The sequence below is a fragment of the Citrobacter sp. Cy070 genome (assembly GCF_030332245.1).
GTDB lineage: Bacteria > Pseudomonadota > Gammaproteobacteria > Enterobacterales > Enterobacteriaceae > Citrobacter > Citrobacter youngae.
On the sequence record NZ_JAOWIG010000075.1, the window covers coordinates 57,672 to 114,666 of the forward strand.

The window sequence follows — 56,995 nt, forward strand, 5'->3', positions numbered from 1 at the left end:
GGCGCGCTGGAAGCTGCTGTTGGGCTACCCATGGATACAGCAACCAGTCATGTGATGCTCTGTGGTAACCCGCAAATGGTACGCGACACGCAGCAACTGCTGAAAGAAACCCGGCAGATGACCAAACACCTGCGTCGTCGACCGGGCCATATGACCGCTGAGCATTACTGGTGAGGGCTTGCCGGATGGCGCTCACGCTTATCCGGCCTACGAGTCAGCTCTGTATTTTACGTCCTGCGTGTCCTTACCGTATTTATTTGCGTCCTGGGTGCCAACGAACGCGCCCAGATCGATAAGCATACCCACCAGAATCAGCGTCGGTACAAAGCGGCCTACCGCCCATTGCCAGACACCGGGCAATACTGCCCAGTTTCCGGCCAGCAGCATCCATGCAAGAATCATCAGGAACGCCCACGCGCCGGAGCGACCCCGATCATGCAGACGTTTTACTGTGACTGCAGCCGTCGGCCACAGCAGACAAACCAGACAAAATGCCGCCGTCTGGATATCGAGCAATTGTTTACTCGCCAGCGAGAACAGAACCAGCATCCCGACTATCCACAGGCCTATCCAAATCCAGAAATCACGGCGTCCAAGACGCCCTTTAAATGAGAATAACCACTGCTGTATGGTCATGTAAGTTCCTTTATTATTACCTTCCAGAACAGTTTACCCTTTTGACAAGCCCGACGGTTACCGTTTTAATCGTGAGCAGTGAGAATGAAAGGTACGATTGATGAAGCAAGGATTTACACTGTTTTTATTATTGTTTTCAGCCATGTCCGTGAATACAGCGGCGCTGGCGGAAGAGCCATCGACGGCAACCACGGCCCCCTATTTACTGGCGGGTGCGCCGACCTTTGACCTGTCGATTAGCCAGTTTCGCGAAAACTTTAATACGCAGAATCCGAAGCTTATTCTGAATGAGTTCCGTGCCATCGACAGCAGCCGCGATCGGGCAAATCTCACCCGCGCGGCCAGTAAAATTAATGAAAACCTGTATGCGTCCTCCGCCCTTGAGCGCGGCACCTTAAAAATCAAAAGTATGCAGATAACCTGGCTGCCGATTCAGGGGCCAGAACAAAAGGCGGCCAAAGCGAAAGCGCTGGAATACATGACCGCCGTCATTCGCACCGTCGCGCCGCTGTTGACGAAAGAACAGAGTCAGAAAAAGCTGCAAAAACTGCTCGCTGCCGGCAAAGGTAAGCACTATTACGCCGAAACGGAAGGCGCAATCCGCTATGTTGTTGCAGATAACGGCGAAAAGGGGCTGACCTTCGCTGTTGAACCGATTAAGCTGGCACTATCAGAAAGTCTTGAGAAGGCGAATTGATGACAAAAAGCAAAGCCTTTCCGCAGATGAATCTCTATACTGTTTCACAGACCATGCTGCCCTGACGGGCGGCCATCTTCCTTAATTCGCTGACAAGCGTGGAGAAATGAAATGCGACATCCTTTAGTGATGGGTAACTGGAAACTGAACGGCAGCCGCCACATGGTAAACGAACTGGTTGCTAACCTGCGTAAAGAACTGGCTGGCGTTGCTGGCTGTGCAGTAGCAATCGCTCCGCCGGAAATGTATATCGACCTGGCGAAACACGCCGCTGCCGGTAGCCACATCATTCTGGGCGCGCAGAACGTTGACCTGAACCTGTCTGGCGCATTCACCGGTGAAACTTCTGCTGAAATGCTGAAAGATATCGGCGCGCAGTACATCATTATCGGTCACTCTGAGCGTCGTACTTACCACAAAGAATCTGACGAGCTGATCGCGAAGAAATTCGCCGTGCTGAAAGAGCAGGGTCTGACTCCAGTTCTGTGCATCGGTGAAACCGAAGCAGAAAACGAAGCGGGCAAAACTGAAGAAGTTTGTGCACGTCAGATCGACGCAGTGCTGAAAACTCAGGGCGCAGCAGCATTCGAAGGCGTGGTTATCGCTTACGAACCTGTATGGGCTATCGGTACCGGTAAATCTGCAACGCCTGCTCAGGCTCAGGCAGTCCACAAATTCATCCGTGACCACATTGCTAAAGCTGATGCGAAAATCGCTGAGCAAGTTATCATCCAGTACGGCGGTTCTGTAAACGCAGCAAACGCCGCAGAACTGTTCGCTCAGCCGGACATCGACGGTGCGCTGGTTGGCGGTGCTTCTCTGAAAGCAGACGCCTTCGCAGTCATCGTTAAAGCAGCAGAAGCCGCTAAACAGGCCTAAGTTGTTAAAAGGGGAGCATCGCTCCCCTTCTTATACCCGCTTTACCAGTATCCCAGCCAGTGCCACCAGAAGGCCCCCGTGACACCCCAGATGGTCAGGTTGACCACACTCATCACCAGCCCCGTTTTCCACCACTCCGCCAGCGTGACATAGCCCGAACCAAAGATAATAGGCGCAGTACCCGTGCCATAGTGCGTGAGTGACATCATCAAGGAGGAGGAGAAGCCCAGCATCAGACCGAGCAGCGCCGGTGGAGCACCGAGGCCTAATCCGGCAGCAAAGAAAGCCGCGAACATGGCCGTGATATGTGCAGTGGTACTGGCGAAAAAGTAGTGTGAATAGACATAAAGCAGGATCAGCAGCAGCGTGGCGATACTCCAGTGCACGCCGAGATGGTCAATTGCGCTACCAACACTCGTCGCCAGCCACCCCACCAGACCCAGTTTGCTCAGGAAATCCGCCATCATAACCAGTGCGGCAAACCAGACTATCGTATCCCATGCACCGCGGCATTTAAGGATATCGTCCCAACTCAATACCCCTGTCACTAACAGAACAGACAAGCCAATGAGCGCCGCGCTGGTGGGGTTAACGGCCCAGGTACTGCCCATCAGCATGGCAGGAACACCTGCCCACAGGCAGAGCAGCAAAGCGAAAACCGCGAGGGTGATTTTTTCAGCCAGCGACAACGGACCGAGTGCCCCCAGCTTTTCCCGGGCAAACTCTGGCGCATTCGGCGTGCGTGTAATAGCGGGCGGATAGAGCCACCAGATGACAATAGGCATCACGACCAGTGAGACAACGGCAGGAAGAAGCGCCGCAATCGCCCACATTCCCCAAGTCATATTCAGCACCCCATCCGTCCCTTTGGTCAAGAAACTCACAATAAGCGGGTTTGGCGCGGTAGCGGTAATAAACATTGCCGAACTGATCGGGTTAATGTTGTAGTTCACCAGAGCCAGATAACGACCTGTAGCACCGTTCTCTTTGTCACCGGGTTGAGAACCCAGACTTTCCGCAATCGCCCGCATCACTGGGTGAATAATACCGCCGCCGCGTGCGGTATTGCTTGGCGTAACGGGTGCGATCAGCGTTTCTGCCAGCGTTAGCGCCCACGCGATACCCAACGTTCTTTTGCCAAACAAAGCAATAAACCCATAGCCGATACGCGCGCCCAGCCCCGTTTTCAACAGGCTTTGCGACAACATAATCGAGATGCCGATCAGCCAGATAAGCTGGTTGGAGAAACCACTTAACGCATCGCTCAGCGCCGCGGTGGGTTTACCGGGATGCGTCACGCCGGTCATGGCTACCAGCATAATTGCCACAATCGCAATCGCGCCGATAGGCATCGCTTTACCAATAATTGCCGCGATAGTACCGATAAATAACGCCAGCAGATGCCACGCCTCGGGGGTGACATCTGCTGGACATGGGATAACAAACCAGATGGTCAGCGTAATAACAATCGAGATGATGGCAGGCCAACAGCGGATGGGGGTCAATCTGTCCATGAATCAATCCTTGAGTTTCCAACACGCAATTATGCGCTCAGGTATTAACCAATATCGGTGCGCATAATACAATTCACCCACTCACAAAACAAAAAATTAACATTCTGATGCAACTATAATTTCCCCAACACGCTAAACCACAGATAATCCAGCGGCAGCAGTATCAGATACGTTGCCGCCGCCAGCGCGATACACAGCAGCATCCCCGCCCTTGCAGGTACTTTCCCGAGCGCCATCGCCACCACGATCGGTGAAGCCTGATACGGCAACAGTGGTGTGGAATAACCCAGCACCTGGATCATAATCACCGACAGCAGCGGGAATCCCGTCGCATCGGCAAAGCTTTGCGCCAACGTGGTATACAGCGCCGGAACACCGTTCGCCGTCATGATGAAATTGAGCGCGGTGGTAATGCCGGTCAATGCAAGGAAGCTGGTAAACGGTTTGTCCGCATCCAGCGGCATCACCTGTAACAGCGCCTCGCCTACCGCGCTACCGATACCGGTCTGTGTCACGGTGATGGCCAGCCCCAGAATACCCGCCACGTAAATGCAGGTACGGATATTCACCCCACTGGAAAATTCTTCGCCATTAATAAATCCTACGCGCGGCAACAGCGTAATCACCGCCGCCACCAGCCCGGTCCATGCCGGCCCCACACCATGCCAGCTTTCGCTGACCCACAGAAACAGCACCACCGCTAACATCCAGGCCAGACGTTTTTCATCACGACTCATTGGCTCAGGTGGCGTCAGATCGCGCGGAGCATGAGGTTGGCCGGGAAACAGCCAGCAGATAAGACCAATAAGTACCGCGCCTTTTAGCCAACCCAACACGGGCGTATGCAGCAGCAAATAGGGAAGATAATTGAGGTGGATGCCGTAAGAGCCTTCCGCAGCGCCGCTCATCACCAGATTCGGTACGTTAGCGGGTAAAATCGTCGCAGAAAGCTGGAACGTCCCAAACCCAACGGCCAGCGCCAGACCATACCAGGCGCGCGTGCCGTCGTTAATTCCGGCCCGTTTCGCCATCGCCGCGACAATCGGCATCAGCAGCGCAATACGTCCCATGTTGGACGGCATGACGAACGCCAGCGCGTAACTCAATAGCACTACGCTTGCGACCATTAATGGCCAGGAGTCTGTCAGCCTTGACGACAATGCCCTCGCCGCCCGGTCCGCCAGCCCCGTTTTACGAATTGCGATACCCAGCACAAAACCACTGAAAACCAGCCAGAACGCCGATGAGGCAAAGCCACCAAAGATGACATCCGGTGGCGCGATTTTGGCCACCATCGCCACGGAAAAGAAAAGCAGCGCCGTGATAAATTCCGGCAACAGCGACGTTGCCCAAAGCAAAATGGTGACGCCGACCACCAGAGAGGGGATAAACAGAGGGTGTGTAAGCCAGAGCGACATGCCTGTCTCCTGTTGTTTTTTTCAACAAGAATACGGGGACAGGCATGCGGAGTAAACGCCAGATTAGGTGGGGTTAACGCAGAATATCACATTGATGATCCTGAATTTCCTCAGCGGAGGCGAGATTGAGCGCCAGCAGATTGCGCTGGGTCGCCAGCAGAACAAAGGATTCGTCGCTTTGACGCACCATTGCCAGGGCGTAGCGGCCCATATGCTCGCGCGCATCCGGCACCTCCTCTGCCAGCATCATAAACGGGCTGCGTTGCGCCAGTTCATTTTCCGTGACGCGGCGCGCCAGATATTCATGCCCGCGCAATCCGCCGGGCAATGGCAACCAGCGAGTGCTGATTTCCGCTATATTATCATCCAGCTGCGTTCTGACGTCGGTTCGCAGACAGGAGATATGAATATGCAAATGATTTTGCGTACGTCCGCTACGCGAGTTAATGGTCAGCGAGACCGCTTTGTCAGGGATTTCGTGCCCGTATTTTTGGCTCATAAAGCTGCGCGCCTGCCAGGCCAACCAGAAAAAGTTCGGCGTGCCTGATTTCAACAGCAGTGGGCTTTCCGTACCATTGATACGGTAAGTGGGCATCAACAGATATTGCAGCGGACCGTTTCGGTCTTTGAATACCACATATCCGGCATCGGGTTTAACTTCAGTACACGGCGCGGGATCGTGCTGCTGCAATTGATGTGGCAGGCATTGTTCAAGGACTATCTGGCGTAACGCGTCCGGGTTACCGCTAAATTTCCAGTACCCAACGCCCGCAGCGGCGGCAACCACAATCACCACCAGTAAAAGATAACCTGCTTTTTTCATTACGCGTTCCCTGTATCCCATTGAGACGCAAGAGTAACGCAAAACGATGACAAATAAAAAACCCGGTCGCGTTAAGCCACCGGGTCGGTAAATCACAGACTTATTTAGCGTTTGCTGATCTGGTCGAACGTACCGCCGTTAGAAAAGTGCTCTTTCTGCGCTTTCGTCCAGCCGCCAAACTCTTCGTCGATGGTGAACAACTTCAGCTTCGGAAATGCATTTTCGTATTTCTTCGCGACGTCTGCATCACGTGGACGATAGTAGTTTTTCGCTGCAATTTCCTGACCTTCCGGAGAGTAGAGATACTTCAGATAAGCCTCTGCCACCGCTTTGGTGTCTTTCTTTTCCACCACTTTATCGACGACGGAAACGGTCGGCTCCGCGAGAATAGATTCACTCGGCGTCACTATCTCGAATTTATCTTTACCCAGTTCGTTCGTTGCCAGCAGCGCTTCGTTTTCCCAGGCGATCAGCACATCACCGATACCGCGTTCTACGAAGGTATTGGTTGAACCACGCGCACCGGAATCCAGCACTTCAACGTTTTTAAACAGTGCTTTGACGAAGTCCTGCGCTTTGGCCTGATCGTTGTTGTTGTGGTGCAGGGCATAGCCCCATGCCGCCAGATAGTTCCAGCGTGCGCCGCCTGAGCTTTTCGGGTTTGGTGTAATCACTGACACGCCCGGTTTGATCAAATCGTTCCAGTCATGAATTTGTTTAGGGTTGCCTTTGCGGACCAGGAACACGATGGTGGAGGTGTAAGGCGCGGAGTTGTCCGGCAGGCGCGTAATCCAGTTTTTATCAATTCGACCACGTTCAGCAATGGCATCCACGTCGTATGCCAGTGCCAGCGTCACGACATCGGCTTCAATACCGTTGATGACGGAAGTCGCCTGTTTACCCGAACCACCATGCGACTGGCGGATCACGACGTTGTCGCCCGTTTCCTGCTTCCAGTGCGCGCTGAAGGCTTTATTGTACTGCTCGTACAGTTCACGCGTTGGATCATACGATACGTTAAGTAACTGAATATCCTTTGCCAGTACGCTGGTCGATGCCAGCAATAATGTTAACCCTACGCCCCATTTGTTCATCGCCCAGCTCTCTTATGTGATGTTGTGATGAGCAAAGCGTGCCAGAAAGGCATCCAAACATTAAAGAATAAAAAAAGATTTGCTATAACTCTGGGGAATAAATGAGGAAGGTTGTACCGGATGACGGCTTACGCCTTATCCGGCCTACAAGAGTACACGCTGTAGGCCCGGTAAGCGAAGCGCCACCGGGCAACCAAAAACAATCAGTACAGTTTTTTCGCGCAGTCCAGCCAGTCACCTTTGAACGGACGCTTCATGTTTTCGATAGCGTCGATGATGTCGTGGTGAACCAGCTGCTCGTTCTGAATACCGACACAGCGACCGCCATGACCTGCCAGCAGCAGTTCAATAGCATATGCGCCCATACGGGACGCCAGAATACGATCGTAAGGAACCGGAGAACCACCACGCTGGATATGACCCAGTACGGTAGAACGCGTTTCACGGCCCGTTTCTTTCTCAATGTAATGTGCCAGTTCATCAACATCACACATGTGCTCAGTGATCGCTACGATGGCGTGTTTTTTACCTTTTGCGATACCGGCTTTGATTTCAGCAACCAGATCATCACGGCTAAATTCAACTTCCGGAACCACCACGAACTCACAACCACCGGCAATTGCTGCAGCCAGGGTCAGGTCGCCGCAGTAACGCCCCATCACTTCAACGATGGAGATACGCTGGTGAGAAGAAGAAGTATCACGCAGACGGTCAATCGCTTCGACGACGGTACCCAATGCGGTGAAGTAACCGATGGTGTAATCAGTACCTTTAATATCGTTGTCGATAGTGCCCGGCAAGCCGATGCACGGGAAGCCCATTTCAGTCAGGCGTTTTGCACCCATGTAAGAACCGTCACCACCAATAACAACTAATGCATCGATGCCACGTTTCTTCAGATTTTCGATAGCCACTGCACGCACATTTTCGTCGCGGAATTCCGGGAAGCGAGCAGAACCGAGGAAAGTACCACCACGATTGATCATGTCGGACACGCTGTAGCGGTCAAGCTGGACCATACGGTCTTCATACAAACCCAGGTAGCCATCATGGATCCCCATGACTTCCAGTCCTTCCGTTAACGCTGCACGTACAACACCACGGATTGCTGCGTTCATGCCCGGCGCATCACCGCCGCTTGTCAACACACCGATTTTCTTAATCATGACTACCTCTGAACTTTGGAATGCAAAATGAAATCTGCTGCCGGAAGTCGATTCCGCATATCGAAACGATCCAACGAATATGCAGATAGTATAACAATCACTTCCTGCTGAATTGATTCAGGTCAGGCCAAATGGTGGTAATTTATACACAAAATGCTGGCCCGGCTCACTTTTTTACAACGAATTATGAAAGCTCAAACATCTTGCCTTCCTTGGGTACGACTGAACAGGGATCCTGGTGAATAATCACATCCGATCCCGGGAAACGCCGTAAAATTGCCTGCTCCACCTGCTCAGCCACTAAATGCGCCTGAACGAGCGGCAGATTATCTTCCATTTCCAAATGAATCTGAATAAAGCGGGTCGGCCCTGACTGCCGCGTGCGAAGATCGTGAGCGCCGCTGACACCGGGCCATGACGTCACTATATCAATAATTTCCTGACGTTCCTCATCGGGTAAGGCGCGATCCAACAAGGATTGCACTGCCTCATACCCCATGCGTAATGCACTATATAAAATATAGATGCCAATCCCGAGCGCAAACAAGGCATCCGCACGATGCCAACCGTACCAGGCCAGTCCAAGCGCCACGAGAATCGCACCGTTCATCATAACATCAGACTGATAATGAAGCATATCTGCCCGTACAGCCTGACTTTGCGTACGTTTCACCACCCAGCGCTGAAACGTGACCAGAATGATTGTACACACTAACGCAATGATGGTGACCACCACCCCAACGCCAGGATCTTTCATCGGCGTCGGTTGGATGAGATGCTGAATCCCGGTCAGGAATAAAAACAGCGCCGAACCGGAAATAAACATGCTTTGCGCCAGCGCCGCCAGCGATTCCGCTTTTCCGTGTCCGAACGTATGTTCATCATCGGCCGGTTGCAGCGAATAGCGCACCACCAACAGGTTGGTTAACGACGCCGCGATGTCCACCAGAGAATCCACCAGTGCAGCCAGAATACTGACCGATCCGGTGTACCACCACGCAAAAATTTTGATCAAAAGTAACAGCGATGCCATCACGGTAGCCGCGATTGCCGCCCGGCTAACCAGCCGCCCATAAGTTTGATTCATAAACACTCCTGCTAGGATATGCCGCTAGTATAACGGATGAAGTAAAACAGTCAGGCAATTACCGAGTGACAAATTTGGGGCCCCCACACATCATGTGAAGGAAGACAGGGATGGAATGTTGTAGCAATACATAACACACTTAAATTAAAAATTTATTCTAATAAAAAATCTACATTACGGCCTATCTTACAGCCGGATCAGCATGACCCATACGTCACCTGAATACGTTTTATTCTGAATTTTTAAGACCTCTCTATAACTCTTCCAATGCTGATTTACTTTAGGTGTACGATAAACACTCAATCAACATATCTTGAGGGATTAAGATGGCGTATTACCCTAATTCTATTGACTGGAAACCGATCCAGGAAGGAGGTCTGCGTAGGCTAAGGCTTGGCGAGATAAATCTTGCAAACTCGCTCTTTGGCTTCAGCGTTCTTTACCATCAAGTTTGGGTTCATCTGGAAAGTTATCTTCCTTTTGATAGTCAAAACCCCGGCCAGGCGATGACGCCTAACGGCGAAATGTGGTTTAGAAAAATAAAATATGAAGATGATTTCTCAATGCCAACAAAACAGCCAACTCCAAATGCCCAGCATCTTTTTTTACATGAAATGATGCATGTTTGGCAGCACCAATATGGAATGTGGGTGCGAACACGCGGAGCGTTCTCATGGGCAGCTGATTATACATACAGCCTAAATGAGAAAAACTTACTTGATTACGGACTGGAGCAGCAAGCATCCTTAGTCAGCGATTACTGGTTGTTAAAGCATTATGGGTTTGATGGGCATAGCGATCTGTATGTTTACCGTGATTATGACCCAGAGGAACCGGTGCTGGAGTTAATTCAGAAATATGAAAAGGTACTAGGGGACTTTCCGATATGAAGAAATCGATCATTTTTCTCCCTTTGCTTTTATTTCTTGCCGGGTGCCCTGGGAAAGATAGAGAGGGTGCAGAGTCCGGCGAAAGACGGGCGATCTACGTAGACGGGAATCGTGTTTGCTTTACCACTGATAAAAACGATGTGTTAAACCGCTATATTCTGTCAACTAATGGTAGAGAAAATAAAAAATTATTAGTCGGCGATTTTAAGCATCTCACCTACCCAAGAACCTGCTTTACGGTAAATTTAGAAAAAGGGTTAGTGTATGGTGCAAGCTACACCTTAAATGGAAAAAATCACTACTACACCTTTATCATTACCAATGATGGTACTGTGTTGGATTTAGGAAAAAGCTGAGCATTATTATCAGATTACACGGCTCTACATAAATGCAGTCAGTCACACATAACAAAAACGTTTATAAGCTCCAAATATCTTCTGTAAGTGGCTGCTTATCTTTGGTAATTCGCTGTAATTTTGGGCAAAAAAAAACCCCACATCATGTGGGGGAAGACAGGGATGGTGTCTATGGCAAGGAAAACAGGGTTACTACTGGGAACGTGAGTTGCTACTACTCAATAAATTTAACGATGAGCTTTGTTTCCAGTGCGCTACGTCGCGCAGTTGCTCCATTCGTTGTTCATGTTTCTCATTTAAAACCGCTTGCTGCTCGGGCGTTAACAGGCGATACATCTGGTTGCGGACCCTGGCTATTTCAACCTGGCGGGCAACCTGTTCTTGTGCCATTTTTTCTGCCTGAGCGCGCACAGCGCTTTCATCAAATTTCTCTGCGGTGACAAGACGATGCATTGTCTCCATTTCGCTAACATTAACAGGAGGCTGTTCGTGTCTTGCCTGCTGCATTAAATCTCGCATCTGTTGACGTTGATGTTCGGTTAAACTGATACCGTCAAACATGTGGCTCTGTACGCTGCGCTGCGAGGAGCCTTCACCCAGGTGCCAGTGATCGCCTGTGACGACTTCAGCTGCATGGCTCAAAGTACTGAGTGCCAGCGTTGAGGCCATGACGGCAGCGGTAACTTTGCCCATCACTTGCTCCCAAAATCTTTTCTGTCGCGATTCAACGAGAGACAGTTTACGATTCGGGCTGCAAACATGCGTCAGGGGGTGTAAAACAACGTAAAGTCATAGATTAGCGACGCCTGATGACGTAATTTCTGCCTCGGAGGTACGTAAACAATGAATAAAATCCTGTTAGTTGATGATGACCGAGAGCTGACTTCCCTGTTAAAGGAGTTGCTCGAAATGGAAGGTTTCGATGTGCTGGTTGCCCATGATGGGGAGCAGGCACTTGAGCTTCTGGATGACAGCATCGATTTACTTTTGCTCGACGTCATGATGCCGAAGAAAAACGGCATCGATACACTGAAAGCGCTTCGCCAGACACACCAGACGCCCGTAATCATGCTGACCGCTCGCGGCAGCGAATTGGATCGCGTACTCGGCCTTGAGCTGGGCGCGGACGACTATTTACCCAAACCGTTTAATGACCGCGAACTGGTCGCGCGTATCCGCGCTATTCTGCGCCGCTCTCACTGGAGCGAACAACAGCAGACCAGCGATAATGGCTCGCCGACGCTGGAAGTGGATGCGTTAAGTCTGAATCCGGGTCGCCAGGAAGCCAGTTTTGATGGGCAAACCCTGGAGTTAACCGGCACCGAATTCACCCTGCTTTATTTACTGGCACAGCATCTCGGCCAGGTAGTTTCTCGTGAACACCTGAGTCAGGAAGTGCTGGGCAAACGCCTGACGCCGTTTGACCGCGCGATCGACATGCACATCTCGAACCTGCGCCGTAAGCTGCCAGAGCGGAAAGACGGGCACCCCTGGTTTAAAACCCTGCGTGGTCGCGGCTACCTGATGGTCTCCGCTTCATGATAGGAAGCTTAACCGCACGCATCTTTGCCATCTTCTGGTTAACGCTGGCGCTGGTGTTGATGTTGGTACTGATGCTGCCCAAGCTCGACTCACGCCAGATGACCGAGCTACTGGACAGCGAGCAGCGCCAGGGGTTGATGATCGAGCAACACGTTGAAGCTGAGCTGGCGAACGACCCACCCAACGATCTGATGTGGTGGCGTCGCCTGTTCCGTGCTATCGACAAGTGGGCGCCGCCAGGACAGCGGTTATTGCTTGTCACTACAGAAGGACGTGTGATCGGCGCAGAACGCAACGAAATGCAGATCATTCGTAACTTTATTGGTCAGGCTGATAACGCTGACCATCCGCAGAAGAAAAAATACGGTCGCGTTGAGATGGTCGGGCCTTTCTCCGTCAGAGACGGGGAAGATAACTACCAGCTGTATCTCATTCGACCAGCCAGCAGTTCACAGTCTGATTTCATCAACCTGTTGTTTGACCGGCCACTGTTGCTGCTGATCGTCACCATGCTCGTCAGCTCACCGCTGCTGCTTTGGCTGGCATGGAGCCTGGCGAAACCGGCGCGTAAGCTGAAAAATGCTGCGGATGAGGTGGCACAGGGTAACCTGCGTCAGCATCCGGAACTGGAAGCCGGCCCGCAGGAATTTCTGGCGGCAGGTGCCAGTTTTAACCAGATGGTGACCGCGCTGGAACGCATGATGACCACGCAGCAACGCCTGCTGTCGGACATCTCTCACGAGTTGAGAACGCCACTAACACGTTTGCAATTGGGGACTGCGCTGCTGCGCCGTCGTAGCGGTGAGAGCAAAGAGCTGGAGCGCATTGAAACAGAAGCGCACCGGCTGGACAGCATGATCAACGACCTGCTGGTGATGTCACGTAATCAGCAGAAAAACGCGCTGGTCAGTGAAACCGTGAAGGCTAATCAGCTATGGGGCGAAGTACTGGATAACGCCGCCTTTGAAGCGGAGCAGATGGGTAAATCGCTGACAGTGAATTTCCCGCCGGGACCATGGCCGCTGTATGGCAACCCGAACGCACTGGAAAGTGCGCTGGAAAACATTGTGCGCAATGCCCTACGCTATTCACATACGAAGATCGAAGTGGGCTTTGCGGTGGATATCGACGGGATTACCATCACCGTGGACGACGATGGCCCAGGCGTAAGCCCTGAAGACAGAGAACAGATTTTCCGTCCGTTCTATCGTACCGATGAGGCGCGCGATCGCGAGTCTGGCGGAACAGGTCTGGGTCTGGCGATTGTTGAAACCGCAATCCAGCAGCATCGTGGCTGGGTGAAGGCCGAAGACAGCCCGCTGGGTGGTTTACGGCTGGTAATTTGGTTACCGTTGTATAAGCGTTCCTGAGTCTCTCTGTGTTGCCGGATGGCGGCGTAATGCCTCATCCGGCCTCCACGGACAGGGGGAATTATTTCCCCCACAAACGGCGGGAATTGTCCTCGATCTTGCCGCTTAAACGGCGTTTTTGCATCGTTCTGGTCCAGCTTTTCGATAGCCCTGCAGCCGACAGTAAACGGTGATATTGCGAATCATCAAACGGCATATGCCAGGCAATAGCAATCGCCTCCCGCAGACTGACATCGCTCACGCGCGATGCCAGTACCAGCGGCGCATCCGCCGACACCATGCCCGGCGCGATAACACTGTACAGCCAGCCTATCTTCCCCGAGGCCTGCATCTGACTTGCCATATCGCTAATGCCAAAATGGAAATTCAGCTTAAAACACGGTGAACGTGGCTGCGTGACCTGAATCAACGCCTCGCCCCACTGGAAAATATCGCCGATATAGACATTCTCTTCTGTCAGCCCAAGCGTTGAGAGGTTCTCCCCAAAGGCGGGGGCGACAAATAACTCCGCCTGTTCAGGGAATTCTTGTATCCAGTGCTGATAGTGTTCACGCGGATAGTGGCACAACGCGCGATCCGGCCCGCCGTGAATTTTAGTCTCCGCCTGTTCATCGCCCGTGAGCCCCAGATCGGTCAGCATCAACTCGCCATCAACCTGAACTTTAGCAATCGCGCTGGGACGGCTTCCCGTGTAGTCCCGAATCTTGCCTGTAAAAACATCGACCGGATATCGCATCTGTTCCCTCTCCCGATAAATTTCTCCCATTACACCACATTTATTTTACCCCAGTCGCTCAAAATGAGAGCACGGTTCACATGAAAGTTAGGGACACATGCTATCAATGTAAGCTGGTTTTGAAACATCATTTCAAATAAGGAGTCGACAACGTGACTGGTCAATCGCAATTTGCTGGCGTCTGGTGTCCTTCCATTACGCCAATGGACAATGACGGCAAGATCGATCTTAACGGTCTGAGCCAGCATCTTAAACGCCTTACCGAGGCCAACATCGACGTGATTTTGTTGATGGGCAGCATCGGGGAATTTGCCTCCTTTACGCTCGAGGAAAGGCTGTTGCTGATCCGTGAAGCCCGTGCCATGAGCTCGCTGAAGATGGTCGCCAACGTCTCATCCACTTGCCAGAACGATGTGCTGTTGATGGCACAGGAAGCGTATCGCGCCGGTTACGATGCCGTGATGATCCTACCACCTTACTATTACGGGCAAACGGCGAAACAGCTCCTGAGCTACTTCCGTCAATTGGGGCAGAAACTCAGCGGCAAATGGTTTGCCTATAACTTCCCGGCGCGAACCGGTTGCGACTTAACGCCTGAACTGGTTGCCACCCTTGCCTCTGAGTTCCCCAACTTCGCAGGCATCAAAGATACCGTCGACTGCCAGTCCCACACCCGCAGCATGATCCAGACCACCCGCGCCGTACGCGAAGATTTTGCCGTGCTATCCGGCTATGACGAATACTATATTCCTAACCTGCTGGCAGGCGGCGCAGGGATTATTTCAGGATTAAACAACGTCATGCCGGAGCTGTTTGTCAGCGCACGAGAAGCCTTCAAGCAGGGGGATCTGGCTGCACTTCGCGATATTCAGGACCAGATTGGCACCTACATGTCCATCTACGCCATCGGTGAGGATTTCGTCACCACCATCAAAACCGTGGTATCGCGTAAGTTTGGCTATTGCACCGGGGTTTCACGTAATGCAGGCGGGGAGCTGAATGAAAGTGAGTGTCGAACAATTGATGAGGTGTTTGTAATCAAGGGTTAAAACGGTTAAGCCGGATGGTGCAAACCATCCGGCTTAATCACGTTACTTCACCGCGTTGCGTATATCGATTGCCGCCGCTCTGGCTTTGGCCCTTTTCGACCAGATGGAGGTGATAATCGGCACGAGGATGGAGGTTACAATCACTGACGTCGCCACCAGAGAGGTTGCCGCCGGCGCCATGGGTTTGAACGCCGGAACCATTTCCGCAATCAGCACCGGCGTGGCAACGGCCGCGCCAGCAGAACTGGACGCCGCAATTCCCGCCGTACCATCGCCGCCGCCAATCAGTTTATCGGCAATAATCAGCGGGATACCGGTGATTATAATCACCGCCACGCCCAGCAGAATACCCAGTACGCCGGTCTGTGCAATCACGCTCAAATCAATGGTGTTACCTAATGCGAAGGCGAAGAAAGGGATCAGCGTCTGCACGGCCTTACTGAAGAATTCCCGCAGCTCAGGATCCAGATTACCCAGCGCAAAACCAATCAGGAACGGCAATACCGCCCCTACAAATACATGCGGTTCAAACGAAGCAATCCCGGCGGTTCCCAGAATCACCATGGTCATCAACGGGCCAGACTCCAGCGACATCAGGACAAACGCCCCAGCCTCTTCTTTGGTGCCGTACTGCTGCATAATCGAGGCATACAGCCCGCCGTTAGTCATATCCATTGCGGCCACCAGCGCCAGCGTGGACAACCCGGCAAAGAACCCCACTTCCACGCCATGTTCAGGAAGAATGCGCGATGCAATCGCCGCTACCACCCATGCGACCAGGATCTTGGTTATCACTAACGTGCCGGATTTACGCAGTACGGTTCCGGTTGCGCTCAGCTTAATCGATGCCCCCATGCAAAAGAACCAGACTGCCAGAATCGGCACCGTACCGGTGATCATACCGTTGGTAAATGAGCCGAAGTATTTCCCGGCGCCGGGGGAAAAGGTATGACACAACGCGCCCAGAAACAGCGGCACCAACATCATACCGCCTGGGATTTTCTCTATCGTACGTTTGATCTGCATTTCCATCACCTGTAGACATAAAAATGGGGCAATTTTTATGGGCGACTGCATCTTACTTTTGAGATGCGCCCGTCTTGATGAAAAGAAGATAGACATTCGCAGAAACTATAAAAGTGATCCCACTCGCATAATAAAACCTTGTTTCAATTTAAATGGATCATTGTTTTTATATTGATTTTGATCACAAAAAAGCCCCCGCAGGCATCGCTTGCAGGGGCTTAGTTAACGCGTCGAACTTATTTTTTCGCGGCGAAACGTGCAGCAGCTTCGTCCCAGTTCACCACGTCCCAGAACGCTTTGATGTAGTCCGGGCGACGGTTCTGGAATTTCAGGTAGTAAGCGTGTTCCCAAACGTCCAGGCCCACGATCGGGAAGCCGGAAGCGCCAGAGATAGCTTCACCCATCAGCGGGGAATCCTGGTTAGCGGTGGAAACAACAGCCAGTTTGTCACCTTTCAGAACCAGCCACGCCCAGCCGGAACCGAAACGAGTGGCTGCTGCTTTTTCAAATTCAGCTTTGAAGTTGTCAACGGAACCGAAGTCACGTTCGATAGCCGCTTTCAGGTCGCCCTGCAGCGTGGTACCGGTTTTCAGGCCTTTCCAGAACAGGCTGTGGTTAGCGTGACCGCCAGCGTTGTTACGCAGAACGGTTTTCTTATCCGCAGGCAGCTGATCCAGTTTGGTGATCAACTCTTCAGCAGACAGGCTCGCGAATTCAGGCAGGCTTTCCAGCGCAGCATTAGCGTTGTTTACGTAAGCCTGGTGGTGTTTGGTATGGTGGATTTCCATCGTCTGCTTATCGAAGTGCGGTTCAAGGGCATCATAAGCGTACGGCAGGGATGGCAGTGTATAACTCATAATCATCTCCAGTATTGTCGGGCGGCCAGTGTTAACGCCGCGTAAGCAGTTGGGTCATTATAGTTAATTAAATGATATTGAAAATGATTATCAATGCCGTACTTTTTACAGGGTCTTAATTATTCATCACCATTACTGAAGATGTGAGCCAAATCACCCAGTTAACGTGATGATTGCCAACAAGAGGACAAAGGCGGCAATCGTCAAAAGGTTAATCATCTGCGTAATTTTTAAACTCGTTGTGTCGGAGGGGTTATGACCGACGATAAAAAATAACGAGGATTCAGTCATGAGTAACGCGATTACGATGGGTATTCTTTGGCATTTGATAGGTGCAGCCAGCGCAGCCTGTTTCTATGCCCCGTTCAAACAAGTTAAACATTGGTCATGGGAAACAATGTGGTCGGTTGGCGGGGTCGTCTCCTGGCTTATCCTGCCATGGACCATTAGCGCCATGTTGCTTCCCAACTTCTGGGCCTACTTCAGTTCTTTTAGCCTCTCCACGCTGGCACCGGTATTTCTGTTTGGCGCGATGTGGGGGATCGGTAATATCAACTATGGCCTGACCATGCGCTATCTCGGCATGTCGATGGGGATTGGTATTGCGATTGGTATTACCCTGATTGTCGGCACGCTGATGACCCCTATCATCAACGGTAACTTTGATGTGCTGATCAGCACCGATGGCGGGCGCATGACGCTACTGGGCGTATTGGTCGCGCTGATTGGCGTGGGCATTGTGACCCGCGCAGGACAGTTGAAAGAACGTAAAATGGGCATCAAAGCAGAAGAGTTCAACCTGAAGAAGGGGCTGGTGCTGGCGGTAATGTGCGGCATTTTCTCTGCCGGGATGTCCTTTGCGATGAACGCGGCGAAACCCATGCACGATGCAGCTGCCGCGCTGGGCGTTGATCCGCTGTATGTCGCGCTACCAAGCTATGTCGTCATCATGGGCGGCGGTGCTTTAGTCAACCTGGGCTTCTGTTTTATTCGTTTGGTAAAAGTGAAAGATCTTTCGATAAAAGCCGACTTCTCGTTAGCCAAACCGCTGATCATCACCAACGTGCTACTGTCCGCGCTCGGTGGCCTGATGTGGTATCTGCAATTCTTCTTCTACGCCTGGGGCCACGCTCGCATTCCGGCGCAGTATGATTATGTTAGTTGGATGCTGCACATGAGCTTCTATGTCCTGTGCGGCGGTATTGTTGGTCTGGTGCTGAAAGAGTGGAAAAACGCGGGCCGCCGTCCGGTCAGCGTACTGAGCCTCGGCTGCGTGGTCATTATTCTCGCGGCAAATATTGTCGGTCTGGGGATGGCCAGTTAATCATTCGGGCTGCTGAGATGACGCCACTGGCTCGGCGTCATCCCGGTTTCCCGCGTAAATACCACCGAAAAGTAGTTACTGTCTTCAAAGCCGCAGCGCATAGAAATTTCACTGATCATCAGTCTACTGTGCTTAAGCAGATACTGAGCATGGCAAACCCGTACCTGGCGGAGATACTGATTGATGGTCATCCCTGTCTGGCTGCGAAACTGCTGACGCAAAACTCGCTCACTGCACTGTTCCTGCTCACAGAATTTATCCAGCGCAAAGGCATGTTCATGACTCCCGGCCAACGCGGTAATCAGCTTATCCAACAACGTTTCACTTGATGTCGCTGGCAGCGTATCCGTGGCATAGCGGTGCCGTTTGAAATGAGTCACCAGTTGCCCAAACAGCAACTCGGCCATTTCAAAAGCCAGCGGGTCACGCTGATTACTCTCATGTTCAAGCTGACTAATTATCTGCCGGGCCTGGGACATACCCGCGCTGCCAAGCCGCCAGTGGGGCTGTCGCGGCGAGCCGTTAAATCCTGGGATCGCGCTTTCCCAGCCGACATTCAGCGTCAGCCGTTCCGGGCAGTAAATGATATTTTGCAGGACGAGATCGTTAACTGAGGTGTAGGAGTGTTTGTCTTCGGCACGGATATAAAACAGATCGCCGCGGGTTATCCGGTACGGGCGATCGTTGAGAACATGCAGGCCATTGCCGCGCCATACCATCACCAGCTCGCAAAACTCATGAGTATGTTCGGCAAACACATCCTGTGGGTAACGATCGGCCACCGCGACGGCCTGGTGGTCATTCGCAAAAAAGTCTGATTTCAGAAGGACCAGATGATTCACCATCACATCACCTCAACCTGAACGCTTGCCGGATGCGCTACGTTTATCCGGTCTACAAGGCATCCACGTAGGCCGGACAAGGCACAGCCGCCATCCGGCATAAAAGGGTATGATTATCAGCAAACGGACGGCAAAAAACGTTGATAGCTTTCGCGTTACTGGAGGCTGCTTCCAGTAATGACATCGCGTCCCTGTCGGATATCGCGCGGCGACCAGTTAAACTCCCGGCGAAACAGCGTCGAAAAATGGTTACTGTCACCGAACCCACAACGATAAGCGATGTCCGTCACGCTGTCATCACTGTGACGTAGCAAATGGCGGGCTTTGATAAGCCGTAGGCGGTTGAGATAGCGCTGTGGCGTCAGCCCGGTCTGTTGTTTAAGCTGGCGGTGCAAAGTCCGTAAAGAGAGCGAAAACTGCTCGGCTACAGCTTCCCAGCACACTTCGTCGGCAAAGTTATCCTCCAGCCATGCCAGTAGTTGGTTCAGTCGCGCATCATTATCTGTTGCCGCTTCCATCAGGCTGCTTTTACGCAACAGCACCAACAGCTGCATGAACAAGATCTCACGATTTGCCGCCGTTGGCGTATCCATTGCCTCTCCAAGATTTTCCATTTGCCCCACCAGATGCCGAACCTGCTGCAACACGCTCTGATTCACCCGCCAGTGTGACGGATATTGCCCATTCAGCTCCTGGGGTAACAACTGATTCAGCCCGGCCAAAAACTGAAACGCATCCGGGGAACGATACAGAATATTGGTCAGACACAGGTTGTCAGTATGTTCATATAAGTGTCTGTCATGATCGCGGACAAAACACACCGTTCCCCCGCTAATGGTATAAGGCTGTCCATTGAACACATGAATTCCCGTACCATGTTCAACCACTACAATTTCATGAAAATCATGATGATGTTCTGGAAAGGCAGGCTGAGGAAGCCGGGGCTCAATCGCCACGGGCGCTTTACCTGTCGGAAAAAAATCCACGCAATGCAATACGGTCATAATGACATCCCCCCCGATCAAATGAACATGGCTGAATAGTAATTAAGGGTTATCACCCTCACCTTAAATTTTTGACGCCAAAGTGCGTAAACACGGTCAATTCTTCAAGAAATAGCGGGAAAGATCGGGAATTGCGGAAGGGGTCACATCAGGTGAAACCGTCCCCATTAGTAGAAACTGTGAACGCTATCACGTTCACCTTTGCCATGCTGCCAGCCGCGTATTGTCGCTGTCACTAACAAGAAGGTACGCCATTTCACGGGTTCTTAGACTGAGTGCAATGAAACTCAGAAGGACCTCGCTATGACTCTTCGCCATTGTGTCGCTGTTGATCTCGGTGCATCCAGTGGACGCGTAATGCTGGCGCGTTACGACAGTAAACACCGTACCCTGACACTGCGTGAAATCCACCGCTTTGTTAACTGTCTGCAAAAAACAGACGGTTTTGACACCTGGGACATCGACAGCCTGGAAAACGACATTCGTCTGGGGTTGAAGAAAGTCTGCGATCAAGGCATTCGGATCGACAGCATCGGCATTGATACCTGGGGCGTGGATTATGTCCTGATCGATAAAAACGGTCAGCGCGTTGGGTTGCCAGTCTCTTATCGCGATGGCCGCACGAACGGCATTATGTCGCGGGCCATGACGCAGCCAGGTAAAAGTGACATCTATCACCGTAGCGGCATTCAGTTTCTGCCCTTTAATACCCTGTATCAGCTCCGCGCGCTGGTCGAGCAGCAACCGGAACTCATCCCCCAGGTGGCGCATGCCCTGCTGATCCCCGATTACTTCAGCTATCGCCTGACCGGCGAACTGAACTGGGAATACACCAACGCCACCACCACCCAGTTAGTCAATATCAACACCGACGACTGGGACGAAACCCTGCTGGCCTGGAGCGGTGCCGACACAACGTGGTTTGGCCGCCCCACGCATCCGGGGAACGTAATTGGTTACTGGATTTGTCCACAGAAAAATCAAATCCCGGTGGTTGCCGTCGCCAGCCACGACACCGCCAGCGCGGTGATTGCATCACCGCTGGCCGATAAAAATAGTGCCTATCTCTCTTCCGGTACCTGGTCACTGATGGGGTTTGAAAGCCGAACCCCATATGCCAACGATGCGGCACTGGCGGCGAACATCACCAACGAAGGGGGCGCGGAAGGGCGCTACCGCGTGCTGAAAAACATCATGGGGCTGTGGCTACTTCAGCGCGTGTTAAAAGAGCGGCAGATAACCGACCTGCCTGCCCTTATCGCTCAAACCCAGGCGCTGCCAGCCTGCCAGTTTCTGATTAACCCCAACGACGAGCGCTTTATCAATCCTGACGATATGAGTGCGGAAATTCAGGCGGCCTGTCGTGAATCAGGCCAGCCCGTTCCTCAGCAAAACGCCGAACTGGCGCGCTGTATTTTCGACAGTCTGGCGTTGCTGTACGCCGATATCCTGCAGGAACTGGCTGAGCTTCGCGGCGAAGCATTTCACCAACTGCACATCGTCGGCGGTGGGTGCCAGAACGCATTACTCAACCAGCTTTGCGCGGACGCCTGCGGTATTCGCGTCATATCCGGGCCTATTGAGGCCTCCACGCTCGGCAATATTGGCGTCCAGTTGATGACGCTGGACGAGCTTAACAACGTCGATGATTTCCGTCAGGTGGTGCGTGCCAACTACGACCTGACCACCTTCATCCCCAATCCTGAAAGTGAAATTGCCCGCCACAAAGCGCAGTTTCAACCATTACGACAGACAAAGGAGCTTTGCGCATGACCACTCAACTTGAACAAGCCTGGGAACTGGCAAAACTGCGTTTCGCAGCGGTAGGTACTGATGTCGAGGAAGCATTACGCCAGCTCGATCGTCTGCCGGTCTCCATGCACTGCTGGCAGGGCGACGACGTAGCCGGATTCGAAAACCCGGAAGGTTCGCTCACGGGTGGAATTCAGGCAACCGGTAACTATCCGGGCAAAGCGCGTAATGCCAGCGAACTGCGTGCCGATCTGGAGCAGGCGCTGAGCCTGATCCCGGGTCCAAAACGTCTGAATTTGCATGCGATCTATCTGGAGTCTGATACGCCAGTTGCCCGCGACCAAATCAAACCTGAACACTTCAAAAACTGGGTTGAGTGGGCGAAAGCGAACCAGCTAGGGCTGGATTTCAACCCGTCCTGCTTCTCACATCCGCTGAGTGCCGACGGTTTCACGCTGGCCCACGCCGATGACACCATTCGCCAGTTCTGGATTGACCACTGCAAAGCCAGCCGTCGCGTCTCGGCGTATTTTGGCGAGCAGTTGGGTACGCCATCAGTGATGAACATCTGGATCCCGGATGGCATGAAAGACATCACCGTTGATCGTTTAGCGCCGCGCCAGCGTCTGCTGGACGCGCTGGACGAAGTGATCAGCGAGAAACTCGACCCGGCGCACCATATCGATGCCGTCGAGAGCAAACTGTTTGGTATTGGCGCAGAAAGCTACACCGTCGGCTCTAACGAGTTCTATATGGGTTATGCCACCAGCCGCCAGACCGCATTGTGCCTGGATGCAGGTCACTTCCATCCGACGGAAGTCATTTCCGACAAGATCTCCGCCGCCATGCTGTACGTGCCACGCCTGCTGCTGCATGTCAGCCGTCCGGTGCGTTGGGACAGCGATCACGTGGTGCTGCTGGATGATGAAACGCAGGCGATTGCCAGCGAGATCGTGCGCCACAACCTGTTTGACCGCGTACACATCGGCCTCGACTTCTTCGACGCCTCCATCAACCGCATCGCCGCGTGGGTGATCGGCACCCGCAATATGAAAAAAGCGCTGCTGCGCGCGTTGTTAGAACCGACCGGGCAATTGCGTCAGCTTGAAGCCAGCGGCGACTACACCGCACGCCTGGCTCTGCTGGAAGAGCAAAAATCGCTGCCGTGGCAGGCCGTCTGGGAGATGTATTGCCAGCGTCACGACACGCCAGCGGGCAGTCAGTGGCTGGACAGCGTGCGTGCTTATGAAAAAGAGATTTTGAGCAAACGTGGCTAACTGTGACGCCAGGCTTGTAGGCCGGATAAGACGCCCCGCGTCGCCATCCGGCAATAAATGAAACACGATTGCCGGATGGCGCTTCGCTTATCCGGCCTACGTAAGACCCGATAACGTTCGGGCAATAAATGGGAACACCGAACATGCAAAACATTACCACTTCCTGGTTCGTCCAGGGGATGATTAAAGCCACTTCCGATGCCTGGCTGAAAGGTTGGGACGAACGCAACGGCGGCAACCTGACGCTGCGTCTGGATGAGGCAGATATTGCGCCATTTAGCGCCGATTTCCACGAAAAACCACGCTATATCGCGCTGAGTCAGCCGATGCCGCTGCTGGCGAATACGCCGTTTATCGTCACCGGTTCGGGGAAATTTTTCCGCAACGTCCAACTCGACCCGGCCGCAAATCTGGGCGTGGTGAAAATCGATAGCGATGGCGCGGGTTATCACATTCTGTGGGGTCTGACCCACGAAGCCGTACCGACTTCCGAACTGCCCGCCCACTTCCTATCCCACTGCGAGCGCATTAAAGCCACCAATGGCAAAGACCGCGTGATCATGCACTGCCATGCCACCAACCTGATCGCCCTGACCTACGTACTGGAAAACAATACCGCGCTGATGACCCGCAAACTGTGGGAAGGCAGCACCGAGTGTCTGGTGGTGTTCCCGGATGGCGTCGGTATTCTGCCGTGGATGGTGCCAGGTACCGATGAAATCGGTCAGGCCACCGCCGAAGAAATGCAGAAACACTCGCTGGTACTGTGGCCGTTCCACGGCGTGTTCGGCAGCGGACCTACCCTCGACGAAGCGTTCGGTTTGATCGATACCGCAGAGAAGTCCGCTGAGGTTCTGGTCAAGATTTACTCGATGGGCGGTATGAAGCAGACCATTACGCGTGAAGAGCTGATCGCACTTGGCAAACGCTTCGGCGTGACGCCGCTGGCCAGCGCACTGGCATTGTAAGGAGAATAATGATGAGCTTTATGTTGGCACTGCCAAAAATTAGCCTGCATGGCGCCGGCGCGATTGCCGATATGGTGAACCTCGTGGCGAATAAGCAATGGGGCAAAGCGCTGATCGTCACCGATGGTCAACTGGTAAAACTGGGCCTGTTGGATAGCCTGTTTGCGGCGCTGGATGAACATCAGATGTCTTACCACCTGTTTGATGAGGTGTTTCCAAACCCGACGGAAGAGCTGGTGCAGAAAGGTTTCGCGGCGTATCAGGACGCAGAATGTCACTACATTATTGCCTTCGGTGGCGGTAGCCCGATCGATACCGCTAAAGCGGTGAAGATCCTGACCGCCAACCCCGGCCCTTCTACCGCCTATTCCGGCGTAGGCAAGGTAAAAAATGCTGGCGTACCGCTGGTCGCCATCAATACCACCGCCGGAACGGCAGCAGAGATGACCAGTAATGCGGTCATTATCGACTCAGCTCGCAAGGTTAAAGAGGTGATCATCGACCCGAATATCATCCCGGATATCGCCGTGGATGATGCCAGCGTCATGCTGGAAATTCCGGCATCCGTCACCGCCGCAACCGGCATGGACGCCCTGACCCATGCGGTAGAAGCCTATGTTTCCGTTGGCGCGCATCCGCTCACCGACGCTAACGCGCTGGAAGCGATTCGCCTGATCAACCTGTGGCTACCGAAAGCGGTCGACGACGGTCATAACCTCGACGCCCGTGAACAAATGGCGTTTGGTCAGTATCTGGCGGGGATGGCATTTAACAGCGCTGGTCTCGGTCTGGTGCATGCGCTGGCGCACCAGCCGGGCGCAACCCATAATCTGCCACACGGAGTCTGCAACGCCATCCTGCTGCCGGTAATCGAAAACTTTAACCGCCCGAACGCCGTGGCGCGCTTTGCCCGCGTGGCGCAAGCGATGGGCGTCGATACCCGTGACATGAGCGATGAAGCGGCAAGTATGGAGGCCATCAACGCGATTCGTGCACTCAGCAAGCGTGTCGGTATTCCTGCGGGCTTTAGTTCGCTTGGCGTGACGAAAGAAGATATTGAAGGCTGGCTGGATAAAGCGTTGGCCGATCCGTGTGCGCCGTGCAACCCGCGCACCGCCAGCCGCGACGAGGTCCGCGAGCTGTATCTGGAGGCGTTATGATCCGCAAGGCCTTTGTGATGCAGGTGAATGCCGACGCGCACGTTGAGTACCAGCGTCGTCATAACCCCATCTGGCCAGAACTGGAAGCAGTGCTGAAAGAACACGGCGCCCATCACTACGCGATTTATCTCGACGAGGAGCGCAATCTGCTGTTCGCCACCGTTGAGATTGAGTCCGAAGAACGCTGGAATGCCGTTGCCAGCACCGACGTTTGCCAACGTTGGTGGAAGCATATGCGCGACGTAATGCCAGCCAACCCGGACAACAGCCCGGTCAGCGCAGAGTTAAAAGAAGTGTTTTATTTGCAGTAGTCTTCTAGGCCGGATAAGGCGCTAACGCGCCGCATCCGGCACAACGCAACATAACAGTTAGTTCTGCTCAGAAACCAGAATCGCCTGGGTGTCAGGCTCCAGTGCTTTAAAGATATGCGCCTGGTCAGCGGGGTAGCAAATATAGTCGCCCTCGCCTAACTCCTCCGGCGCTTCCGTCAACCCCACCATCGCCTTACCCTGCGTCACGATAATATGCTCAACCGATCCCGGTGGATGCGGTTGTGAAATACGATCTGCGCCCGGTTGTGTCAGCAGCAGATAGATATCCCGCCGCGCGCCCGGTGGGCAGGCTGCCAGTAAAATAGCCTGATAGTGGGCCTGCTCAGCCACGACTTTTGTCCCTTCGCCACGGCGAATCACCTGCGTTTTTTGCTCCTGCGGTTCCAGTAATCGGGCAAAGGGGATATCCAGCGCCACACACAGCGACCACAGCGTTTCCAGGCTAGGATTACCATTTCCCGCTTCCAGCTGCGAGAGTGTCGATTTTGCAATTCCCGCGCGACGGGCAATTTCTGCCAGCGATAAACCGGTGCGCTGACGTTCACGCACCAGACTTTTCGCGATCATACTGATGGGTTGGGTCATTCTCGACTCCATGTTCTTTATATCGAACGAATCGTTCGACTTGTAAATCAAACTGATTGTGTTCATTATAATGGAAACTCGTTCGATATGGCTAAAACGGTATGAAACATTATTTTTCCAGCCTCAAAGACGACACGATTAAAGCGATATTTTTAGTGTGCCTGGCCGTCGGCGTGGTAGGCATGTCCTACGGTTCGCTGGCAATGGCTTACGGCTTCCCGATTTGGGTGCCCTTTGTACTCTCGATTACAGTACTGGCCGGAGCTTCTGAATTTATGTTTATCGGTATTATCGCCAGCGGCGGAAATCCGTTAGCGGCAGCGGCGGCCGGGTTACTGGTGAATGCCCGACATGTACCGTTTGGCGTGACGGTACGCGATCTGGTCGGCATTCGCGCCGCCAGCTTTCTAGGCTGTCATATCATGAACGATGAAAGCGTGGTGTTCGGCCTGTCGCAGAAAACACCGGAACAACGTAAAGCCGCCTACTGGTTATGCGGTCTGGGCGTCGCCATTTTCTGGCCGATTGGCACACTGATCGGCGCCGGTGTCGGCAAGCTGCTCCCGGCACCTGAAACCATTGGTCTGGATGCCGTTTTCCCTGCCATTTTGTTGGCCTTAGTGGTTCCGGCTTTTAAAAACCGCACCACGCTCATCCGTGCCTGTAGCGGGGCCGCATTGTCACTCGCTTCCGTACCTTTCGCACCGGTAGGCTTGCCGGTACTGCTTTCACTGTTTGGCTTACTGACGAGGAAAAAATAATGGGCAACATGACGCTGTTTATCGTCGGTATCGCCGTGTTATCTCTGGGAACCTATTTAATGCGTTTAGGAGGAGCAAAACTGGGAGGCCGTTTAGCCTTTTCTGAACGTTCACAGGCGTTGCTTTCTGATGCTGCAACGGTGCTACTGTTTTCCGTTGCGCTGGCAACCACCTTTTACGAAGGCGAACACTTTGCCGGCATGGCGCGCGTGCTGGGCGTGGCTTTTGCGGTGTTTCTCGCCTGGCGTAAGACGCCATTGATTGTGGTGATTATCGCTGCAGCAGTGGTAACCGCACTGCTGAGAATGGCGGGTATAAACTAAAAAAGCGCCCCAAGGGCGCTCTTTCGACAATACTAAGGTCTCTTATTTCAGCAGTTCAGCAGTCATGTGCACGCGGTTACCGGTGTATGCCTGAGTGATTTTGTAATCGCTGGCACCTGCGCGTTCAGCCTGAGCGGCAATTTTTGCTTCAGCGCTTTCCAGCGTAGAACCGGTTGCGGTAACTGTCTGAGCAGCGAAAGAACCGAAAGACGTAGCCAGAGCGATAACTGCGACAAAAGTTTTGATGCTTTTCATGATATAAACCCTTTCACTTAGTTGTTTGAGTAAGGCAACGTGCCTTGATGTGATAAATAGTAGCCTTCATATCACGCAACTAAAAGCGGAAGGATTTGCCTATCTTATTCAAATTAACTGAACACTTATTACTCAGCGATCAACCGCTGCGGATGGGTGTAGATCGTCGCCCTGCCCGGTTTGCAAAAACCCACCAGCGTCAGGTTACAACGTTCGGCAACTTCTACGGCAAGCGTTGTCGCGGCTGAGACAGCAAACAGGATCTCCACGCCACACATCGCCGACTTTTGCACCATCTCGTAGCTGGCGCGGCTGGAGACTAATACTGCGCCCGCCCGCCAGGCTTCCCCTTCGATAGCACGTCGTCCCAGCAGTTTATCCAGCGCCACATGACGCCCGACATCTTCATGTCCACCCGCCAGATGGCCTGACGGCTGTACCCAGGCAGCCGCGTGCGTGCAGCCTGTCAGTTGCCCCACGGGCTGGAAATCAGGGAGATGCCTTAAGGCGTTATCGAGATGTGCCAGATCGAATGTCTGGGTAAACGGCAGAGGCTGGACCGGCTTGCCAATGTCATTGAGTTGTTCAACGCCGCAAACGCCACAACCGGTACGACCGGCCAGTGCACGACGTCGCTCCTTCAGCCCCATAAATCGACGACTGGACAGCTCAACCTGCACTTCTAATCCGTTACAGGAAGGAACCACTTCCATGGCGTAGATATCCTGCGGGCGCTCAATAATGCCTTCAGAAAGTGAAAAGCCCAGCGCAAAGTGCTCAAGATCTTTCGGTGACGCCATCATCACCACGTGCGAAATCCCGTTGTAAACCAGCGCAACCGGCACTTCTTCAGCGACCTCATCTGGCTGAGGATGTTGCAAATCCTCGCGTTTCCAGAGAGTCAACTGACGCGATCCTGCACAATTCATCACATTTTTGACTTCTTCTTGATGGATTTTATTCACTTTCTTTTAACCATATTGGAACACACATACCAACATTGTGGTATTCTTTACAAACCCCTCCTGGACGGAGGGAAATTCACCCAATTCTGGACCTTTGCGGTCCCGTCCGCAAAGAAAAATAACAACCACTTCCCTCGCGCTCGAGTAACGGAAAAGTGAAGGGAACGTGACAATGTCGAAACAAGGAGCGAACCATGCAGGTCAGCAGAAGGCAGTTCTTTAAGATCTGCGCTGGCGGTATGGCAGGCACCACGGCAGCGGCACTGGGTTTTGCACCCGGCGTAGCGCTCGCGGAAACACGGCAATATAAACTGCTGCGCACCCGCGAAACCCGTAACACCTGCACTTACTGTTCCGTTGGCTGTGGACTGTTAATGTACAGTCTCGGTGACGGAGCAAAAAACGCCAAAGCATCCATCTTCCATATCGAAGGGGACCCGGATCACCCGGTGAACCGTGGCGCGCTGTGCCCGAAAGGGGCAGGACTTGTGGACTTCATCCACTCCGAAAGCCGCCTGAAATTCCCGGAATACCGCGCACCAGGCTCTGATAAGTGGCAACAGATTAGCTGGGATGAGGCATTTGACCGCATCGCTAAGCTGATGAAAGAAGACCGCGACGCAAACTACGTTGCACAAAACGCCGAAGGCGTAACCGTTAACCGCTGGCTTTCCACCGGGATGCTGTGTGCTTCCGCTTCCAGTAACGAAACCGGCTATTTAACGCAAAAATTCTCCCGCGCGCTCGGTATGCTCGCGGTCGACAACCAGGCACGCGTCTGACACGGACCAACGGTAGCAAGTCTTGCTCCAACATTTGGTCGCGGTGCGATGACCAACCACTGGGTCGACATTAAAAACGCCAACCTCGTTGTGGTGATGGGCGGTAACGCCGCTGAAGCTCACCCGGTCGGGTTCCGCTGGGCGATGGAAGCCAAAATACACAACGGCGCGAAGCTGATTGTTATCGATCCTCGCTTTACGCGAACCGCAGCGGTAGCTGATTTCTATGCGCCGATTCGTTCCGGTACTGACATTGCCTTCTTGTCAGGCGTCTTGTTGTACCTGCTGAACAACGAAAAATTCAACCGCGAATACACTGAGGCCTATACCAACGCCAGCCTGATCGTGCGTGAGGATTACGGTTTCGAAGATGGCCTGTTCACTGGCTACGACGCGGACAAACGCAAGTATGACAAAACCAGTTGGAACTACGAGCTGGATGAAAAAGGCTTCGCCAAACGCGATGTCACCCTGCAACACCCGCGCTGCGTGTGGAACCTGCTGAAACAGCACGTTTCCCGCTACACGCCGGATGTCGTAGAAAACATCTGCGGTACGCCAAAGGCTGATTTCCTGAAAGTGTGCGAATACATCGCAGAAACCAGCGTCAAAGACAAAACCGCGTCGTTCCTGTATGCACTCGGCTGGACGCAGCACTCAGTTGGTGCGCAAAACATCCGTACCATGGCGATGATCCAGTTGCTGCTTGGCAACATGGGGATGGCCGGCGGCGGCGTTAACGCCCTGCGCGGTCACTCCAACATTCAGGGTCTGACCGACTTAGGCCTGCTGTCACAAAGCCTGCCGGGCTATATGACCCTGCCCAGCGAGAAACAAACTGACCTGCAAACCTACCTTGCCGCCAACACGCCAAAACCGTTGCTGGAAGGTCAGGTGAACTACTGGGGCAACTACCCGAAATTCTTCGTTTCGATGATGAAAGCCTTCTTTGGCGATAAAGCGACAGCGGAAAACAGCTGGGGCTTCGACTTGCTGCCGAAGTGGGATAAAGGGTACGACGTGCTGCAGTACTTCGAGATGATGAACCAGGGCAAAGTGAATGGCTATATCTGCCAGGGCTTTAACCCGGTCGCGTCATTCCCGAATAAAAACAAGGTCGTGGCTTCACTGTCCAAACTGAAATTCCTGGTCACCATCGACCCGCTCAACACCGAAACGTCTACCTTCTGGCAGAACCACGGTGAGTCGAACGATGTTGACCCGTCGAAAATCCAGACCGAAGTATTCCGTCTGCCGTCCACCTGCTTCGCCGAAGAGAACGGTTCTATCGTTAACTCCGGTCGTTGGTTGCAGTGGCACTGGAAAGGCGCAGACGCCCCGGGGATTGCCGTTACCGATGGTGAAATCCTCGCCGGTATCTTCCTGCGCATGCGCAAGATGTATGCCGAGCAGGGTGGCGCGAACCCGGAACAGGTGCTGAGCATGACCTGGAACTACTCCACACCACACGAACCGGCTTCGGAAGAAGTGGCGATGGAGAGCAACGGTAAAGCGCTGGCCGACATTACCGACCCGGCAACGGGCGCGGTTATCGTCAAGAAAGGCCAACAGCTTAGTTCGTTCGCCCAACTGCGTGACGACGGCACGACCTCCAGCGGCTGTTGGATTTTTGCCGGTAGCTGGACGCCGGAAGGCAACCAGATGGCACGTCGCGATAACGCCGACCCATCAGGCCTTGGCAACACGCTGGGCTGGGCATGGGCGTGGCCGCTCAACCGACGCATTCTGTATAACCGCGCCTCCGCTGACCCGCAGGGGAATCCGTGGGATCCAAAACGTCAGATCCTGAAATGGGATGGGGCGAAATGGAGCGGGATGGATATTCCGGACTACAGCGCCGCCGCACCGGGCAGTAACGTTGGGCCGTTCATCATGCAGCCGGAAGGGATGGGACGTCTGTTTGCTATCGATAAGATGGCGGAAGGTCCGTTCCCGGAACACTACGAGCCGTTTGAAACGCCGCTGGGTACTAACCCGCTGCACCCGAACGTTATCTCTAACCCTGCCGCGCGCATCTTTAAAGGTGACGCGGAAGCACTGGGTAAAGCAGATAAATTCCCGTACGTCGGTACGACCTATCGTCTGACCGAGCACTTCCACTACTGGACCAAGCATGCGCTGCTCAATGCCATCGCACAGCCGGAACAGTTTGTGGAAATTGGCGAGAAGCTGGCGAATAAGCTCGGTATCTCTCATGGCGATACCGTCAAAGTCTCCTCTAACCGCGGCTACATTAAAGCCAAAGCAGTGGTGACTAAACGTATTCGCACGCTGAAGGCCAACGGTCAGGATATCGACACCATCGGTATTCCGATTCACTGGGGCTACGAAGGTGTGGCGAAAAAAGGCTTTATCGCTAACACGTTAACGCCATTCGTCGGTGATGCGAACACGCAGACGCCGGAATTTAAGTCCTTCCTCGTGAACGTGGAAAAGGTGTAACGGAGACGACCTATGGCTTATCAATCGCAAGACATCATTCGTCGTTCCGCCACTAACGGTTTCACCCCCGCGCCTCAGGCGCGGGACCATCAGGAAGAGGTGGCGAAGCTTATCGACGTCACCACCTGTATCGGCTGTAAAGCGTGTCAGGTGGCGTGTTCTGAATGGAACGACATCCGTGATGAAGTGGGCAACAACGTTGGGGTGTACGACAACCCGGCTGATTTGACCGCCAAATCCTGGACGGTAATGCGCTTCTCGGAAGTGGAACAAAACGACAAACTGGAGTGGCTTATCCGCAAGGATGGCTGTATGCACTGCGCCGATCCGGGCTGCCTGAAGGCGTGTCCGGCTGAAGGCGCAATCATTCAGTATGCCAACGGTATCGTCGACTTCCAGTCCGAGCAGTGCATCGGCTGTGGCTACTGCATCGCGGGCTGCCCGTTCGACGTACCGCGCCTCAATCCGGAAGACAACCGCGTCTACAAATGTACGCTGTGCGTTGACCGTGTTGTGGTCGGGCAAGAACCGGCCTGCGTGAAGACCTGCCCAACAGGCGCCATTCATTTCGGCACCAAAGAGTCGATGAAAACGCTGGCAGGCGAGCGTGTGGCGGAGCTGAAAACGCGTGGTTACGAAAACGCGGGTCTGTACGATCCAGCAGGCGTTGGCGGTACTCACGTCATGTACGTATTGCACCATGCTGACAAGCCGAATCTGTATCACGGCCTGCCGGAGAACCCGGAAATCAGCGCCACCGTGAAATTCTGGAAAGGCATCTGGAAACCTCTCGCAGCCGTCGGCTTTGCAGCGACATTTGCGGCCAGTATCTTCCATTACGTCGGTGTAGGCCCGAACCGCGCGGAAGAGGAAGAAGACAACCTGCATGAAGAAAAAGACGAGGTGCGCAAATGAAACGACGTGACACCATCGTGCGCTACACGGCGCCGGAACGCATCAACCACTGGGTAACCGCCTTCTGCTTCATTCTGGCGGCAGTGAGCGGGATGGGCTTTCTCTTCCCGTCTTTTAACTGGCTGATGCACATCATGGGCACTCCGCAACTGGCGCGAATTGTGCACCCGTTTGTCGGCGTTGTCATGTTTGCCTCGTTTATCATCATGTTTTTCCGTTACTGGCACCACAATCTAATCAATCGGGATGATATCTTTTGGGCGAAGAATATTCGTAAGATTGTCGTCAACGAGGAAGTAGGTGACACGGGACGTTATAACTTCGGCCAGAAATGCGTATTCTGGGCGGCGATTATCTTCCTGGTCCTGTTGCTGGTGAGCGGAGTGGTCATCTGGCGTCCGTATTTTGCACCTGCTTTCTCAATCCCGGTGATCCGATTCGCGTTAATGCTGCATTCATTTGCCGCAGTAGCGTTAATTGTGGTTATCATGGTGCACATTTACGCCGCCCTTTGGGTGAAAGGCACCATTACCGCGATGGTGGAAGGATGGGTTACCAGTTCATGGGCGAAGAAACATCACCCGCGCTGGTACCGTGAAGTCCGCCAGAAACAGGAAAAGTCATCTGAATGAGTATTCGCATAATCCCGCAAGATGAGCTGGAGAAGAGCGAGAAACGCACGGCGGATATGATTCCGCCGTTATTATTCCCCAGACTCAAAAATTTGTATAACCGCCGCGCTGAGCGCCTGCGCGAGCTGGCCGAGAACAACCCGCTGGGCGACTACCTGCGCTTTGCCGCGCTGATCGCCCACGCGCAGGAAGTGGTGCTGTACGACCATCCGCTGCAGATGGATCTGACCGCGCGCATCAAAGAAGCGAACGATCAGGGCAAACCGCCGCTGGATATCCACGTCCTGCCACGCGACAAGCACTGGCAAAAGCTGCTGCAGTCGTTGATTGCTGAGCTGAAGCCAGAGATGAGCGGTCCGGCGCTCGCCGTGATCGAGAACCTGGAAAAAGCCTCAGAGCAGGAGCTGGAGCTGATGGCCAGCGCGCTGTTTGCCTCTGATTTTGCCTCCGTCAGCAGCGACAAAGCACCGTTCATTTGGGCTGCCCTGTCGCTCTACTGGGCGCAGATGGCAAGCCTGATCCCCGGAAAAGCCCGTGCGGAATACGGTGAACAGCGTCAGTACTGCCCGGTGTGTGGTTCAATGCCGGTCTCCAGCATGGTGCAAATCGGTACCACCCAGGGTCTGCGTTATCTGCACTGCAACCTGTGCGAAACCGAGTGGCACGTGGTGCGCGTGAAGTGCAGCAACTGCGAGCAGAGCCGTGATTTGAACTACTGGTCACTGGATAACAAACAGGCGGCAATCAAAGCTGAAAGCTGCGGCGACTGCGGGACTTACCTGAAGATTCTCTATCAGGAAAAAGACCCGAAAGTCGAAGCCGTGGCCGACGATCTCGCTTCACTGATGCTGGACGCGCACATGGAGCAGGAGGGCTTTGCCCGCAGTTCCATCAACCCGTTCCTGTTCCCGGGTGAAGGGGAGTAAGGTCTTCACACTACCGGGCGGCGTAGGTCGCCCGGGTTATAATGTATACGGTGTGACCACACCGGATAGGCCTGCAAAATCCTTAGTATTTCGCGTAACCAGCGTAAGACGATGAATCTGTGCTGTTGCCAGAATAATGGCATCCGGCAATTTCATCCCATATTCCTGCCTGATACTCACGCTTCGTTCAGCAATATCCTGTGAAACACCGATCACGTTAAAAGCGCTCAACGCAACGCGTGTGCAGGATTCCTGATGGTATTTCTTTGCCCCAACCATCACTTCCATCCAAGTGATAAGGCTGATCGCATTCTGCGGCGGCCATGTTTCTATCGCTTGCTTTGCTTCACTCCGTCCACTAAACAGGTCGATGAGGATGTTGGTATCAAAAAGCGCGGATCCTTTGACCATTACCATTCCTCACGAAGTTTGCGTTGGTACTCAACGCCATCTTCTTCACAACCTTTCCAGAGTCCGAGAGCGCTGGAAATAGTCGTTTCAGCCTGTTCCTGCCTTTCCAGATACTGCTCAACGGCCTCCCGCAAGAGTTCAGCTCGCGGCAGGTTACGCTGCACCTTGAGGTCATCAAGACGTTTAATCACTTCGTCTGATAAATCGAGTAAAATTCTGCCCATATCCATCCCAGCCATCATACTCACATATACCTCCAGTATATCATCAGCGATTAATTTCCATACAACATACACCTGGAAAAAGCGGGAAAATAGCTTTTACGTGAACGATTTTTACTTTTGCGAGCCGCTTTCCAGAATCATAACGCCCCTTTTTTTCCCATTTTCATTTGTGAGTATCCAGGTTATAAACCTGTATATCCATACAGATAAGAGTATTTAAAAATGGCACTGGAAAGCGGGATTGCGCAGTTAGTTGAGGCATTTATCGCGGCGGGACGCCCTTCTTCCCGCGAACAGAATATTGATGACCGGAGAGCTGGCTATATTGCCAGTACGGCGCTGGCCGGAGAAACTGAAACCCGCGTACAGGTTGAAGATATTGAACTCGATACCATGACGTTTCGCGTTGTTTCGCCTCTTAACTCTGCGGGAACGCTGCCCTGCGTCATTTACTATCATGGCGGATGTTTTGTCAGCGGTGGGTTTGCTACGCATGATAACCAACTAAGGCAGCTCGCCTGGTTCAGCGGCTGTAGGGTCATTGCAGTACAGTACCGCCTTGCGCCAGAGCATACTTTCCCGGCAGCACATAACGATGCTGAAACCGGGGCCAATATCATCTGGAAATATGCCCAGAAACTGGGAGTCGATCGCGAGCGCATAACCCTTGCTGGCGACAGCGCGGGCGGGCACCTGGCGCTGGTCACCGCACTACGCCTGAAAGCGGCCAGGCAATGGCAACCTGCACAGCTTATGCTGATCTACCCGATGCTGGACGCAACCGCCAGGTTTGCGAGCTATGACCATAATGGACAGGATTACATTATCACCCGCGACACGCTGCTTTCGGGCTACGAGATGTATATGCTGAACACCGATCCATTGCATCCAGAAGTCAGCCCACTCTGGCGTGAAGACTTCAACGGCTTGCCGCCCACGCACATCATTACCGCTGAATTTGACCCACTGTGCGATGAAGGAGAGGCTCTGTTTCACCAGCTCCAGAAGCAAGGTGTGGACTGCACCTGTCAGCGCTATCCCGGCGTTATCCACGGATTTTTTCAGTTAGGAGGCGTAAGCCAGACAGCGCGAAACGCAATGCGCGACGTGGCCTGGCGTGTTAAAAGCCCATCAGCGGAGATAATTTCTTAATATTCAATGTTGTTTTCAACTTGAAAACATGATGGCATTGCGTTAGATTGTTTTCAGGTTGAAAACTATGTAATGGAACTACATCGTGCATGTTATCAGCCGAAAACCATTCAATGAGGGTATGCTCATGTATCCAAACCATGGGCTTGCTCTCTCTGAGTTGCTGAATGTTTTGGAGAAAAAAACATTCCATCACCCTGAAGAGATGAAACAGTATATTCCTTCTCTTGATAATTTTAAGTACAGGAATAAATGGTGGGTAATTGATGTTTCTGGTAACAACCTGAGACTCATTGCCTACATAGATTTCAGGTTACATAAGGTATTTGTGAAGCATATCGTTCTCCACGCCGAATATGACAAACTGACAGAATATTATCGGGGCCATAAAGAATGAGATCTCATCGTCATATGGACGCAGCCAGCGCAAAAAAGATCGTTGATACCTTCAGTTGTGCTGTAAAAACGATCCCTCTTTTGGGGGAAGAACGCAATGAAACGGAGTATCGAAGGGCACTAGCGCTAGTAGAGTTTCTGGTTGACCACGACGATCTTGAAAACCCACTATTTGAATTACTTAGTGCCCGAATCAGTGAATACGAAAAACATGCACCAGAATTCAGAGCGCTCAATCAACACCTGAAACAAATTCCCCCTGGCGTTTCCGTATTGCGTACGCTCATGGATCAGTACGGATTAAAAGCCACCGACCTCGCCAACGAGCTTGGTTCTAAATCGAACGTCAGCAACATCCTAAATGGCCGTAGAGCACTGACTGTAAGCCATATTAAAGCGCTTGCAGAACGCTTTAAACTTCCTGCAGATGCATTTATCGAGTAGAGGGTATCCCCCTACTCTTCCTCGTTACCGCCCTCTTCATATGCGCCAAACGGTTTTGCGGGTAGCACAATGTAAGTACCTTCAAACACGACGCCCGCCGTGTCATCGCCAAATACCCCGACCTGCATCTGCACGCGCGCCTTGCGGCCTCTTGCCAGACGATCAAGATCACCGCTCAGCGAGCCCAGATCGGCAATAGCAGTTGGTTTCCCGGTGATTGGCCTGCTGTATCGGATATGCGCGTCGGCCAGGATTATTGTCCCACCCAGATGACGCTCACGCAGCATCAGCCAGATAAGTCCCCAGCCCGTTAGCGTCGCCAGTGAAAACAGGCTTCCGGCAAACAGTGTGTGGTGCGGATTCTGATTGCCCGTCTCGGGCATCGTGGTAATAAATTTCTGCCCGGTGTACTGCTGAATACGCACGCCCATTTTCTCACTCAACGGAATATGTTCGTACCAGGCTTGCTGTAGCTGTCCGCACCAGTCCCCGCGATGGAGAATATCGTCCAGCGTCGCAATGGGCTTAATCATCAAAAAGTGGCGCACCGGCGTGGTTTGCGGTGTGGTAATTTCCCCCTGGCTCACAAAACCGAGCTTGGCGAAAAATTCGACCGCATCTTCACGGGCGCTACAGGTGACGCGCTTTACCCCTTCCTGACGTGCCACAGACTCCAGAGTCATCGCCATCAGCGTGCCCAACCCTTTCTCTTGCACGGAGGGGTCTACGGCCATAAAACGTATGGAGGCTTCGTTATCCGCATTGATATACAAACGCCCTACCGCAACCAGATTCCCCTCTTCGTCCACCACCATCTGGTGATGCGCCATCGCGTCCCAGGCATCCCGTTCGGAGCCTTTTGGCTGGTGCAAAGGTTTACGCAGCATCTCCCAGCGAAACTGGTAGTAGCGCTCCAATTCTTCTTCTGTTTGCGGTACTCGAAGGTGATACATAGTTGTATTCTCTCTTGTTACCCGCGACCACGCCGGAAGCTGGTTCATACTTGTAACCAGAACGTCACGGGGCCATCATTTACCAGCGAAACCTGCATATCAGCAGCGAATCGCCCGGTTTGCGTATTCATTTCCTGTTGGCGGCAACGCTCAACAAAGTACTCATACAGCGCTTCTGCCCGCTCGGGCGCTGCGCCTTTCGAAAACCCCGGGCGCATGCCGCGTTCGGTATCTGCCGCCAGCGTAAACTGTGAAACCACCAGCACGCTGCCGCCTGACTGCTGCACGTTGAGGTTCATTTTGCCTTCGGCATCGCTAAAGATTCGATAGCCGAGTACGCGCTCGCACAGGCGGTTCGCTTTCTGTTCGTCATCATCCCTTTCGACACCTAACAGGACCAAAAGTCCTGGGCCAATTTCACCCGTCACCTCGCCCTCCACGGTGACGCTGGCACGGGTTACGCGCTGAATTAATGCAATCATGGTTGCTCTGCTTCTTCTTGTTCTGCGGCTTGTTTAAGTTTGCGGTATTCCCCGAGAGTGACAGTTATTTCCGCGCCTAGCAAGACGATACACCACGTCCAGTAAACCCAGACGAATAAAATGGGGATCACCGCCAGGACGCCGTAAATGAGCTGATAAGACGGGAACATCGTGATGTAGAGCGCAAATCCTTTCTTCCCGGCTTCGAACAACACGGCGGCCACAAAAGCGCCAATCACCGCATCACGATTAGGGACGCGCGTAGTCGGTACAATGCTGTAGAGGAGCCAGAATGAGAGCCAGGAAAGCACCAGCGGGAAAATACGCAGGACGTTATCAATCACCGTGTTAAGATCGCTGGCCCAGCGCAATGACAACAGATAAGAGCTGATCGCCAGACTGGCTCCCGCCAGCAGCGGCCCCAGCGTTAAAATCATCCAGTAGACGGCGAAAGAGTAAACTTTGGGACGCGTGCGCCTGCTGCGCCAGATAGTATTCAGCGCGTTATCAATGGCATACATCAGCAATAATGCTGTGACAATCAGCCCGCATGCCCCAACGGCCGTCATTTTGTTCGAGTTGGCGACAAACTGTTCGATATAACGTTGAATGACGTCTCCCGTCGCCGGGATAAAGTTTGCGAAAATAAAATGACGTAACTGGACACTGACGTCGGAAAACATCGGAAATGCGGCGAAAAGCGCAAATACAACGGCAATAAGCGGCACTAATGAGAGCAATGAAACGTAGGCAAGATTCCCTGCCAGCGTCGTCATGTTGTCCTCATCAATCCGCTGCCATAGTAGCTTCAACCAGTCTCGTACAGGACGCGTATGATGCCTGGCCTGTTGCCGAACATTTTTTAGCATAACAACGTCGCGAAATAGTCAGGAATCGTCTTTTTATCGACGATCTGGATACTGGTGATCCCTAACCGGTTAGCCCCTTCAATATTATCGGCGTTATCATCAAAAAAGACCGCATCGTGCGCAGAAAAACCTTCAGACTGCAGGACGTGCTGGTAAATCCGCGCTTCCGGTTTACGCATGCCCAGGTCCTGGGAAAGATAAATATGGTCAGCAGCCTGACGGATCTCGGGGTATTCATCCGGCCAAAACGTGGTGTGCAGGCGGTTAGTATTTGATAACACAACGACACGATGCCCCTGCTCACGCAGCTTATGCATGATGTCGATAACCTCAGGGCGCAAGGCGACAAACACGGCCTGCCAGCCGTGAGAGAACTGCTCGTAACTTAGCGGCAGCGCCATCTCATGACATAGCGCCTCGGCAAAGGCTTCATCCGTTATTTCACCTCGCTCGTGCTGGTGAAAAGCCTCCCCCATGGTGAAACTTTGCTTTAGCGAAGCCAACGGTACACGACTTAGATCGCTCCATGTGCCCAACACGCGGTTGAAGTCGATATCGACAATCACATTACCCAAATCAAAGATATAGAGCATGCCCTTCTCCTTATTCGCCGTGGATGAATAACTGTAGCGGGAAAGGAGAAGTTTGACTATGCGAGAGTGATGGCGGCGAAGTTATCGGGCCATCATTGGGAAGAATTACACGGCCAGAGCATCATCCTGTGAAGGACTCACCTGCACAATTTCTACCTGCTGTGACTGGAGTAAATTGTGCAATGCCGGACCTGGGTATTCATCAGTAAACAGCGCAGTCACCTGAGACACGTTACCAATTTCTACCGCGGCAGAAGCCGTATATTTCGTATGATCCGCTGCCAGCAGAATGTGTCTTGAATGGGACATCATCGTTTTCACTACGCTGGCCTCGTTAACATCAAACTCCAGCAGCGCGCCGTCACTTTCAATCGCGCCAACGCTGGTAACCAGGTAGTCGGCCCGAAAATCAGCGACAAATGCCGAGGCAGAAGGACCAATGATGCCGCTGTTGTGCGGGCGTAACGTTCCCCCCGGCACCATGACTTCAAAACGCGGATTGTTATACAGAATATGCGCCACGCGCAGGCTGTTGGTGATGATGCGCAAATGGTTATGGTTTAACAGCGCGCGGGCCACCTGCTCCACGGTGGTGCCTATGGTAATAAACACCGTCGAACCGTCAGGAATATAGTCAGCCACCGCCTCCGCGATGGCTTTCTTCTCTTCCGTCCACGAGACTTCACGCTGCTCAAACGCCGTATTCACCACGCTGGAGGCTCTGCCCGCCCCACCATGATGACGCGTAATTAATCCCTGCTCGCTGAGTTTACGAATATCACGACGCACGGTCTGCGTGGACACGTCCAGCAGGCTGGCCAGCTCGTCGATATTCATATAACCGCGCTCGCTAATCAGCATCAACAGCTGATCGTGCCGCGGGTTACCGGTCAGTTCGGTAAGACTCATGAAATTTCCTCGAAAAACCATTGCCCTGGCATTTTATACAAAAAGTGACAGAAAAGATCGGGTTTGATCACAGTCAGGGATTCCAGCCCTTCCTCCCGGACGCGTGCATTTTAGCGCAGCAACCCCACTGGCGAACCTGACCGCGTCTTCCGGGGCATCACCACCCGCCAGGCTGAATGCAAGCGCACCGTGGAAAACATCCCCAGCTCCCGTAGTATCCACAACATCGACTTTAAATCCAGATTGATGCTGCAACGTATTATTTTTTATCCAGTCACAGCCCTCACTGCCACGCGTCACATAAACATGACCATTTGTGAGCGTTTGCGATTTTTTTAGTCCAACGACAGGATCGGTTATCCCGGTTAAACGCGCCAGACCCGGTTCAGAGAACGCCGCATGATCGCTCAACGCCACCAGCTCACTGATATCTTGTGGCGTGACGTCACCATCCAGTACCGTCATCACTCCCGCCCGACGCGCCAGCGTGAACGCCTGCCTGGCGCCTTCGTGCCAGCGAACATCCGCCAGAACCACATCCCACTGAGAAAAATCGATCTCGTTGAGCCAGTCAGCGTCATGCAGTAAGTCCGGGCTGGGGTAGTTAACGATAATACGCTCCCCTTGCGCATCCACCATAATCGCCGATTGTGAAGACTTTGCCCCCGTATAGCGCCGGGTGTAGCGGGTGTTTACCCCCAGGGATTCCAGCTCCGCCAGCAGGCTGTTTCCGGTGTCGTCATCGCCCACACGGCCAATAAAGTCCACCTGCGCGCCCAGCTTCGCTGCAGCCACTGCGGCCGTTGCAGCAGGCCCGCCGCCCACTTCGGTATAGCGCTTCGCCACATATTTACCTCCTTCAGTCGGTAAACCTTCTACGTAATAGATGCGATCCATCACGGTAATACCCACACAAGCAACACGAATCATGGTCATTCCTTAGGCGTTTCAAGATGTGATCATTTTAATTTCACAAAATGTTTAAAAAGTGACGGCTGTCAATTTTTTGACCATAAATTACAAATACGATCAAAAACAGACAAAAACAAACGACCTTAAATGACAAAAAATGACATCCACGTCTCAGGAGAACGTTATGGCAGTTATAGCATTTATCGGATTAGGTCAGATGGGTTCACCCATGGCGAGCAACTTGCTGAAGCAGGGTCATCAACTCAGCGTCTTTGACGTTAACCCGGATGCCGTTCAGCGCCTGGTGGAAAAAGGAGCCCAACCTGCCAACAGCCCGGCTCAGGCAGCAAAAGGGGCAGAATTTGTTATCACAATGCTGCCAAACGGCGATCTGGTGCGCAGCGTACTGTTCGGTGAGCAGGGTATCTGCGAAAACCTCTCCCCGCAGGCATTAGTGATTGATATGTCGACTATTCACCCACTGCAAACCGACAAACTGATCGCCGATATGCGTGACAAAGGCTTCGACATGATGGATTGCCCGGTTGGACGTACCTCCGATCACGCTATCGCAGGAACGCTGTTGCTGCTGGCAGGTGGAACGGCACAGCAGGTAGAACGCGCCACACCGGTTCTGATGGCGATGGGCAATGAATTGATCAACGCAGGCGGTCCCGGTATGGGCATTCGCGTCAAGCTCATCAATAACTACATGAGCATCGCGTTAAACGCCCTGTCTGCCGAAGCCGCCGTGTTGTGCGAAGCGCTCGGCCTCTCCTTCGATGTGGCCTTGCAAGTCATGAGCGGCACTCCCGCCGGGAAAGGCCACTTCACTACCTCCTGGCCGAACAAAGTGCTGAAAGGCGATCTTTCCCCGGCCTTCATGATCGATTTAGCTCATAAGGATCTTGGCATCGCTCTGGACGTTGCCAACCAATTACACGTACCGATGCCGCTCGGCGCCGCCTCCCGCGAAGTCTATAACCAGGCGCGCGCCGCAGGTCGTGGCCGGGAAGACTGGACCGCCATTCTTGAACAGGTTCGCGCATCCGCCGGGCTAAATAAACACACAGATAAGTAAGGACTGAACAATGACGAAGTACACCCTGAAAGATATTACCCGCGCTTCCGGCGGTTTTGCCATGCTGGCAGTCGATCAGCGCGAAGCCATGCGCTTAATGTTTGCCGCAGCGGGTGCAAAATCCCCGGTCAATGACAGCGTGCTGACCGATTTCAAAGTCAATGCGGCAAAGATCCTGTCCCCCTATGCCTCCGCCATTCTGGTGGATCAGCAGTTCTGCTACCGCCAGGTAGTAGAGCAAAACGCGGTAGCCAAAAGCTGCGCCATGATTGTGGCCGCTGATGAGTTTATTCCGGGTAACGGAATTCCGGTCGATAGCGTAGTGATTGATAAAAAAATCAACCCGCAGGCTGTGAAGCAAGATGGTGCCAAGGCTCTCAAACTGCTGGTGCTGTGGCGTAGCGATGAAGATGCCCAACAGCGTCTGGACATGGTGAAAGAATTCAATGAGCTATGCCATTCCAATGGGCTGCTGAGCATCATCGAGCCGGTTGTTCGCCCACCGCGTCGTGGCGATAAGTTCGATCGCGAACAGGCCATCATCGATGCCGCAAAAGAGCTGGGCGACAGCGGTGCCGATCTCTACAAGGTCGAAATGCCGCTGTACGGCAAAGGAACCCAACAGGAATTGCTTAGCGCCTCTCAGCGCCTGAATGAAAACATCAACATGCCGTGGGTCATTCTCTCCTCTGGTGTGGATGAAAAACTGTTCCCACGCGCGGTCAGCGTAGCAATGACCGCAGGCGCATCCGGCTTCCTGGCCGGGCGTGCGGTCTGGTCATCCGTTGTGGGCCTGCCGGATACCGAACTGATGCTGCGTGATGTTTCCGCACCGAAGTTGCAGCGTCTGGGCGATATCGTCGACGAAATGATGGCCCGCCGCTAATAGAGGATCAAAGCATGAAATGGTTTAACACCCTAAGCCACAACCGCTGGCTGGAACAAGAAACCGATCGCATCTTTAACTTTGGTAAGAACGCGGCGGTGCCCACTGGGTTTGGTTGGTTAGGAAACAGTGGTCAGGTCAGAGCGGATATGGGAACACATCTGTGGATCACCGCCCGCATGCTGCACGTCTATTCCGTTGCCGCCTCCATGGGTCGCCCAGGTGCATATCAACTCGTCGACCACGGCATTAAGGCGCTGAACGGCGCGCTACGCGACACACGCTACGGCGGTTGGTACGCCTGCGTCAATGACGAAGGCGTGATGGATGCCTCCAAACAGGGCTATCAGCATTTCTTCGTTTTACTTGGCGCGGCAAGCGCGGTCACTACCGGTCATCCACAGGCCAGGAAATTGCTGGATGATGCCATCGAGGTGATAGAGAAGTACTTCTGGAGCGAAGACGAACAAATGTGCCTGGAGTCCTGGGACGAAGCCTTCAGCCAGACAGAAGATTATCGCGGCGGCAACGCTAACATGCACGCGGTCGAGGCTTTCCTGATCGTGTATGACGTGACTCATGACCGTAAATGGCTCGATCGCGCACTGCGTATCGCTTCGGTGATTATTCACGACGTGGCCCGTAGCGGGGAGTACCGCGTCAACGAGCACTTCGATTCACAGTGGAATCCAATCCGCGATTACAACAAAGACAACCCAGCTCACCGTTTCCGCGCCTACGGTGGCACGCCGGGTCACTGGATCGAGTGGGGCCGCCTGATGCTGCATCTACATGCCGCGCTGGAAGCTCGCTTCGAAACGCCGCCTGCCTGGCTGCTGGAAGATGCAAAAGGACTTTTCCACGCCACTATCCGCGACGCCTGGGCACCGGACGGCGCAGACGGTTTTGTCTATTCGGTGGATTGGGACGGCACACCGATCGTTCGCGAAAGAGTGCGCTGGCCGATAGTCGAAGCGATGGGCACCGCCTACGCCCTGTACACCCTCACAGGCGACAGCCAGTACGAAGCCTGGTACCAGAAATGGTGGGATTACTGCATCACCTACCTGATGGATTACGAGACCGGTTCATGGTGGCAGGAGCTGGACACCGATAACAAGGTGACCACCAAAGTCTGGGACGGCAAGCAGGACATTTATCACCTGCTGCACTGCCTGGTGATCCCGCGTCTGCCGCTGGCTCCGGGCCTTGCTCCGGCTGTTGCCGCCGGTCTGCTGGATATCAACGCTAAATAAGTAACAAGGTGGGCTGCCATGCATAGCGGTGGAAAAACCATTCATCTTCAGGCCGGACACTACCAGGCGAAAATCGTCACGGTTGGCGCTGGGCTAGCAGAATTGACGCACCGTGGGCGTCATATCGTTATTCCCCACAAACCGGAAGAAATGCCGCTGGCACACTTAGGGAAAGTGTTAATCCCCTGGCCAAACCGCGTTGTAGACGGCAGCTATCACTATAACGGCAAGGATTACCAGCTTGCCGTTAACGACTCAGTTTCACATACCGCCATTCATGGATTACTGGCCTGGCGGGACTGGCAGATTAACCAGCAGTCGGTATCGGAAGTGTCGCTGACGATTTTTCTGCCGCCTTCTTATGGTTATCCCTTCGCGCTGGTTTCAGAGGTGATTTACCGACTGGAGGCAACCCGTGGACTGCACGTTTTTATCCACACACAGAATGTGGGGGACGAAATCGTGCCGTATGGCGCGGGAGCACATCCCTACTTGACCTGCAATCTGCAACCCATTGATGACTGTGAATTAACACTCCCGGTGAGTGAAGAAACATGTGATGAACGATATTTCACCACGCCGCAACGCATTGCGCAGACCGCTATCGACCATACGTTCAGGACTCTGCCACCTGACGATGAGTGGGAAGTCAGGATGACCAGCCCATCGCAAAACATGTCCACTTTTTTACGCAGCCACCAACCCTGGTTGCAAGTGTATACCGGCGAAAAATTAGCACGGCGTGGCCTGGCGGTTGAACCGATGACCTGCCCGCCAGACGCCTTTAACTCCGGAATTAGCCTGATTCATCTCGCGCCCGGAGAACAACATCAGATGCATTTTTTAATCGGCAGTGAATAACAGATTTCCGACAAATTACCGAATTACCCTATTTTTACGGAGACAATAATGAATTCGCTACAACAACGGTCAACCGCCTTAGAACTCACATCATTACCTGATGGATTTGCTTTAACGTACCACCAGCGCCTGATTTTACGCCACAGCACAGAAAACCCCTGCCTGTGGATCGGCGCTGGTGTTGCCGACATTGACATGTTTCGCGGCAACTTCAGCATTAAAGACAAGCTCAATGAGAAAATTGCCCTGACCGACGCCACGGTCAGCGAGTCGCCTGACGGCTGGCGGGTGCATTTCAGCCGCGGTGATACCATCAACGCCACGCTGCATATTTCTACCGATGAACAAGGTCGCCTGAAGCTGGATCTGCACAACGGCGATCTCAACCATAACCGCATTTGGCTGCGACTGGCCGCTAATCCAGACGATCATATCTACGGCTGCGGCGAACAGTTCTCTTACTTCGACTTACGCGGTAAACCTTTCCCGCTGTGGACCAGCGAACAGGGCGTGGGCCGAAACAAAAACAGCTATGTCACCTGGCAAGCCGACTGTAAAGAGAACGCCGGCGGCGACTACTACTGGACCTTCTTCCCGCAACCGACCTTCGTCAGCACGCAGAAGTACTACTGCCACGTTGATAACAGTTGCTATATGAATTTCGACTTCAGCGCGCCGGAGTATCACGAACTGGCGCTGTGGGAGGACAAAACCACCCTGCGTTTTGAATGCGCTGATACCTACATCTCTCTGCTGGAAAAATTGACTGCACTGTTAGGACGCCAGCCGGAGCTGCCGGACTGGATCTACGATGGCGTCACGCTCGGTATTCAGGGCGGTACTGAGGTTTGCCAGAGCAAACTGGACACCATGCGTAACGCAGGCGTGAAAGTAAACGGCATCTGGGCGCAGGACTGGTCTGGCATCCGTATGACCTCCTTTGGCAAGCGCGTGATGTGGAACTGGAAATGGAACAGCGACAATTATCCGCAGTTGGATAGCCGTATTAAGCAGTGGAAAGAAGAAGGCGTGCAGTTCCTCTCCTACATCAACCCGTATGTTGCCAGCGATAAAGATCTCTGTGCCGAAGCGGCCAAACACGGTTATCTGGCGAAAGATGCATCCGGCGGCGATTACCTCGTAGAGTTTGGCGAGTTTTACGGCGGCGTGGTCGATCTGACCAACCCGGAAGCCTACGACTGGTTCAAAGAGGTCATCAAGAAAAACATGATCGAACTGGGCTGCGGCGGCTGGATGGCGGATTTTGGCGAATACCTGCCGACAGATACGTATCTGCACAACGGCGTCAGCGCCGAGATCATGCACAACGCCTGGCCCGCACTGTGGGCGAAATGTAACTACGAAGCGCTACAGGAGACCGGCAAACTCGGCGAGATCCTGTTCTTTATGCGTGCGGGTTACACCGGTAGCCAGAAATACTCCACCATGATGTGGGCGGGCGATCAGAACGTGGACTGGAGCCTTGACGACGGTCTGGCTTCCGTCGTTCCTGCGGCGCTGTCGCTGGCGATGACCGGTCACGGCCTGCACCACAGCGATATCGGCGGCTACACCACGTTGTTTGACATGAAACGCAGCAAAGAACTGCTGCTGCGCTGGTGTGACTTCAGCGCCTTCACGCCGATGATGCGCACCCACGAAGGTAACCGCCCAGGCGATAACTGGCAGTTTGATGGTGATGCTGAAACCATCGCCCACTTTGCACGAATGACCACCGTGTTTACCACCCTGAAACCGTATCTCAAACAGGCCGTCGCGCAAAACAGCGCTACCGGTCTGCCGGTGATGCGCCCGCTGTTCCTGCATTACGAAGACGATGCGCGGACCTATACCCTGAACTATCAGTACCTGCTGGGACAAGATCTGCTGGTTGCGCCGGTTCACGAGCAAGGCAAGTCCGACTGGACCCTGTATCTGCCGGAAGATAGCTGGATAAATGTCTGGACCGGGGAAACCTATCAGGGCGGTGAAATTACCGTGGATGCGCCTATTGGCAAGCCTCCGGTGTTTTATCGCGCGAAGAGTGAATGGGCGTCACTGTTTGCCACTTTACGCAACATCTAATACGGCTCGCCCGTGGGGAGACTCACGGGCACATGGAGAATAATAATGAGTCAGACCTCTTCTAATCCGGCAACCCTACGCTTGCCGTTCAAAGAAAAACTCGCCTATGGGATGGGTGATTTAGGTTCCAATATCCTGCTGGACATTGGTACGCTCTATTTACTCAAGTTTTATACCGATGTCCTTGGTTTACCTGGAACTTATGGCGGTATCATTTTCCTTATCGCCAAGTTTTTTACCGCGTTTACCGATATGGGGACTGGGATTATGCTCGACTCGCGCCGCAAAATCGGCCCGAAAGGCAAATTCCGCCCATTCGTTCTGTATGCCGCATTTCCAGTGACGCTGCTGGCGATTGCGAACTTTGTCGGTACACCATTTGAAGTCACCGGTAAAACGGTGATGGCAACGGTACTGTTTATGCTGTACGGACTGTTCTTCAGTATGATGAACTGCTCTTACGGTGCGATGGTCCCCGCGATCACCAAAAACCCGGACGAACGCGCCTCGCTGGCTGCCTGGCGACAGGGCGGAGCCACTCTTGGCCTGCTGCTGTGCACCGTCGGCTTTGTTCCAGTAATGAACCTGATCGAAGGCAACTCACAGTTGGGCTATATCTTCGCCGCCACCTTGTTCTCTCTGTTCGGCCTGCTGTTCATGTGGCTGTGCTATGCCGGGGTAAAAGAACGCTATGTGGAAGTGAAACCCGTTGATGCCGCGCAAAACCGGGATTGCTGCAATCCTTCCGCGCCATCGCAGGTAACCGCCCGCTGTTTATTCTGTGCGTTGCCAACCTTTGCACACTTGGCGCGTTTAACGTCAAGCTGGCGATTCAGGTCTATTACACCCAGTACGTACTGAACGACCCGATCCTCCTTTCCTGGATGGGCTTTTTCAGCATGGGCTGTATCTTCATCGGCGTCTTCTTAATGCCGGGAATGGTCAGGCGTTTCGGCAAGAAAAAGGTCTACATCGGCGGTTTGCTGATCTGGGTCGCGGGCGATCTGCTGAACTACTTCTTTGGCGGCGGCTCAGTCAGCTTTGTCGCCTTCTCCTGTCTGGCGTTCTTCGGCTCAGCATTCGTCAACAGCCTGAACTGGGCGCTGGTCTCCGACACGGTGGAATATGGCGAATGGCGTACCGGCGTTCGTTCGGAAGGAACGGTATACACCGGCTTCACTTTCTTTCGTAAAGTGTCACAAGCGCTGGCGGGATTCTTCCCCGGCTGGATGCTAACGCAAATCGGCTATGTCCCCAACGTGGTGCAATCTGCCAGTACGGTCGAAGGATTGCGTCAGCTGATCTTTATTTATCCCTGCGCGTTGGCGGTGATCACCATTGTAGCTATGGGCTGTTTCTACAACCTTAACGAGAAGATGTATGTCCGTATCGTTGAAGAGATAGAAGCGCGTAAACAAACCGTTTGATAATAATAATGAATAGCGCTCTACGGGGCGCTATTGAGGAGCGATTATGTCTTTTCATGATCCGCTAACGCTAAAACTGAGCCTGCGTGAAAAATTCGCCTACGGAGTGGGTGACTTCGGCTCAAATTTGATGCTGTGTATCGGCACGCTGTATCTGCTTAAATTTTATACCGATGAACTAGGGATGCCGGCCTGGTACGGTGGGATTATCTTTTTAGTAGCGAAGTTCTTCACCGCCTTCACCGATATTCTGACCGGCGTGTTGCTGGACTCAAGGCGTAATATTGGCGCAAAGGGGAAATTCAGACCCTTTATTTTGTATGCGTCATTTCCTGTCGCCGTCGTCGCCAGCGCGCAGTTTTTAGCGACAGGCTTTACGCTAACGGTGAAAACGGGGCTGGCAACGGTGTTGTTCATGCTGTTCGGCCTGTTCTATAGCCTGATGAACTGTTCCTACGGCGCGATGGTGCCTGCAATTACTAAAAATCCACATGAACGCGCTCAGCTCGCCGCCTGGCGTCAGGGCGGCGCTACCGTGGGCCTGTTACTGTGTACCGTTGGCTTTATGCCGATTCAGGCGCTATTTGTCAGTTCACCTTCGCTGGGTTATCTGATTGCCGCACTGCTCTTCTCTGTCTGCGGACTGTTCAGTATGTGGTGGTGCTTTAGCGGTGTGAAGGAACGCTATATCGAAATCGTGCCGGACCATCATAAGCCCAGTATTCTCAAATCGTTCTGCGCCATTTTCCGTAACCCCCCACTACTGGTGCTATGTGTTGCCAACTTGTGCACGCTGGCGGCATTCAACATTAAGCTTGCGATTCAGGTGTATTACACCCAGTACGTGCTCAACGATATACATCTACTATCGTGGATGGGTTTCTTCAGCATGGGGTGCATTCTGCTTGGGGTACTGCTGGTTCCCACAGCTGTAAAACGCTTCGGTAAAAAACAGGTTTACCTCGGCGGTCTGGCGCTATGGGCAATCGGCGATGTGCTGAACTTTTTCTGGGGCAGCACGTCATTTTTATTCGTGATGTTTTCTTGCATGGCCTTCTTCGGAACCGCTTTTGTTAACAGCCTGAACTGGGCGCTGGTTCCGGATACGGTCGATTATGGCGAATGGAAGACGGGGATCCGTGCGGAAGGCTCGGTATATACGGGTTATACCTTTTCGCGCAAAATTTCCGCGGCGCTCGCAGGCTTCCTGCCGGGTATTATGCTGACGCAAATCGGTTATATCCCCAACATTGCCCAGAGCGATGCTACCCTGCTCGGTTTGCGTCAACTCATTTTTCTCTGGCCTTGCGGACTTGCAATTATTGCAGCACTCACAATGGGCTTCTTTTATAAGCTCAACGAAACACGTTTTGCTTTTATTATTGAGGAAATCAGCCAACGGAAGAAAAACAACATCCAACCGGACCCGGTTGCCAATAAAAAGAATACCTCTGCTGTAAACGTATAAAAATAATAGCCGCCTATTCCATCTCAAGGGATGGCGGCCTCCCTACGCTTAAAAAATGGATTTATCATGAAAAAATTAACGACAATAATTTTCTTATCCTCTGTGGTATCAACCTCTGCTTTCGCTGGAGCCTATGTAGAAAACCGCGAAGCATATAACCTGGCGTCAGATCAAATAGAGGTCATGATGCGCGTCGGCTATAACTCTGATATGGGCGCAGGTATCATGCTCACCAACACCTACACGATGCAACGCAAGGATGAGCTAAAACACGGCTATAACGAAATAGAGGGCTGGTATCCGTTATTTAAACCGACAGATAAATTAACAATCCAACCTGGCGGGCTAATAAACGATAAGAGTATTGGTTCTGGCGGTGCTGTTTATCTGGATGTTAACTATAAATTTACACCATGGTTTAATCTTACCGTGCGTAATCGATATAACCATAATAACTACAGTTCAACCGACCTGAACGGCGACCTGGATAATAATGATACCTATGAAATAGGTAACTACTGGAACTTTGCCATTACCGATAAATTTTCCTATACCTTTGAACCGCACTATTTTATGCGAGTTAATGACTTCAATAGCAGCAACGGAAAAGATCATCACTGGGAAATTACCAATACCTTTAAGTATCGGATCAATGAACACTGGTTGCCCTACCTGGAATTACGCTGGTTAGATCGCAATGTTGAACCCTATCATCGCGAACAAAACCAGATTCGTGTTGGGGCAAAGTATTTCTTCTGATACTGCTGATGATAAAAAAAGCCGCTGATAATCAGCGGCTTTTTTATGCTTACCTGAGAAAGAGCGTTAATTACTCTTCTTTCGCGCCACGCATTGCACGGCGACGATCGTTTTCAGTCAGGTGACGCTTACGAATACGGATAGAGGTTGGAGTAACTTCTACCAGTTCGTCGTCATCGATGAATTCCAGAGCCTGCTCCAGAGTCATCTTAACCGGCGGAACCAGAACCGTCGCTTCGTCAGTACCGGACGCACGCATGTTGGTCAGTTTCTTACCGGTCAGGCAGTTTACAGTCAGGTCGTTAGAGCGGCTGTGAATACCGATGATCTGGCCTTCGTAAACTTCAGCACCGTGACCCAGGAACAGCTTACCGCGGTCCTGCAGGCTGAACAGTGCGAACGCAACTGCTTTACCCTGGCCGTTGGAGATCAGTACGCCGTTCTGACGCTGACCCACATCACCCGCACGAACATCGTCGTAGTGGCTGAAGGTGGAGTACAGCAGACCGGTACCGGAAGTCATGGTCATGAATTCTGAACGGAAGCCGATCAGACCACGGCTTGGGATCACGTAGTCAAGACGTACGCGGCCTTTGCCATCTGGATTCATGTTTTTCAGGTCGCCTTTACGCTCACCCAGAGCCTGCATGACAGAACCCTGGTGCTGCTCTTCGACGTCCAGCGTTACGTTTTCGAATGGCTCTTGTTTACGGCCATCGATTTCGCGGAAGATTACTTTCGGACGGGAAACCGCCATTTCGAAACCTTCACGACGCATGTTTTCAATCAGAACAGACAGGTGCAGCTCACCACGACCGGATACACGGAACGCATCCGCATCTTCGGTTTCTTCAACGCGCAGCGCAACGTTGTGCACCAGCTCTTTGTTCAGGCGGTCAAGGATCTGACGAGAGGTAACATATTTACCTTCTTTACCACAGAACGGAGAGGTGTTTACGCAGAAGAACATGGTTACGGTCGGTTCATCAACGGACAGAGCCGGCAGCGCTTCGACGTTCTGCGGATCGCAGATGGTGTCGGAGATGTTCAGTTCGCCCAGACCGGTGATCGCGATGATATCGCCTGCTTCGGCAATATCACTCTCGATACGTTCCAGACCCAGATGAGTCAGAACTTTACCGACTTTACCGTTACGGGTTTTGCCTTCGCTATCAATGATAGTGATCTGCTGGTTCGGTTTAACTTTACCGCGTTTAATGCGGCCGATGCCGATTACGCCAACGTAGTTGTTGTAGTCCAGCTGAGAGATTTGCATCTGCAGCGGGCCATCAAGGTCTACGTTCGGAGCCGGTACACGATCAACAATAGTCTGATACAGCGGAGTCATGTCTTCAGCCATATCTTCGTGATCCAGACCTGCGATACCGTTCAGCGCGGAAGCGTAAACGATCGGGAAGTCCAGCTGTTCGTCGGTAGCGTCGAGGTTAACGAACAGGTCGAATACCTGATCAACAACCCAGTCAGGACGCGCGCCAGGACGGTCAACTTTGTTGATAACAACAATTGGCTTCAGGCCATGGGCAAAGGCTTTTTTGGTCACGAAGCGCGTCTGCGGCATCGGACCATCCATTGCATCCACCACCAGCAGCACGGAGTCGACCATGGACATTACACGTTCAACTTCACCACCGAAGTCGGCGTGCCCCGGGGTATCAACGATGTTGATACGGTAGTCATTCCATTTGATAGCGGTGTTTTTAGCGAGGATGGTAATCCCACGCTCTTTCTCCAAATCGTTGGAGTCCATCACGCGCTCTTGGGTTTCAGCACGTGCATCGAACGTACCGGATTGTTGGAGCAGCTTGTCTACCAGGGTCGTTTTACCATGGTCTACGTGCGCGATGATGGCGATGTTACGCAAATTTTCGATCACAACTTTGCCTCAGGCATTTTAGAAATAGCGCGTTATTGTACACGGATTAATCGCAGTACAAAACAGGATCACAAACATCCTCCGCAAACAAGTATTGCAGAGTTTCTTTGTGATCACATTCACGGAGCGTTAAAAGGGGTAATCTGACATGCTTTGCACCAATATGGTGCTTAATGTTCACATTAAAGCACTATAATGGTGCAATACAACCTTCATGGTGCAGCCCCTTTGCACGATAGTGCGCATGATAACGCCTTTTAGGGGCAATTTAAAAGTTGGCACAGATTTCGCTTTATATTTTTTACGGCGACACGGCCAATTTTTGCAGAATTGAAGACTTCGTTACCACGACGACCATGACCAATCCGGGAGAGTAAGTATGTCCGCTGAACACGTTTTGACGATGCTGAACGAACACGAAGTGAAGTTTGTTGATTTGCGCTTCACTGATACCAAAGGTAAAGAACAGCACGTCACTATTCCTGCTCATCAGGTAAATGCCGAATTCTTTGAAGAAGGCAAAATGTTTGACGGCTCCTCAATCGGTGGCTGGAAAGGCATTAACGAATCAGACATGGTTCTGATGCCAGATGCGTCTACTGCACTCATCGACCCGTTCTATGAAGAGTCTACCCTGATCATCCGTTGCGATATCCTGGAACCCGGTACGCTGCAGGGCTATGACCGCGACCCGCGCTCCATCGCTAAACGCGCTGAAGAGTATCTGCGTTCTACCGGCATCGCAGACACCGTTCTGTTCGGGCCAGAGCCAGAATTCTTCCTGTTTGACGACATCCGTTTCGGCGCGTCTATTTCCGGTTCCCACGTGGCTATCGATGACATCGAAGGCGCATGGAACTCCTCCACCAAATACGAAGGTGGTAACAAAGGCCACCGTCCTGGTGTGAAAGGCGGTTACTTCCCGGTTCCTCCGGTAGATTCTTCTCAGGACATCCGTTCTACCATGTGTCTGATCATGGAAGAAATGGGCCTGGTTGTTGAAGCGCATCACCACGAAGTGGCGACCGCTGGCCAGAACGAAATCGCGACCCGCTTTAACACCATGACCAAAAAAGCGGACGAAATTCAGATCTACAAATACGTTGTGCACAACGTTGCGCACCGTTTCGGTAAAACCGCGACCTTTATGCCAAAACCGATGTTTGGCGATAACGGTTCCGGCATGCACTGCCACATGTCTCTGTCCAAGAACGGCGTAAACCTGTTCTCCGGTGACAAGTATGCGGGTCTGTCTGAGCAGGCGCTGTTCTACATCGGCGGCGTAATCAAACACGCTAAAGCGATCAACGCCCTGGCGAACCCGACCACTAACTCTTATAAGCGTCTGGTCCCAGGCTACGAAGCGCCGGTAATGCTGGCTTACTCTGCCCGTAACCGTTCTGCTTCCATCCGTATTCCGGTGGTTGCTTCTCCGAAAGCGCGTCGTATTGAAGTGCGTTTCCCGGACCCGGCTGCTAACCCGTACCTGTGCTTCGCAGCGCTGCTGATGGCTGGTCTTGACGGTATCAAGAACAAGATCCACCCGGGCGAAGCCATGGACAAAAACCTGTATGACCTGCCGCCGGAAGAAGCGAAAGAGATCCCACAGGTTGCAGGTTCTCTGGAAGAAGCACTGAAAGAACTGGATCTGGACCGTGAGTTCCTGACTGCAGGCGGCGTGTTCACCAATGAAGCGATTGATGCGTACATTACGCTGCGTCGCGAAGAAGATGACCGTGTGCGTATGACTCCGCACCCGGTAGAGTTTGAGCTGTACTACAGCGTTTAATTTAACTTTTACACTCTCACATAAAAACGTGCAGAGGATGTAATAACCAATGGATTTCTTGCTACAGCAAGGCAGCAATTGAGTGAATCCCCGGGAGCTTACATAAGTAAGTGACTAGGGTGAGCGAAAGCAGCCAACACAGCTGTCGGGAGAAAGACGAAGGTTTTAGTTGCCGTGGAACTTTTAGCCCATCCCAGGATGGGCTTTTTTCTCCACTAACAACCTGCTTTCTCGCGCTTTTTTGATGTAAAAAGCTATAATGCACTAAATTGGTGCAACACTTTTCAGGAGACTGCTGAATGGCAACCGGCACGCTGCCCGATGCTGGGCAGATCCTCAATTCTTTAATCAACAGCATTTTGCTCGTCGACGATGAGCTGGCGGTACATTACGCCAACCCGGCGGCACAGCAGCTGCTCGCCCAAAGCTCCCGCAAACTGTTTGGGACACCGCTTCCCGATCTGTTGAGTTATTTCTCCTTAAACATCGGACTGATGCGAGAGAGCCTGGAAGCAGGCCAGGGCTTTACGGATAACGAAGTGACGCTGGTGATAGACAGCCACTCACATATCCTCTCAGTGACCGCTCAGAGGCTGCCTGATGGCCTTATCCTGCTGGAGATGGCGCCAATGGATAACCAGCGCCGTCTGAGTCAGGAGCAGCTCCAGCACGCCCAGCAGATTGCCGCCCGCGATCTGGTGCGCGGTCTGGCGCACGAAATCAAGAACCCTTTAGGTGGATTACGCGGCGCAGCGCAGCTACTCAGCAAAGCGCTTCCGGACCCGGCGCTGACCGAATATACCAAAGTCATTATTGAGCAGGCCGACCGCCTGCGTAATCTGGTCGACCGTCTGCTGGGACCACAACAGCCTGGCATGCATGTCACGGAAAGTATTCACAAGGTGGCGGAGCGCGTGGTGGCGCTGGTCTCAATGGAGCTCCCGGAAAACGTCACGCTGATTCGTGATTACGACCCGAGTCTGCCCGAATTACTGCACGATCCGGACCAGATCGAGCAGGTTCTGTTAAACATCGTGCGCAATGCTTTACAGGCGTTGGGACCGGAAGGCGGCGAGATCATTCTGCGTACCCGCACCGCGTTTCAGCTCACGCTGCACGGCGTACGTTATCGCCTGGCGGCACGGATTGATGTTGAGGATAACGGTCCGGGTATTCCCTCGCATTTGCAGGACACGCTGTTCTACCCAATGGTCAGCGGTCGCGAAGGCGGTACCGGGCTTGGATTATCCATCGCCCGTAATTTAATTGATCAACATTCCGGCAAAATTGAATTTACCAGTTGGCCGGGTCATACCGAGTTCTCGGTTTACCTGCCTATCAGGAAATAAGGTGACGTTTATGCAACGAGGAATAGTCTGGGTCGTTGATGACGATAGTTCCATCCGTTGGGTGCTTGAACGTGCGCTCGCAGGGGCAGGGCTAAGCTGTACCACATTTGAAAGTGGTAAAGAGGTGCTGGACGCGCTGGCCAGCAAAACGCCTGACGTACTGTTGTCGGATATTCGCATGCCGGGCATGGACGGTCTGACGCTGTTAAAACAGATTAAACAGCGGCATCCGATGCTTCCGGTCATCATAATGACCGCACACTCCGATCTGGATGCTGCCGTCAGCGCCTACCAGCAAGGGGCGTTTGATTATCTGCCCAAACCTTTTGATATCGATGAAGCCGTGGCACTGGTCGAACGTGCCATCAGCCATTATCAGGAACAGCAGC

The 56,995-nt window shown here is 52.9% G+C and carries 58 protein-coding genes and 1 pseudogene (2 of these 59 only partly in view); 34 read left to right on the top strand and 25 right to left on the bottom strand.

Annotated features, from left to right (window positions below):
* Positions 1-174, top strand: the 3' portion of a protein-coding gene (gene fpr, locus OGY19_RS15375; protein WP_101741961.1) for a ferredoxin--NADP(+) reductase. 573 nt of this gene lie to the left of the window's left edge; 174 of the gene's 747 nt are visible here — the last part of the coding sequence; its start codon lies off the left edge, out of view; its stop codon occupies positions 172-174.
* Between the two features lie 33 nt (positions 175-207).
* Here fpr and OGY19_RS15380 read toward each other — a convergent pair whose 3' ends face one another.
* Positions 208-636: a DUF805 domain-containing protein gene (locus tag OGY19_RS15380; protein WP_005121733.1), complete on the bottom strand. Its 429-nt coding sequence runs from the start codon at positions 634-636 to the stop codon at positions 208-210.
* Between the two features lie 100 nt (positions 637-736).
* Here OGY19_RS15380 and OGY19_RS15385 point away from each other — a divergent pair, with 100 nt between their 5' ends.
* Both OGY19_RS15385 and tpiA read left to right on the top strand, forming a co-directional pair.
* The gene (locus OGY19_RS15385; protein WP_061066968.1) at positions 737-1,333 is read left to right on the top strand and encodes a YiiQ family protein; all 597 of its coding nucleotides are present in this window, start codon (positions 737-739) and stop codon (positions 1,331-1,333) included.
* Between the two features lie 111 nt (positions 1,334-1,444).
* Positions 1,445-2,212 (top strand): triose-phosphate isomerase, encoded by a 768-nt coding sequence (tpiA, locus tag OGY19_RS15390; protein ID WP_003028783.1) that lies wholly within the window; start codon positions 1,445-1,447, stop codon positions 2,210-2,212.
* Between the two features lie 41 nt (positions 2,213-2,253).
* On the opposite strand, the gene OGY19_RS15395 is transcribed toward tpiA, so the two are convergent.
* From OGY19_RS15395 to fieF, 6 genes are all read right to left on the bottom strand, one after another.
* On the bottom strand, positions 2,254-3,726 hold the full coding sequence (locus OGY19_RS15395) for a DASS family sodium-coupled anion symporter (protein WP_061066967.1): 1,473 nt from the start codon (positions 3,724-3,726) through the stop codon (positions 2,254-2,256).
* A gap of 113 nt (positions 3,727-3,839) precedes the next feature.
* Positions 3,840-5,144 carry an SLC13 family permease gene (locus OGY19_RS15400; RefSeq protein WP_115601201.1) on the bottom strand — a complete coding sequence of 435 codons (1,305 nt, stop codon included), beginning with the start codon at positions 5,142-5,144 and terminating at the stop codon, positions 3,840-3,842.
* Positions 5,145-5,217: 73 nt separating this feature from the next.
* A complete protein-coding gene (locus OGY19_RS15405) occupies positions 5,218-5,967 on the bottom strand; it encodes a CDP-diacylglycerol diphosphatase (protein ID WP_115601202.1) in 750 nt (249 codons plus the stop codon).
* 104 nt (positions 5,968-6,071) lie between these two features.
* A complete protein-coding gene (gene sbp / locus OGY19_RS15410; protein WP_048214006.1) occupies positions 6,072-7,061 on the bottom strand; it encodes a sulfate/thiosulfate ABC transporter substrate-binding protein Sbp in 990 nt (329 codons plus the stop codon).
* A gap of 203 nt (positions 7,062-7,264) precedes the next feature.
* Entirely contained in the window at positions 7,265-8,227 is a 963-nt protein-coding gene (gene pfkA, locus OGY19_RS15415; protein WP_003028778.1) for a 6-phosphofructokinase, read from the bottom strand.
* A gap of 184 nt (positions 8,228-8,411) precedes the next feature.
* Positions 8,412-9,314 (bottom strand): CDF family cation-efflux transporter FieF, encoded by a 903-nt coding sequence (fieF, locus tag OGY19_RS15420; RefSeq protein WP_048214007.1) that lies wholly within the window; start codon positions 9,312-9,314, stop codon positions 8,412-8,414.
* 326 nt (positions 9,315-9,640) lie between these two features.
* Here fieF and OGY19_RS15425 point away from each other — a divergent pair, with 326 nt between their 5' ends.
* Both OGY19_RS15425 and OGY19_RS15430 read left to right on the top strand, forming a co-directional pair.
* A complete protein-coding gene (locus OGY19_RS15425; protein ID WP_048214008.1) occupies positions 9,641-10,204 on the top strand; it encodes a hypothetical protein in 564 nt (187 codons plus the stop codon).
* Entirely contained in the window at positions 10,201-10,560 is a 360-nt protein-coding gene (locus OGY19_RS15430) for a putative T6SS immunity periplasmic lipoprotein (RefSeq protein WP_048214009.1), read from the top strand. Before OGY19_RS15425 ends, OGY19_RS15430 begins: the two co-directional genes overlap by 4 nt.
* Before the next feature lie 192 nt (positions 10,561-10,752).
* On the opposite strand, the gene cpxP is transcribed toward OGY19_RS15430, so the two are convergent.
* Complete coding sequence (cpxP, locus tag OGY19_RS15435) at positions 10,753-11,253, bottom strand: cell-envelope stress modulator CpxP (RefSeq protein WP_005121753.1); 501 nt, start codon at positions 11,251-11,253, stop codon at positions 10,753-10,755.
* Positions 11,254-11,403: 150 nt separating this feature from the next.
* Here cpxP and cpxR point away from each other — a divergent pair, with 150 nt between their 5' ends.
* The gene (cpxR, locus tag OGY19_RS15440; protein WP_048214010.1) at positions 11,404-12,102 is read left to right on the top strand and encodes an envelope stress response regulator transcription factor CpxR; all 699 of its coding nucleotides are present in this window, start codon (positions 11,404-11,406) and stop codon (positions 12,100-12,102) included.
* Entirely contained in the window at positions 12,099-13,472 is a 1,374-nt protein-coding gene (cpxA, locus tag OGY19_RS15445; protein WP_003840485.1) for an envelope stress sensor histidine kinase CpxA, read from the top strand. The genes cpxR and cpxA overlap by 4 nt, the downstream gene beginning before the upstream one ends.
* Before the next feature lie 61 nt (positions 13,473-13,533).
* On the opposite strand, the gene yiiM is transcribed toward cpxA, so the two are convergent.
* Entirely contained in the window at positions 13,534-14,208 is a 675-nt protein-coding gene (yiiM, locus tag OGY19_RS15450; protein WP_048214011.1) for a 6-hydroxyaminopurine reductase, read from the bottom strand.
* 152 nt (positions 14,209-14,360) lie between these two features.
* On the opposite strand from yiiM, the gene OGY19_RS15455 reads away from it, so the two are divergent.
* Positions 14,361-15,257 carry a dihydrodipicolinate synthase family protein gene (locus OGY19_RS15455; protein WP_048214012.1) on the top strand — a complete coding sequence of 299 codons (897 nt, stop codon included), beginning with the start codon at positions 14,361-14,363 and terminating at the stop codon, positions 15,255-15,257.
* A 42-nt stretch (positions 15,258-15,299) separates the two neighbouring features.
* Here OGY19_RS15455 and kdgT read toward each other — a convergent pair whose 3' ends face one another.
* Both kdgT and sodA read right to left on the bottom strand, forming a co-directional pair.
* Entirely contained in the window at positions 15,300-16,283 is a 984-nt protein-coding gene (gene kdgT / locus OGY19_RS15460) for a 2-keto-3-deoxygluconate transporter (RefSeq protein WP_048214013.1), read from the bottom strand.
* A gap of 236 nt (positions 16,284-16,519) precedes the next feature.
* Entirely contained in the window at positions 16,520-17,140 is a 621-nt protein-coding gene (gene sodA / locus OGY19_RS15465; protein ID WP_005121766.1) for a superoxide dismutase [Mn], read from the bottom strand.
* 289 nt (positions 17,141-17,429) lie between these two features.
* Here sodA and rhaT point away from each other — a divergent pair, with 289 nt between their 5' ends.
* Positions 17,430-18,464: an L-rhamnose/proton symporter RhaT gene (gene rhaT, locus OGY19_RS15470; RefSeq protein ID WP_115601203.1), complete on the top strand. Its 1,035-nt coding sequence runs from the start codon at positions 17,430-17,432 to the stop codon at positions 18,462-18,464.
* Here rhaT and rhaR read toward each other — a convergent pair.
* Together rhaR and rhaS are read right to left on the bottom strand one after the other, a co-directional pair.
* Positions 18,461-19,309: an HTH-type transcriptional activator RhaR gene (gene rhaR, locus OGY19_RS15475; protein WP_048214015.1), complete on the bottom strand. Its 849-nt coding sequence runs from the start codon at positions 19,307-19,309 to the stop codon at positions 18,461-18,463. The two genes, rhaT and rhaR, sit on opposite strands and share 4 nt — an antisense overlap.
* Positions 19,310-19,461: 152 nt before the next feature.
* A complete protein-coding gene (rhaS, locus tag OGY19_RS15480; RefSeq protein ID WP_048214016.1) occupies positions 19,462-20,310 on the bottom strand; it encodes an HTH-type transcriptional activator RhaS in 849 nt (282 codons plus the stop codon).
* A gap of 303 nt (positions 20,311-20,613) precedes the next feature.
* Between rhaS and rhaB the strand changes: the two genes are divergently transcribed.
* The 5 genes from rhaB to rhaM all read left to right on the top strand — a co-directional run bounded on the left by rhaB (position 20,614) and on the right by rhaM (position 25,778).
* Positions 20,614-22,083, top strand: a complete 1,470-nt coding sequence (rhaB, locus tag OGY19_RS15485; RefSeq protein ID WP_115601204.1) for a rhamnulokinase — start codon at positions 20,614-20,616, stop codon at positions 22,081-22,083.
* Entirely contained in the window at positions 22,080-23,339 is a 1,260-nt protein-coding gene (gene rhaA, locus OGY19_RS15490) for an L-rhamnose isomerase (RefSeq protein ID WP_115601205.1), read from the top strand. Before rhaB ends, rhaA begins: the two co-directional genes overlap by 4 nt.
* A 143-nt stretch (positions 23,340-23,482) precedes the next feature.
* Positions 23,483-24,307, top strand: coding sequence for a rhamnulose-1-phosphate aldolase (gene rhaD, locus OGY19_RS15495; protein WP_086523527.1), 825 nt, complete (start codon positions 23,483-23,485; stop codon positions 24,305-24,307).
* 11 nt (positions 24,308-24,318) lie between these two features.
* Positions 24,319-25,467 (top strand): lactaldehyde reductase, encoded by a 1,149-nt coding sequence (gene fucO, locus OGY19_RS15500; protein ID WP_061066960.1) that lies wholly within the window; start codon positions 24,319-24,321, stop codon positions 25,465-25,467.
* A complete protein-coding gene (rhaM, locus tag OGY19_RS15505) occupies positions 25,464-25,778 on the top strand; it encodes an L-rhamnose mutarotase (RefSeq protein ID WP_115601206.1) in 315 nt (104 codons plus the stop codon). The genes fucO and rhaM overlap by 4 nt, the downstream gene beginning before the upstream one ends.
* A gap of 57 nt (positions 25,779-25,835) precedes the next feature.
* Here the strand turns inward: rhaM and OGY19_RS15510 are convergent, their stop codons facing one another.
* Positions 25,836-26,384 carry a helix-turn-helix domain-containing protein gene (locus OGY19_RS15510; protein WP_003028726.1) on the bottom strand — a complete coding sequence of 183 codons (549 nt, stop codon included), beginning with the start codon at positions 26,382-26,384 and terminating at the stop codon, positions 25,836-25,838.
* 101 nt (positions 26,385-26,485) lie between these two features.
* On the opposite strand from OGY19_RS15510, the gene OGY19_RS15515 reads away from it, so the two are divergent.
* On the top strand, positions 26,486-27,145 hold the full coding sequence (locus OGY19_RS15515; protein WP_286596763.1) for an AzlC family ABC transporter permease: 660 nt from the start codon (positions 26,486-26,488) through the stop codon (positions 27,143-27,145).
* The gene (locus OGY19_RS15520; protein ID WP_061066958.1) at positions 27,145-27,468 is read left to right on the top strand and encodes an AzlD domain-containing protein; all 324 of its coding nucleotides are present in this window, start codon (positions 27,145-27,147) and stop codon (positions 27,466-27,468) included. The genes OGY19_RS15515 and OGY19_RS15520 overlap by 1 nt, the downstream gene beginning before the upstream one ends.
* Positions 27,469-27,510: 42 nt before the next feature.
* Here the strand turns inward: OGY19_RS15520 and OGY19_RS15525 are convergent, their stop codons facing one another.
* Positions 27,511-27,723 (bottom strand): YdgH/BhsA/McbA family protein, encoded by a 213-nt coding sequence (locus tag OGY19_RS15525; protein WP_003825262.1) that lies wholly within the window; start codon positions 27,721-27,723, stop codon positions 27,511-27,513.
* A gap of 128 nt (positions 27,724-27,851) precedes the next feature.
* Positions 27,852-28,652 (bottom strand): formate dehydrogenase accessory sulfurtransferase FdhD, encoded by an 801-nt coding sequence (fdhD, locus tag OGY19_RS15530; RefSeq protein ID WP_217438277.1) that lies wholly within the window; start codon positions 28,650-28,652, stop codon positions 27,852-27,854.
* Positions 28,653-28,882: 230 nt separating this feature from the next.
* On the opposite strand from fdhD, the gene fdnG reads away from it, so the two are divergent.
* Genes fdnG through fdhE form a run of 4 tightly spaced genes read left to right on the top strand, consistent with a single transcriptional unit; the run spans position 28,883 to position 34,406 of the window.
* The gene (gene fdnG, locus OGY19_RS15535; protein ID WP_086523526.1) at positions 28,883-31,933 is read left to right on the top strand and encodes a formate dehydrogenase-N subunit alpha; all 3,051 of its coding nucleotides are present in this window, start codon (positions 28,883-28,885) and stop codon (positions 31,931-31,933) included.
* A gap of 12 nt (positions 31,934-31,945) precedes the next feature.
* Positions 31,946-32,848 (top strand): formate dehydrogenase O subunit beta, encoded by a 903-nt coding sequence (gene fdoH / locus OGY19_RS15540; RefSeq protein ID WP_003028691.1) that lies wholly within the window; start codon positions 31,946-31,948, stop codon positions 32,846-32,848.
* Positions 32,845-33,480 carry a formate dehydrogenase cytochrome b556 subunit gene (gene fdoI / locus OGY19_RS15545; protein ID WP_043018888.1) on the top strand — a complete coding sequence of 212 codons (636 nt, stop codon included), beginning with the start codon at positions 32,845-32,847 and terminating at the stop codon, positions 33,478-33,480. The genes fdoH and fdoI overlap by 4 nt, the downstream gene beginning before the upstream one ends.
* Positions 33,477-34,406 (top strand): formate dehydrogenase accessory protein FdhE, encoded by a 930-nt coding sequence (gene fdhE, locus OGY19_RS15550; RefSeq protein ID WP_115601209.1) that lies wholly within the window; start codon positions 33,477-33,479, stop codon positions 34,404-34,406. Before fdoI ends, fdhE begins: the two co-directional genes overlap by 4 nt.
* Positions 34,407-34,442: 36 nt before the next feature.
* Here fdhE and OGY19_RS15555 read toward each other — a convergent pair whose 3' ends face one another.
* Both OGY19_RS15555 and OGY19_RS15560 read right to left on the bottom strand, forming a co-directional pair.
* Complete coding sequence (locus OGY19_RS15555; protein WP_005121821.1) at positions 34,443-34,817, bottom strand: type II toxin-antitoxin system VapC family toxin; 375 nt, start codon at positions 34,815-34,817, stop codon at positions 34,443-34,445.
* A complete protein-coding gene (locus OGY19_RS15560; RefSeq protein WP_005121822.1) occupies positions 34,817-35,059 on the bottom strand; it encodes a ribbon-helix-helix domain-containing protein in 243 nt (80 codons plus the stop codon). Before OGY19_RS15560 ends, OGY19_RS15555 begins: the two co-directional genes overlap by 1 nt.
* Before the next feature lie 204 nt (positions 35,060-35,263).
* On the opposite strand from OGY19_RS15560, the gene OGY19_RS15565 reads away from it, so the two are divergent.
* The 3 genes from OGY19_RS15565 (at position 35,264) to OGY19_RS15575 (ending at position 37,033) form a co-directional block, all read left to right on the top strand.
* Positions 35,264-36,193 (top strand): alpha/beta hydrolase, encoded by a 930-nt coding sequence (locus tag OGY19_RS15565; RefSeq protein WP_115601210.1) that lies wholly within the window; start codon positions 35,264-35,266, stop codon positions 36,191-36,193.
* Between the two features lie 85 nt (positions 36,194-36,278).
* Positions 36,279-36,590 carry a type II toxin-antitoxin system HigB family toxin gene (locus tag OGY19_RS15570; protein ID WP_115601211.1) on the top strand — a complete coding sequence of 104 codons (312 nt, stop codon included), beginning with the start codon at positions 36,279-36,281 and terminating at the stop codon, positions 36,588-36,590.
* Complete coding sequence (locus tag OGY19_RS15575) at positions 36,587-37,033, top strand: helix-turn-helix domain-containing protein (protein WP_048214030.1); 447 nt, start codon at positions 36,587-36,589, stop codon at positions 37,031-37,033. Before OGY19_RS15570 ends, OGY19_RS15575 begins: the two co-directional genes overlap by 4 nt.
* 11 nt (positions 37,034-37,044) lie before the next feature.
* Here the strand turns inward: OGY19_RS15575 and fabY are convergent, their stop codons facing one another.
* From fabY to OGY19_RS15605, 6 genes are all read right to left on the bottom strand, one after another.
* Positions 37,045-37,986, bottom strand: coding sequence for a fatty acid biosynthesis protein FabY (gene fabY, locus OGY19_RS15580; RefSeq protein ID WP_048214031.1), 942 nt, complete (start codon positions 37,984-37,986; stop codon positions 37,045-37,047).
* Positions 37,987-38,030: 44 nt separating this feature from the next.
* Positions 38,031-38,468 (bottom strand): D-aminoacyl-tRNA deacylase, encoded by a 438-nt coding sequence (gene dtd / locus OGY19_RS15585; RefSeq protein WP_003028671.1) that lies wholly within the window; start codon positions 38,466-38,468, stop codon positions 38,031-38,033.
* Positions 38,465-39,337: a virulence factor BrkB family protein gene (locus OGY19_RS15590; RefSeq protein WP_048214032.1), complete on the bottom strand. Its 873-nt coding sequence runs from the start codon at positions 39,335-39,337 to the stop codon at positions 38,465-38,467. Before OGY19_RS15590 ends, dtd begins: the two co-directional genes overlap by 4 nt.
* A complete protein-coding gene (gene yihX / locus OGY19_RS15595) occupies positions 39,331-39,930 on the bottom strand; it encodes a glucose-1-phosphatase (RefSeq protein WP_115601212.1) in 600 nt (199 codons plus the stop codon). Before yihX ends, OGY19_RS15590 begins: the two co-directional genes overlap by 7 nt.
* A 105-nt stretch (positions 39,931-40,035) precedes the next feature.
* Positions 40,036-40,839 (bottom strand): DeoR/GlpR family DNA-binding transcription regulator, encoded by an 804-nt coding sequence (locus OGY19_RS15600; RefSeq protein ID WP_003847907.1) that lies wholly within the window; start codon positions 40,837-40,839, stop codon positions 40,036-40,038.
* Positions 40,840-40,872: 33 nt separating this feature from the next.
* Positions 40,873-41,769 (bottom strand): sugar kinase, encoded by an 897-nt coding sequence (locus tag OGY19_RS15605; protein ID WP_115601213.1) that lies wholly within the window; start codon positions 41,767-41,769, stop codon positions 40,873-40,875.
* A gap of 166 nt (positions 41,770-41,935) precedes the next feature.
* On the opposite strand from OGY19_RS15605, the gene yihU reads away from it, so the two are divergent.
* The 8 genes and pseudogenes from yihU (at position 41,936) to ompL (ending at position 51,574) form a co-directional block, all read left to right on the top strand.
* Positions 41,936-42,832, top strand: coding sequence for a sulfolactaldehyde 3-reductase (gene yihU, locus OGY19_RS15610; RefSeq protein ID WP_115601214.1), 897 nt, complete (start codon positions 41,936-41,938; stop codon positions 42,830-42,832).
* A 10-nt stretch (positions 42,833-42,842) separates the two neighbouring features.
* Positions 42,843-43,718 carry a sulfofructosephosphate aldolase gene (gene yihT, locus OGY19_RS15615; protein WP_043018880.1) on the top strand — a complete coding sequence of 292 codons (876 nt, stop codon included), beginning with the start codon at positions 42,843-42,845 and terminating at the stop codon, positions 43,716-43,718.
* Positions 43,719-43,732: 14 nt separating this feature from the next.
* Complete coding sequence (gene yihS, locus OGY19_RS15620) at positions 43,733-44,974, top strand: sulfoquinovose isomerase (RefSeq protein ID WP_061066948.1); 1,242 nt, start codon at positions 43,733-43,735, stop codon at positions 44,972-44,974.
* A gap of 18 nt (positions 44,975-44,992) precedes the next feature.
* Positions 44,993-45,835 carry an aldose-1-epimerase gene (locus tag OGY19_RS15625; protein ID WP_115601215.1) on the top strand — a complete coding sequence of 281 codons (843 nt, stop codon included), beginning with the start codon at positions 44,993-44,995 and terminating at the stop codon, positions 45,833-45,835.
* Positions 45,836-45,883: 48 nt separating this feature from the next.
* Positions 45,884-47,920 (top strand): alpha-glucosidase, encoded by a 2,037-nt coding sequence (locus tag OGY19_RS15630; RefSeq protein WP_115601216.1) that lies wholly within the window; start codon positions 45,884-45,886, stop codon positions 47,918-47,920.
* Between the two features lie 45 nt (positions 47,921-47,965).
* Positions 47,966-49,347, top strand: a pseudogene (locus OGY19_RS15635) (MFS transporter).
* A gap of 46 nt (positions 49,348-49,393) precedes the next feature.
* Positions 49,394-50,815 carry an MFS transporter gene (locus tag OGY19_RS15640; RefSeq protein ID WP_115601217.1) on the top strand — a complete coding sequence of 474 codons (1,422 nt, stop codon included), beginning with the start codon at positions 49,394-49,396 and terminating at the stop codon, positions 50,813-50,815.
* 66 nt (positions 50,816-50,881) lie between these two features.
* Positions 50,882-51,574 carry a porin OmpL gene (gene ompL / locus OGY19_RS15645; protein ID WP_003028643.1) on the top strand — a complete coding sequence of 231 codons (693 nt, stop codon included), beginning with the start codon at positions 50,882-50,884 and terminating at the stop codon, positions 51,572-51,574.
* A gap of 70 nt (positions 51,575-51,644) precedes the next feature.
* Here the strand turns inward: ompL and typA are convergent, their stop codons facing one another.
* Complete coding sequence (typA, locus tag OGY19_RS15650; protein ID WP_003028641.1) at positions 51,645-53,468, bottom strand: ribosome-dependent GTPase TypA; 1,824 nt, start codon at positions 53,466-53,468, stop codon at positions 51,645-51,647.
* Between the two features lie 379 nt (positions 53,469-53,847).
* Between typA and glnA the strand changes: the two genes are divergently transcribed.
* From glnA to glnG, 3 genes are all read left to right on the top strand, one after another.
* Positions 53,848-55,257, top strand: coding sequence for a glutamate--ammonia ligase (gene glnA / locus OGY19_RS15655; protein ID WP_003028638.1), 1,410 nt, complete (start codon positions 53,848-53,850; stop codon positions 55,255-55,257).
* A 299-nt stretch (positions 55,258-55,556) separates the two neighbouring features.
* Positions 55,557-56,606 carry a nitrogen regulation protein NR(II) gene (glnL, locus tag OGY19_RS15660; protein ID WP_005121842.1) on the top strand — a complete coding sequence of 350 codons (1,050 nt, stop codon included), beginning with the start codon at positions 55,557-55,559 and terminating at the stop codon, positions 56,604-56,606.
* A 10-nt stretch (positions 56,607-56,616) separates the two neighbouring features.
* Positions 56,617-56,995 carry the 5' portion of a nitrogen regulation protein NR(I) gene (glnG, locus tag OGY19_RS15665; protein WP_048214050.1) on the top strand. The gene runs 1,031 nt beyond the window's last position, so only the first 379 of its 1,410 coding nucleotides appear in the window; it begins with the start codon at positions 56,617-56,619; the stop codon falls past the right edge of the window.

Bases quoted from the DNA above. Each gene is read 5' to 3' on its own strand.
- OGY19_RS15380 (WP_005121733.1), bottom strand. From the start codon at position 636: ATGACCATACAGCAGTGGTTATTCTCATTTAAAGGGCGTCTTGGACGC.
- OGY19_RS15385 (WP_061066968.1), top strand. From the start codon at position 737: ATGAAGCAAGGATTTACACTGTTTTTATTATTGTTTTCAGCCATGTCC.
- tpiA (WP_003028783.1), top strand. From the start codon at position 1,445: ATGCGACATCCTTTAGTGATGGGTAACTGGAAACTGAACGGCAGCCGC.
- OGY19_RS15395 (WP_061066967.1), bottom strand. From the start codon at position 3,726: ATGGACAGATTGACCCCCATCCGCTGTTGGCCTGCCATCATCTCGATT.
- OGY19_RS15400 (WP_115601201.1), bottom strand. From the start codon at position 5,144: ATGTCGCTCTGGCTTACACACCCTCTGTTTATCCCCTCTCTGGTGGTC.
- OGY19_RS15405 (WP_115601202.1), bottom strand. From the start codon at position 5,967: ATGAAAAAAGCAGGTTATCTTTTACTGGTGGTGATTGTGGTTGCCGCC.
- sbp (WP_048214006.1), bottom strand. From the start codon at position 7,061: ATGAACAAATGGGGCGTAGGGTTAACATTATTGCTGGCATCGACCAGC.
- pfkA (WP_003028778.1), bottom strand. From the start codon at position 8,227: ATGATTAAGAAAATCGGTGTGTTGACAAGCGGCGGTGATGCGCCGGGC.
- fieF (WP_048214007.1), bottom strand. From the start codon at position 9,314: ATGAATCAAACTTATGGGCGGCTGGTTAGCCGGGCGGCAATCGCGGCT.
- OGY19_RS15425 (WP_048214008.1), top strand. From the start codon at position 9,641: ATGGCGTATTACCCTAATTCTATTGACTGGAAACCGATCCAGGAAGGA.
- OGY19_RS15430 (WP_048214009.1), top strand. From the start codon at position 10,201: ATGAAGAAATCGATCATTTTTCTCCCTTTGCTTTTATTTCTTGCCGGG.
- cpxP (WP_005121753.1), bottom strand. From the start codon at position 11,253: ATGGGCAAAGTTACCGCTGCCGTCATGGCCTCAACGCTGGCACTCAGT.
- cpxR (WP_048214010.1), top strand. From the start codon at position 11,404: ATGAATAAAATCCTGTTAGTTGATGATGACCGAGAGCTGACTTCCCTG.
- cpxA (WP_003840485.1), top strand. From the start codon at position 12,099: ATGATAGGAAGCTTAACCGCACGCATCTTTGCCATCTTCTGGTTAACG.
- yiiM (WP_048214011.1), bottom strand. From the start codon at position 14,208: ATGCGATATCCGGTCGATGTTTTTACAGGCAAGATTCGGGACTACACG.
- kdgT (WP_048214013.1), bottom strand. From the start codon at position 16,283: ATGCAGATCAAACGTACGATAGAGAAAATCCCAGGCGGTATGATGTTG.
- sodA (WP_005121766.1), bottom strand. From the start codon at position 17,140: ATGAGTTATACACTGCCATCCCTGCCGTACGCTTATGATGCCCTTGAA.
- rhaT (WP_115601203.1), top strand. From the start codon at position 17,430: ATGAGTAACGCGATTACGATGGGTATTCTTTGGCATTTGATAGGTGCA.
- rhaR (WP_048214015.1), bottom strand. From the start codon at position 19,309: ATGGTGAATCATCTGGTCCTTCTGAAATCAGACTTTTTTGCGAATGAC.
- rhaS (WP_048214016.1), bottom strand. From the start codon at position 20,310: ATGACCGTATTGCATTGCGTGGATTTTTTTCCGACAGGTAAAGCGCCC.
- rhaB (WP_115601204.1), top strand. From the start codon at position 20,614: ATGACTCTTCGCCATTGTGTCGCTGTTGATCTCGGTGCATCCAGTGGA.
- rhaA (WP_115601205.1), top strand. From the start codon at position 22,080: ATGACCACTCAACTTGAACAAGCCTGGGAACTGGCAAAACTGCGTTTC.
- rhaD (WP_086523527.1), top strand. From the start codon at position 23,483: ATGCAAAACATTACCACTTCCTGGTTCGTCCAGGGGATGATTAAAGCC.
- fucO (WP_061066960.1), top strand. From the start codon at position 24,319: ATGAGCTTTATGTTGGCACTGCCAAAAATTAGCCTGCATGGCGCCGGC.
- rhaM (WP_115601206.1), top strand. From the start codon at position 25,464: ATGATCCGCAAGGCCTTTGTGATGCAGGTGAATGCCGACGCGCACGTT.
- OGY19_RS15510 (WP_003028726.1), bottom strand. From the start codon at position 26,384: ATGACCCAACCCATCAGTATGATCGCGAAAAGTCTGGTGCGTGAACGT.
- OGY19_RS15515 (WP_286596763.1), top strand. From the start codon at position 26,486: ATGAAACATTATTTTTCCAGCCTCAAAGACGACACGATTAAAGCGATA.
- OGY19_RS15520 (WP_061066958.1), top strand. From the start codon at position 27,145: ATGGGCAACATGACGCTGTTTATCGTCGGTATCGCCGTGTTATCTCTG.
- OGY19_RS15525 (WP_003825262.1), bottom strand. From the start codon at position 27,723: ATGAAAAGCATCAAAACTTTTGTCGCAGTTATCGCTCTGGCTACGTCT.
- fdhD (WP_217438277.1), bottom strand. From the start codon at position 28,652: ATGAATTGTGCAGGATCGCGTCAGTTGACTCTCTGGAAACGCGAGGAT.
- fdoH (WP_003028691.1), top strand. From the start codon at position 31,946: ATGGCTTATCAATCGCAAGACATCATTCGTCGTTCCGCCACTAACGGT.
- fdoI (WP_043018888.1), top strand. From the start codon at position 32,845: ATGAAACGACGTGACACCATCGTGCGCTACACGGCGCCGGAACGCATC.
- fdhE (WP_115601209.1), top strand. From the start codon at position 33,477: ATGAGTATTCGCATAATCCCGCAAGATGAGCTGGAGAAGAGCGAGAAA.
- OGY19_RS15555 (WP_005121821.1), bottom strand. From the start codon at position 34,817: ATGGTCAAAGGATCCGCGCTTTTTGATACCAACATCCTCATCGACCTG.
- OGY19_RS15560 (WP_005121822.1), bottom strand. From the start codon at position 35,059: ATGATGGCTGGGATGGATATGGGCAGAATTTTACTCGATTTATCAGAC.
- OGY19_RS15565 (WP_115601210.1), top strand. From the start codon at position 35,264: ATGGCACTGGAAAGCGGGATTGCGCAGTTAGTTGAGGCATTTATCGCG.
- OGY19_RS15575 (WP_048214030.1), top strand. From the start codon at position 36,587: ATGAGATCTCATCGTCATATGGACGCAGCCAGCGCAAAAAAGATCGTT.
- fabY (WP_048214031.1), bottom strand. From the start codon at position 37,986: ATGTATCACCTTCGAGTACCGCAAACAGAAGAAGAATTGGAGCGCTAC.
- dtd (WP_003028671.1), bottom strand. From the start codon at position 38,468: ATGATTGCATTAATTCAGCGCGTAACCCGTGCCAGCGTCACCGTGGAG.
- OGY19_RS15590 (WP_048214032.1), bottom strand. From the start codon at position 39,337: ATGCTAAAAAATGTTCGGCAACAGGCCAGGCATCATACGCGTCCTGTA.
- yihX (WP_115601212.1), bottom strand. From the start codon at position 39,930: ATGCTCTATATCTTTGATTTGGGTAATGTGATTGTCGATATCGACTTC.
- OGY19_RS15600 (WP_003847907.1), bottom strand. From the start codon at position 40,839: ATGAGTCTTACCGAACTGACCGGTAACCCGCGGCACGATCAGCTGTTG.
- OGY19_RS15605 (WP_115601213.1), bottom strand. From the start codon at position 41,769: ATGATTCGTGTTGCTTGTGTGGGTATTACCGTGATGGATCGCATCTAT.
- yihU (WP_115601214.1), top strand. From the start codon at position 41,936: ATGGCAGTTATAGCATTTATCGGATTAGGTCAGATGGGTTCACCCATG.
- yihT (WP_043018880.1), top strand. From the start codon at position 42,843: ATGACGAAGTACACCCTGAAAGATATTACCCGCGCTTCCGGCGGTTTT.
- yihS (WP_061066948.1), top strand. From the start codon at position 43,733: ATGAAATGGTTTAACACCCTAAGCCACAACCGCTGGCTGGAACAAGAA.
- OGY19_RS15625 (WP_115601215.1), top strand. From the start codon at position 44,993: ATGCATAGCGGTGGAAAAACCATTCATCTTCAGGCCGGACACTACCAG.
- OGY19_RS15630 (WP_115601216.1), top strand. From the start codon at position 45,884: ATGAATTCGCTACAACAACGGTCAACCGCCTTAGAACTCACATCATTA.
- OGY19_RS15640 (WP_115601217.1), top strand. From the start codon at position 49,394: ATGTCTTTTCATGATCCGCTAACGCTAAAACTGAGCCTGCGTGAAAAA.
- ompL (WP_003028643.1), top strand. From the start codon at position 50,882: ATGAAAAAATTAACGACAATAATTTTCTTATCCTCTGTGGTATCAACC.
- glnA (WP_003028638.1), top strand. From the start codon at position 53,848: ATGTCCGCTGAACACGTTTTGACGATGCTGAACGAACACGAAGTGAAG.
- glnL (WP_005121842.1), top strand. From the start codon at position 55,557: ATGGCAACCGGCACGCTGCCCGATGCTGGGCAGATCCTCAATTCTTTA.